Annotated in this window: 53 protein-coding genes and 1 CRISPR repeat array (1 of these 54 running past the window's edge); of the genes, 35 read left to right on the top strand and 18 right to left on the bottom strand. The window is 54.7% G+C overall.

Annotation, left to right across the window (positions count from 1 at the left end; translation table 11 throughout):
* Both BLP78_RS10165 and BLP78_RS10170 read left to right on the top strand, forming a co-directional pair.
* Positions 1 to 2,478: non-ribosomal peptide synthetase (locus BLP78_RS10165; RefSeq protein WP_143002936.1), on the top strand; the 2,478-nt coding region annotated here is incomplete at its 5' end.
* A gap of 117 nt (positions 2,479 to 2,595) precedes the next feature.
* Positions 2,596 to 3,231 (top strand): class I SAM-dependent methyltransferase, encoded by a 636-nt coding sequence (locus BLP78_RS10170; protein WP_090458934.1) that lies wholly within the window; start codon positions 2,596 to 2,598, stop codon positions 3,229 to 3,231.
* Positions 3,232 to 3,262: 31 nt separating this feature from the next.
* Here the strand turns inward: BLP78_RS10170 and BLP78_RS10175 are convergent, their stop codons facing one another.
* The 4 genes from BLP78_RS10175 to hda all read right to left on the bottom strand — a co-directional run bounded on the left by BLP78_RS10175 (position 3,263) and on the right by hda (position 6,583).
* Entirely contained in the window at positions 3,263 to 4,009 is a 747-nt protein-coding gene (locus BLP78_RS10175; protein ID WP_176752843.1) for a 4'-phosphopantetheinyl transferase family protein, read from the bottom strand.
* A gap of 119 nt (positions 4,010 to 4,128) precedes the next feature.
* The gene (locus BLP78_RS10180) at positions 4,129 to 5,106 is read right to left on the bottom strand and encodes a FecCD family ABC transporter permease (RefSeq protein ID WP_090458937.1); all 978 of its coding nucleotides are present in this window, start codon (positions 5,104 to 5,106) and stop codon (positions 4,129 to 4,131) included.
* Positions 5,107 to 5,246: 140 nt separating this feature from the next.
* Complete coding sequence (locus BLP78_RS10185) at positions 5,247 to 5,909, bottom strand: histidinol-phosphatase (protein WP_090458939.1); 663 nt, start codon at positions 5,907 to 5,909, stop codon at positions 5,247 to 5,249.
* Positions 5,906 to 6,583, bottom strand: coding sequence for a DnaA regulatory inactivator Hda (gene hda / locus BLP78_RS10190; RefSeq protein ID WP_090458941.1), 678 nt, complete (start codon positions 6,581 to 6,583; stop codon positions 5,906 to 5,908). Before hda ends, BLP78_RS10185 begins: the two co-directional genes overlap by 4 nt.
* 165 nt (positions 6,584 to 6,748) lie before the next feature.
* Between hda and purM the strand changes: the two genes are divergently transcribed.
* The 11 genes from purM to BLP78_RS10245 all read left to right on the top strand — a co-directional run bounded on the left by purM (position 6,749) and on the right by BLP78_RS10245 (position 18,084).
* Complete coding sequence (purM, locus tag BLP78_RS10195) at positions 6,749 to 7,813, top strand: phosphoribosylformylglycinamidine cyclo-ligase (protein WP_090459021.1); 1,065 nt, start codon at positions 6,749 to 6,751, stop codon at positions 7,811 to 7,813.
* Positions 7,814 to 7,858: 45 nt separating this feature from the next.
* Positions 7,859 to 8,497, top strand: coding sequence for a phosphoribosylglycinamide formyltransferase (gene purN / locus BLP78_RS10200; RefSeq protein WP_090458943.1), 639 nt, complete (start codon positions 7,859 to 7,861; stop codon positions 8,495 to 8,497).
* Positions 8,494 to 9,252 carry a DUF3108 domain-containing protein gene (locus tag BLP78_RS10205; protein WP_090458944.1) on the top strand — a complete coding sequence of 253 codons (759 nt, stop codon included), beginning with the start codon at positions 8,494 to 8,496 and terminating at the stop codon, positions 9,250 to 9,252. Before purN ends, BLP78_RS10205 begins: the two co-directional genes overlap by 4 nt.
* Positions 9,253 to 9,370: 118 nt before the next feature.
* Positions 9,371 to 10,636: an RsmB/NOP family class I SAM-dependent RNA methyltransferase gene (locus tag BLP78_RS10210; protein ID WP_090458945.1), complete on the top strand. Its 1,266-nt coding sequence runs from the start codon at positions 9,371 to 9,373 to the stop codon at positions 10,634 to 10,636.
* Positions 10,633 to 11,229 carry a phospholipase D family nuclease gene (locus BLP78_RS10215; RefSeq protein ID WP_090458947.1) on the top strand — a complete coding sequence of 199 codons (597 nt, stop codon included), beginning with the start codon at positions 10,633 to 10,635 and terminating at the stop codon, positions 11,227 to 11,229. Before BLP78_RS10210 ends, BLP78_RS10215 begins: the two co-directional genes overlap by 4 nt.
* A 183-nt stretch (positions 11,230 to 11,412) precedes the next feature.
* Positions 11,413 to 12,717 (top strand): mechanosensitive ion channel family protein, encoded by a 1,305-nt coding sequence (locus BLP78_RS10220; protein ID WP_090458949.1) that lies wholly within the window; start codon positions 11,413 to 11,415, stop codon positions 12,715 to 12,717.
* Positions 12,718 to 13,172: 455 nt separating this feature from the next.
* A complete protein-coding gene (locus tag BLP78_RS10225) occupies positions 13,173 to 13,682 on the top strand; it encodes a DUF3015 domain-containing protein (protein WP_090458951.1) in 510 nt (169 codons plus the stop codon).
* Positions 13,683 to 13,858: 176 nt separating this feature from the next.
* Positions 13,859 to 15,838 (top strand): Lnb N-terminal periplasmic domain-containing protein, encoded by a 1,980-nt coding sequence (locus BLP78_RS10230; protein WP_256330208.1) that lies wholly within the window; start codon positions 13,859 to 13,861, stop codon positions 15,836 to 15,838.
* Between the two features lie 321 nt (positions 15,839 to 16,159).
* Entirely contained in the window at positions 16,160 to 16,543 is a 384-nt protein-coding gene (locus tag BLP78_RS10235) for a hypothetical protein (protein WP_090458952.1), read from the top strand.
* A gap of 102 nt (positions 16,544 to 16,645) precedes the next feature.
* The gene (locus BLP78_RS10240; RefSeq protein WP_090458953.1) at positions 16,646 to 16,942 is read left to right on the top strand and encodes a hypothetical protein; all 297 of its coding nucleotides are present in this window, start codon (positions 16,646 to 16,648) and stop codon (positions 16,940 to 16,942) included.
* Between the two features lie 143 nt (positions 16,943 to 17,085).
* Entirely contained in the window at positions 17,086 to 18,084 is a 999-nt protein-coding gene (locus BLP78_RS10245; protein WP_090458955.1) for a patatin-like phospholipase family protein, read from the top strand.
* A 372-nt stretch (positions 18,085 to 18,456) separates the two neighbouring features.
* Here the strand turns inward: BLP78_RS10245 and gloA are convergent, their stop codons facing one another.
* Together gloA and BLP78_RS10255 are read right to left on the bottom strand one after the other, a co-directional pair.
* Complete coding sequence (gloA, locus tag BLP78_RS10250) at positions 18,457 to 18,846, bottom strand: lactoylglutathione lyase (RefSeq protein WP_090458957.1); 390 nt, start codon at positions 18,844 to 18,846, stop codon at positions 18,457 to 18,459.
* Positions 18,847 to 18,999, bottom strand: coding sequence for a rubredoxin (locus BLP78_RS10255; RefSeq protein WP_371128874.1), 153 nt, complete (start codon positions 18,997 to 18,999; stop codon positions 18,847 to 18,849). It lies immediately after the preceding gene.
* A gap of 85 nt (positions 19,000 to 19,084) precedes the next feature.
* On the opposite strand from BLP78_RS10255, the gene thiD reads away from it, so the two are divergent.
* The 3 genes from thiD to hemL are packed head-to-tail and all read left to right on the top strand — an operon-like array spanning position 19,085 to position 21,874.
* Positions 19,085 to 19,924, top strand: coding sequence for a bifunctional hydroxymethylpyrimidine kinase/phosphomethylpyrimidine kinase (gene thiD, locus BLP78_RS10260; protein WP_090458959.1), 840 nt, complete (start codon positions 19,085 to 19,087; stop codon positions 19,922 to 19,924).
* A complete protein-coding gene (gene thiE, locus BLP78_RS10265) occupies positions 19,921 to 20,595 on the top strand; it encodes a thiamine phosphate synthase (RefSeq protein ID WP_143002937.1) in 675 nt (224 codons plus the stop codon). The genes thiD and thiE overlap by 4 nt, the downstream gene beginning before the upstream one ends.
* Positions 20,585 to 21,874 (top strand): glutamate-1-semialdehyde 2,1-aminomutase, encoded by a 1,290-nt coding sequence (hemL, locus tag BLP78_RS10270; protein ID WP_090458961.1) that lies wholly within the window; start codon positions 20,585 to 20,587, stop codon positions 21,872 to 21,874. The genes thiE and hemL overlap by 11 nt, the downstream gene beginning before the upstream one ends.
* Positions 21,875 to 21,938: 64 nt before the next feature.
* Here the strand turns inward: hemL and BLP78_RS10275 are convergent, their stop codons facing one another.
* Positions 21,939 to 22,601, bottom strand: coding sequence for a c-type cytochrome (locus BLP78_RS10275; RefSeq protein ID WP_090458962.1), 663 nt, complete (start codon positions 22,599 to 22,601; stop codon positions 21,939 to 21,941).
* Positions 22,602 to 22,696: 95 nt separating this feature from the next.
* On the opposite strand from BLP78_RS10275, the gene BLP78_RS10280 reads away from it, so the two are divergent.
* The 3 genes from BLP78_RS10280 (at position 22,697) to BLP78_RS10290 (ending at position 26,940) form a co-directional block, all read left to right on the top strand.
* Positions 22,697 to 23,305, top strand: a complete 609-nt coding sequence (locus BLP78_RS10280; RefSeq protein ID WP_090458964.1) for an SPOR domain-containing protein — start codon at positions 22,697 to 22,699, stop codon at positions 23,303 to 23,305.
* 182 nt (positions 23,306 to 23,487) lie between these two features.
* Entirely contained in the window at positions 23,488 to 24,288 is an 801-nt protein-coding gene (gene map, locus BLP78_RS10285; protein WP_090458966.1) for a type I methionyl aminopeptidase, read from the top strand.
* Between the two features lie 6 nt (positions 24,289 to 24,294).
* Positions 24,295 to 26,940 (top strand): [protein-PII] uridylyltransferase, encoded by a 2,646-nt coding sequence (locus tag BLP78_RS10290; RefSeq protein ID WP_256330210.1) that lies wholly within the window; start codon positions 24,295 to 24,297, stop codon positions 26,938 to 26,940.
* A 42-nt stretch (positions 26,941 to 26,982) separates the two neighbouring features.
* On the opposite strand, the gene BLP78_RS10295 is transcribed toward BLP78_RS10290, so the two are convergent.
* Positions 26,983 to 27,291, bottom strand: coding sequence for a type II toxin-antitoxin system RelE/ParE family toxin (locus BLP78_RS10295; RefSeq protein WP_090458968.1), 309 nt, complete (start codon positions 27,289 to 27,291; stop codon positions 26,983 to 26,985).
* On the bottom strand, positions 27,276 to 27,560 hold the full coding sequence (locus BLP78_RS10300) for a CopG family ribbon-helix-helix protein (RefSeq protein WP_025042090.1): 285 nt from the start codon (positions 27,558 to 27,560) through the stop codon (positions 27,276 to 27,278). Before BLP78_RS10300 ends, BLP78_RS10295 begins: the two co-directional genes overlap by 16 nt.
* 484 nt (positions 27,561 to 28,044) lie before the next feature.
* On the opposite strand from BLP78_RS10300, the gene cas1f reads away from it, so the two are divergent.
* The 12 genes from cas1f to BLP78_RS10360 all read left to right on the top strand — a co-directional run bounded on the left by cas1f (position 28,045) and on the right by BLP78_RS10360 (position 43,700).
* The gene (cas1f, locus tag BLP78_RS10305; protein ID WP_218118959.1) at positions 28,045 to 29,007 is read left to right on the top strand and encodes a type I-F CRISPR-associated endonuclease Cas1f; all 963 of its coding nucleotides are present in this window, start codon (positions 28,045 to 28,047) and stop codon (positions 29,005 to 29,007) included.
* On the top strand, positions 29,004 to 32,402 hold the full coding sequence (gene cas3f / locus BLP78_RS10310) for a type I-F CRISPR-associated helicase Cas3f (RefSeq protein ID WP_090458971.1): 3,399 nt from the start codon (positions 29,004 to 29,006) through the stop codon (positions 32,400 to 32,402). Before cas1f ends, cas3f begins: the two co-directional genes overlap by 4 nt.
* A 166-nt stretch (positions 32,403 to 32,568) precedes the next feature.
* Complete coding sequence (csy1, locus tag BLP78_RS10315) at positions 32,569 to 33,873, top strand: type I-F CRISPR-associated protein Csy1 (protein WP_218118960.1); 1,305 nt, start codon at positions 32,569 to 32,571, stop codon at positions 33,871 to 33,873.
* Positions 33,866 to 34,870: a type I-F CRISPR-associated protein Csy2 gene (gene csy2 / locus BLP78_RS10320; protein ID WP_090459028.1), complete on the top strand. Its 1,005-nt coding sequence runs from the start codon at positions 33,866 to 33,868 to the stop codon at positions 34,868 to 34,870. The genes csy1 and csy2 overlap by 8 nt, the downstream gene beginning before the upstream one ends.
* A gap of 26 nt (positions 34,871 to 34,896) precedes the next feature.
* Positions 34,897 to 35,931, top strand: coding sequence for a type I-F CRISPR-associated protein Csy3 (gene csy3 / locus BLP78_RS10325; RefSeq protein ID WP_090458973.1), 1,035 nt, complete (start codon positions 34,897 to 34,899; stop codon positions 35,929 to 35,931).
* Between the two features lie 3 nt (positions 35,932 to 35,934).
* Positions 35,935 to 36,498: a type I-F CRISPR-associated endoribonuclease Cas6/Csy4 gene (cas6f, locus tag BLP78_RS10330; RefSeq protein WP_090458975.1), complete on the top strand. Its 564-nt coding sequence runs from the start codon at positions 35,935 to 35,937 to the stop codon at positions 36,496 to 36,498.
* 129 nt (positions 36,499 to 36,627) lie between these two features.
* Positions 36,628 to 39,058: a CRISPR direct-repeat array (repeat unit 28 nt; unit sequence GTTCACTGCCGTATAGGCAGCTCAGAAA).
* A 254-nt stretch (positions 39,059 to 39,312) separates the two neighbouring features.
* The gene (locus BLP78_RS10335; RefSeq protein ID WP_090458977.1) at positions 39,313 to 39,729 is read left to right on the top strand and encodes an EamA family transporter; all 417 of its coding nucleotides are present in this window, start codon (positions 39,313 to 39,315) and stop codon (positions 39,727 to 39,729) included.
* Positions 39,726 to 40,076: an EamA family transporter gene (locus BLP78_RS10340; protein ID WP_090458979.1), complete on the top strand. Its 351-nt coding sequence runs from the start codon at positions 39,726 to 39,728 to the stop codon at positions 40,074 to 40,076. Before BLP78_RS10335 ends, BLP78_RS10340 begins: the two co-directional genes overlap by 4 nt.
* 480 nt (positions 40,077 to 40,556) lie before the next feature.
* Positions 40,557 to 42,188, top strand: a complete 1,632-nt coding sequence (locus tag BLP78_RS10345) for a DUF8189 domain-containing protein (protein WP_090458981.1) — start codon at positions 40,557 to 40,559, stop codon at positions 42,186 to 42,188.
* A 10-nt stretch (positions 42,189 to 42,198) separates the two neighbouring features.
* Positions 42,199 to 42,786, top strand: coding sequence for a hypothetical protein (locus tag BLP78_RS10350; RefSeq protein ID WP_090458983.1), 588 nt, complete (start codon positions 42,199 to 42,201; stop codon positions 42,784 to 42,786).
* Positions 42,787 to 42,933: 147 nt separating this feature from the next.
* The gene (locus BLP78_RS15610) at positions 42,934 to 43,377 is read left to right on the top strand and encodes a DUF4113 domain-containing protein (RefSeq protein ID WP_176752845.1); all 444 of its coding nucleotides are present in this window, start codon (positions 42,934 to 42,936) and stop codon (positions 43,375 to 43,377) included.
* Positions 43,378 to 43,412: 35 nt separating this feature from the next.
* A complete protein-coding gene (locus tag BLP78_RS10360; protein ID WP_090458987.1) occupies positions 43,413 to 43,700 on the top strand; it encodes an HU family DNA-binding protein in 288 nt (95 codons plus the stop codon).
* 336 nt (positions 43,701 to 44,036) lie between these two features.
* Here BLP78_RS10360 and metE read toward each other — a convergent pair whose 3' ends face one another.
* Entirely contained in the window at positions 44,037 to 46,358 is a 2,322-nt protein-coding gene (metE, locus tag BLP78_RS10365; protein WP_090458988.1) for a 5-methyltetrahydropteroyltriglutamate--homocysteine S-methyltransferase, read from the bottom strand.
* Positions 46,359 to 46,469: 111 nt separating this feature from the next.
* Here metE and BLP78_RS10370 point away from each other — a divergent pair, with 111 nt between their 5' ends.
* Positions 46,470 to 47,399, top strand: coding sequence for a LysR family transcriptional regulator (locus BLP78_RS10370; RefSeq protein ID WP_218118961.1), 930 nt, complete (start codon positions 46,470 to 46,472; stop codon positions 47,397 to 47,399).
* Between the two features lie 118 nt (positions 47,400 to 47,517).
* Here BLP78_RS10370 and BLP78_RS10375 read toward each other — a convergent pair whose 3' ends face one another.
* Positions 47,518 to 48,261 (bottom strand): 4-aminobenzoate synthase, encoded by a 744-nt coding sequence (locus tag BLP78_RS10375; RefSeq protein ID WP_025042162.1) that lies wholly within the window; start codon positions 48,259 to 48,261, stop codon positions 47,518 to 47,520.
* A 521-nt stretch (positions 48,262 to 48,782) separates the two neighbouring features.
* Here BLP78_RS10375 and BLP78_RS10380 point away from each other — a divergent pair.
* On the top strand, positions 48,783 to 49,205 hold the full coding sequence (locus BLP78_RS10380; RefSeq protein WP_090458990.1) for a YqaA family protein: 423 nt from the start codon (positions 48,783 to 48,785) through the stop codon (positions 49,203 to 49,205).
* 125 nt (positions 49,206 to 49,330) lie between these two features.
* Here BLP78_RS10380 and grxD read toward each other — a convergent pair whose 3' ends face one another.
* The 4 genes from grxD to hemA form a co-directional block, all read right to left on the bottom strand.
* Positions 49,331 to 49,648: a Grx4 family monothiol glutaredoxin gene (gene grxD / locus BLP78_RS10385; RefSeq protein ID WP_025042164.1), complete on the bottom strand. Its 318-nt coding sequence runs from the start codon at positions 49,646 to 49,648 to the stop codon at positions 49,331 to 49,333.
* A gap of 124 nt (positions 49,649 to 49,772) precedes the next feature.
* Positions 49,773 to 50,606 (bottom strand): peptide chain release factor N(5)-glutamine methyltransferase, encoded by an 834-nt coding sequence (gene prmC, locus BLP78_RS10390; RefSeq protein ID WP_090458991.1) that lies wholly within the window; start codon positions 50,604 to 50,606, stop codon positions 49,773 to 49,775.
* Positions 50,607 to 50,716: 110 nt separating this feature from the next.
* Positions 50,717 to 51,793 (bottom strand): peptide chain release factor 1, encoded by a 1,077-nt coding sequence (gene prfA, locus BLP78_RS10395; RefSeq protein WP_090458993.1) that lies wholly within the window; start codon positions 51,791 to 51,793, stop codon positions 50,717 to 50,719.
* Positions 51,790 to 53,043 carry a glutamyl-tRNA reductase gene (gene hemA, locus BLP78_RS10400; protein ID WP_090458995.1) on the bottom strand — a complete coding sequence of 418 codons (1,254 nt, stop codon included), beginning with the start codon at positions 53,041 to 53,043 and terminating at the stop codon, positions 51,790 to 51,792. The genes prfA and hemA overlap by 4 nt, the downstream gene beginning before the upstream one ends.
* 344 nt (positions 53,044 to 53,387) lie before the next feature.
* Between hemA and BLP78_RS10405 the strand changes: the two genes are divergently transcribed.
* Positions 53,388 to 53,636, top strand: a complete 249-nt coding sequence (locus BLP78_RS10405) for a hypothetical protein (RefSeq protein WP_090458997.1) — start codon at positions 53,388 to 53,390, stop codon at positions 53,634 to 53,636.
* 169 nt (positions 53,637 to 53,805) lie between these two features.
* Here BLP78_RS10405 and BLP78_RS10410 read toward each other — a convergent pair whose 3' ends face one another.
* Together BLP78_RS10410 and BLP78_RS10415 are read right to left on the bottom strand one after the other, a co-directional pair.
* Positions 53,806 to 54,273, bottom strand: a complete 468-nt coding sequence (locus BLP78_RS10410; RefSeq protein ID WP_090458998.1) for an NUDIX hydrolase — start codon at positions 54,271 to 54,273, stop codon at positions 53,806 to 53,808.
* A gap of 251 nt (positions 54,274 to 54,524) precedes the next feature.
* Positions 54,525 to 54,827 carry a putative quinol monooxygenase gene (locus BLP78_RS10415; RefSeq protein WP_090459000.1) on the bottom strand — a complete coding sequence of 101 codons (303 nt, stop codon included), beginning with the start codon at positions 54,825 to 54,827 and terminating at the stop codon, positions 54,525 to 54,527.
* Positions 54,828 to 54,930: 103 nt separating this feature from the next.
* On the opposite strand from BLP78_RS10415, the gene BLP78_RS10420 reads away from it, so the two are divergent.
* On the top strand, positions 54,931 to 55,893 hold the full coding sequence (locus BLP78_RS10420; RefSeq protein WP_090459001.1) for a GlxA family transcriptional regulator: 963 nt from the start codon (positions 54,931 to 54,933) through the stop codon (positions 55,891 to 55,893).
* 146 nt (positions 55,894 to 56,039) lie between these two features.
* Here BLP78_RS10420 and BLP78_RS10425 read toward each other — a convergent pair whose 3' ends face one another.
* Positions 56,040 to 57,671: the final stretch of a hypothetical protein gene (locus BLP78_RS10425; protein WP_090459003.1), read on the bottom strand. Its footprint extends 3,384 nt past the window's final position; 1,632 of the gene's 5,016 nt are visible here — the last part of the coding sequence; its start codon lies off the right edge, out of view — the gene reads right to left on this strand; it ends in the stop codon at positions 56,040 to 56,042.

A 57,671-nucleotide genomic window follows, 5' to 3' on the forward strand; every position in this document is an offset into this window, starting at 1 on the left:
TTCTTCGTCAATACGCTCGCCTTGCGCCTCGACCTGTCGGGCGATCCGTCATTTACCACGCTGCTCGAGCGCGTGCGCACGGTGGCAACCGAGGCATACGCGCATCAGGATCTGCCCTTCGAGATGCTGGTGGCCAGGCTCGCCCCGGCACGACATCTGAGCCAGGCGTCGCTCTTCCAGGTGATGTTCAACCTGCTCAATATCGATGGACGCATACCTGACGAGTCCGACGATAAGGCTGACGACAAGGCGGAATTGCCTGATGCCGAACTCGATGTCGATGTCGATGCCGACACTGATCTCGACGCCGGTGAGGAGTCGGCAAAATTCGACCTCACCCTCTATGCCATCGAATACGACCGGAACATCCGGCTCCACGCAGTCTATGCACGCGATCTTTTTGAGCCCGGCACCGTCAGATACATACTCGACCACTTCACCAATCTCCTGGAAGCGATCGCTGCCGACCCAGACGTGCCGCTCACGCAACTACGCCTCACCCGTCAGATACCTTCAGGAAAAAACATTGTCACGTCCAAGCATCCATTTACAGAATTCTCCGAACAAGCGATCGACCAATCGATAGGAAACCGTTTCCGCGAGCAGGCGAAGCGTTATCCTGATAATACCGCTATCAGGATAAAAAACGAGCAATGGACCTATACGCAGCTGGAGGCGCTTTCCAACCGGGTCGCCAATGCCATTCTCGCCCTGCGCGGAGAGGGCGAGGAGCGGATCGCCCTGTTTTTCCGCCATGGCGCCTCCATGATCACGGCGATGCTTGGCGTGCTGAAAGCAGGCAAGACGTATGTCCCGCTCGACCCCGCTCATCCTCTGCCCCGGATGAACAGGCTCATAGCCGATTCCACGGCGGCCACCGTCCTGACCGATATCGAAGATTTTTCCACGGAACAGGCGCAGGTGATTCGATTTGCCGAGAACGAGCGCTTCGATGCGAATCCGCCGCCAGCCATCTCGCCGGATGCAATCGCCTATATTCTGTACACCTCGGGATCCACAGGAGAGCCGAAAGGCGTCGTGCAGACTCACCGCAATGTCCTGGCCCAAGTCCGGAACTATAGTAACAATCTGCATTTGTGCGCCGATGACCGGCTGACCTTTGTTTCTTCGTACGGCGTTGACGCTGCTGTCCAGGATATCTTCGGTGCCCTGCTCAATGGCGCTGCGGTTTACCCTGTTTCTGTGCGGGAGCATGGCATCGAGGCACTCGTCGATTGCCTCGTAGAGCAGGAGATTACGGTTCTTCATTCCGCCCCGACTCTATTTCGCCATCTTGTCAATGCGCTGACGGGAATGGAGCATCTGGAGAAAATCCGCCTCGTCGTCCTTGGCGGTGAAGCCGTGTACCGCCGCGATGTTGATTCTTTCCGTGCGCACTTCGCTCCGGATTGCCTGCTGGTCAATGGTTACGGTCTCACGGAGTCGACGATGGCGCTGCAATGCTTCATCGACAGTAAAACGACGCCTGCGCGCGATGCCGTGCCCGTCGGTTACCCGGTTGATGACATCGAGGTTCTGCTGCTGGATGATGCCGGACAGCCTGCGGATGTCTACTGTCCAGGGGAAATTGTGCTGCGCGGTCTCTTCGTCGCCATGGGTTATTGGCGGCAGGGCAGTATTGCAGCGTTTCCATCGGAGGGCGGAGGACGGCGAATTTACCGTACGGGCGATCTTGGACGCCGGCTTCCCGATGGCGGCATCGAGTTCATCGGGCGGCGGGATTTTCAGGTGAAAATTCGGGGTTATCGCATCGAACCGGGCGAGATCGAAAACCACCTCCTCCAATTTCCTGGTGTAAAACAAGCGGTGGTCATCGCGCAGGAATACGCTGGCGAATGGCGGTTGGTCGCCTATGTCTCGACGGGCTCGGCGGATTCTGCGGATTCAGGGCAATCACCAACCGACAACGACTTGCGCCGGCATCTCGCCCAGCGGGTGCCCGATTATATGGTGCCGTCAGTGTTCGTAACACTTGAAGAGCTGCCCACAACACCCAGCGGCAAGATCAATCGGCTGACGCTGCCGGTCCCGGAAATTAGGAACGAAGGCTTTGTTTTGCCTCACGCGCCTGCTGAGGCAAAACTTGTGGCGATCTGGGAGCAGGTACTTGGAATCGGACACATCGGTATTCGGGACAACTTCTTCACCCTGGGAGGGCACTCCCTCCTGGCAACCCAGGTAATGTCGCGGTTACGCGACGAGTTCGGTGTAGAAGTTCCGCTGCAACAGATTTTTGAGACCCCCACTATCGCCGATCTGGCGTCAGTGGTAACGACGGCGCAGGCGGAGAACACACCTTTGCCAAAGATCGAACCACTGCCGCGCTGGCGCCATCGGGCAAAAGTTTCCCCGCTCGGGGAGCCTGTGTTTTCCAAAGAACTCAAGGCGCTGCTCGACCGCTTTGCCGCCAATGACATGATTCTGAATCCGGCAACTGACCGCTCATTTATTAACTAAATACTATAACTGAAAAGGATTTTTCGTACCCCGTAAGCTTCACCTTTCTGGTGAGCTCACTCCACGCCGTCCAACTGCCGGATCTAAGATGATGATGCATTTTGAGGAGAAAGCACAATGAACGAGATACAGCAAATAGAAAACCCGGAGATAAAGCTCATAGAAGGGGATGGGGATGAAGTCACTCTCCTCATCGAAGACGGTCAGGCGATGCAAGGGTGGGAAACGGCATTGATGTGGGAATCCGCGGATATTCTCTGCAAATATGGCTCGCGGTTCCTGGAGGTGGGCCTGGGACTGGGCATCTCGGCACTGCGCATCGCGAACAACCCAGCCACACGTCATCATACCGTAATCGAAAAATTTCCCCAGGTGATAGAACTCTTCCGCGAGCGAAATCCATCGCCGCCGCCGACGCTGGAGATCGCTCACGCGGATTTTTTTGAATATATCCAGGAGATCGAACCGGAGAGCCTCGACGGCATTTTTTTCGATCCCTACCTCGTCCCCGTGACGTTGTGGGACGATGAGGGACTATGGGCGGAAGTCATGCCGGCGGTTACGCGCGCCCTGCGGCGAGGCGGCGTTTTCATCCCCTGCTTCTCCACACGGCCGGTACTACGTTGGCAATTCGTCCATCACTTCGATCGCATCGTCGTCGAGCGTCGATCCTATGCATCGTACGCAACCACCGATTATGTCAAAAACGACACCGGGGACGCCTATATTCAGTGCTTCGTGCGGACGCGTTGAAATTCACGATAGCCTGACGCAGCGCTTTCTCTTACACCAGGGATATCCGCCGCAACAACGCACCGGAGCCGTATTCACGCAACTCGACTATTTTACAAGTACGGTTGATGGCGAGACAGCCCAGTGCGTTCCGCCCGGGCTCAAAAATCACCAACCGCCATGAGGCCGGGGCAGCAGCGTCATCGGAGTCGAAGAGAACCCTTGGCTCCACTCCCTCTTTTCCCATCGCGAGGCTGATTTCGAAGCTGTTCAAAGGCTTTGAAAGCCCTCGGCCAAGCGCCTTTATGTAAGCTTCCTTGCAGACCCATAGTGTGAAGAACGTGCTATTCCACGCTTGAGAATCCGTCGCCGATAGCCAGCCTTGTTCGCCAGCGGCAAAATACGAAGAAATTGATGCAAGCCCAGCAGAATCGCGGATGACTTCAACGTCTACCCCGACCTCGGTTCCATGCGCGATCGCGTGGAATACGTAGTTGCCGGAATGCGTTACGTTGAACTGAACAGAACTGGCCGGATATTGGAGAAACGGCTTACCGTAGCGGTTCTGCTCAAATTGGATGAGCGCAGGATCGGAATCACTGTATCGCGCCAACAGGCAACGCAGGGAAGCACGACCCAAAACGAATCGGACTCTATCGTGATCGAGATGGAAGCGACTTGCCCGGTGCCGCTCTTCCTCGTCGAGAATGGATAGATGATGATCGAACGGAATCTTCGTGTCCGCGATGGAGACATACCAGAGGTGAACTGTCCCTGCAGGCAACTCAGTGGGTAGCATCTCAAGGGATGGTTCGGGGGTTGATGCCGAACCTGCAGAATTCATCCCCTGGCCGGTAACGCGCATACTGGAACAGGTTCATCGAATGGCAACCTCCGTTTGAGACAGACTCGAAACGATCAATGCTTTCTTGACAGCAACATCAACAGCATCGGTACGCCCAGCAATGCCGTCAGCACGCCCACGGGCAATTGCTGCGGTGCCCACAACGTACGGGCCAGGGTATCGGCCAATGTGAGAAAACTGCCTCCGGAGAGCACCGACAAGGGCAGCAGCCAGCGAAAATCGTTAACGCCCAGCAAGCGCACGGCGTGCGGCACGATCAGACCGACAAATCCGATGGCGCCCGCCAGCATCAGCGCGGATACGGTCGCCAATGAGGCGCAAAAGTAGATGCCGATCTGCAGTGGCAGTACCGCCACGCCAAGCGTTTTCGCCTTCATCTGGCCGAGGCTCAGAACGTTGAGACTGCCGGAAAAAAGCATGCTCAAAGCCGTTACGATGATAAGCATCACCCATGCCGGCGTCAGCGCTTCAGCGCGCGAAATGTCGCCCATCAGCCAGAATAGCATGCCTTTTATATCGCGGGCGGGCGCCAGCGTCAGGATCAAGGTAGTCAGCGCCGTACAGCCAGCGGACAGCACCACGCCTGTCAGGAGCAACCGGTAAAGATTCCAGTCGCCGGCACGAAAGCTCAAGCCGAACACGATGGCAATTGCCGTCAGCGCGCCCGCCAACGACGTCAGATTGGTCAAGACGAGCCCCCATCCCAGCAGCATCGCAAGGAGCGCACCGACTGCCGCACCGCCCGATACGCCCAGAATATAAGGATCAGCCAGGGGATTACGCAGCAGGACCTGCAATAGCGCGCCCGCCAGGGCCAGCAGGCCGCCACAGGCAAATGCCGCCGATACACGCGGCAAGCGAAGCTGCCAGATGATCTGGTGAGGGATGCTATCGGTCTGCCACAACAGGACATCGATAATGCCGAGGATCGGGATATCCACGCTGCCGAACAGTAGTCCGGTAAACAGACTGCCGAGTCCCAGCAGAAAGAAGAAAATCAGCAGCAATAAAGGATGTTTGGCGGGACTCACTCGGGCGCTCAGGCCAGTTTGCGAACGATCAGCACGCCAGACCCCGAGCCAATAACCGAATCAGCAAGAAAGCTTTGCCGTGTTTTCTGCTTTGCTACTACCATCCGCCCGAACCTGGCGTTCCTGAATCATTATCCAGGTTATCGCAGGCTGATGATGGGCCATCCTTTTTTTTCCGCATGAGCCTTGAGGGTTGCATCGGGATCCACCGCGACCGGGTGGGTAACCTTGTTGAGTAGCGGAAGGTCATTCAACGAATCGCTGTAAAACCAGCTTTCCTGAAACGATAGCCATGTCAGATTATGCTCATCCAGCCAGCTTTCCAGCCGCGTTATCTTGCCTTCCCTGAAACAGGGTAGGCCCGAAACCCGGCCCGTGTATTCACCATCCCGCTGTTCCGCCTCGGTGGCGATCAGATTGCTTATTCCCAGTTCCTGCGCGATCGGTGCGGTCACAAATCGATTGGTGGCGGTGATGATGATGCATAGATCCCTGCCGAGCATATGCTTGTTAATCAACTCGCGCGCGTCCGGCGTTATCAATGGCAGAATTCTTTCCTTCATGAATTCGCTGTGCCAGGCATCGAGCTGGCTTCGGGGATGACGCGACAACGGCTTCAACTGAAAATCCAGGAACTCATGTATATCCAGCGTTCCGGATTTATATTGCTCGTAGAATTCGACATTCTGGGCTTCGTACACTTCACGGTCGAGCACGCGCTGCTCGATCAGGAATTGCGCCCACTGGAAATCGCTATCACCGGCTAGAAGCGTATTGTCGAGGTCAAACAGCGCCAGGTTCATGATGCTGCCCGCAATAATTCACGCACCAGCGGAACGGTGACTTTACGCTGACTGGCCAGCGAATAGCTGTCCAACGCGTCAAGCGTGGCCATCAAAGACGGCAAGTCGCGGCGTTGGTGCCGGAGCAGGTAGTCGCATACCTCCTGCGATAAATCAAGCCCGCGGCGGGTTGCATGACTTTTCATGGCTTTTATTTTTTCCTCGTCGGTCAATTCATGAACTTGATACACCAAACCCCATCCCAGGCGCGTAACAAGGTCTTCGCGCAATTTCAATTGTGCCGGCGCGACCGTGCCACTCACCAGAAGTAACGCTTGAGCCTCGTCACGAATATGATTATAGAGATTGAACAAGCCGATTTGCGCCTTGGCGTTGAGCTGGTCCACATCGTCCACGGTTACGCAATCGGCTTCGCTGCCCGTGGCGAAACTGGTATTTGCGTCACACGCGAAATATGCTGTATTCATTTTATGGTGCATATGTATCCCCGCTATCGCCTGCAGCAAATGACTTTTACCGCACCCGGCTCTACCCCACAGATAAATAAAACGCTCACGCTCCGATCCGGCAAGAATATTATCCAGGGTCTGCAATAGCTCGGTATTGCGCCCCGGCACGAAATTAACCAGCGTGGGCGGCGGCGATGGGGCGATATCCAGCAGCAGTTGCTTCATTTACGAGGTATAAGGTTGTTGTCCATGAGTTGTCGACCATGTATTGACGATGGCTGACCATGACATGTCGAAGTCATACACGAAGCAGCGACTCTCGTGACCATTTACGGTAAAATTGGCATTTTTGAAAACGGCACTCTATCTGCAATAAGGCGAGAACTCAACTTGACTTCATCCAAATTCGAGCATCCCAACCCCGACTCCACCCATTTGTCCTACCGCGACGCAGGCGTGGACATCAACGCGGGTGACCGCCTGGTGGAGAACATCAAGCCCTACGCCAAGTGTACCATGCGTCCGGAAGTGCTCGCCGGCATAGGCGGCTTCGGGGCATTGTTCGAGATTTCGAAAAAATATCGTAATCCGGTGCTGGTAGCGGGTACCGATGGCGTGGGCACCAAATTGAAGCTTGCATTCCAGTCCGGCCAGCACGACAGTATCGGTATCGACCTGGTGGCAATGAGCGTCAACGACATCCTGGTGCAAGGCGCGGAACCGTTGTTCTTCCTGGACTATTTCGCGTGCGGGAAATTGGATGTGGAAACGGCCACCCGCGTTGTAAAAGGTATTGCAAAGGGCTGCGAACAGGCGGGATGCGCCTTGATCGGCGGCGAAACCGCCGAAATGCCGGGCATGTACCCGGAGGGAGAATACGATCTTGCCGGCTTTGCGGTAGGCGCTGTCGAGAAAGACCGGATTATCACCGGCTTGACCATTCGGGAAGGCGATGCGGTATTGGGACTTGCTTCCAGCGGCGCACATTCCAACGGCTACTCGCTGATCCGCAAGATCATCGAGAAAAATAATACGGATTTGTCAGCGGATTTCCACGGTAAAGCGTTAATTGATGTCATCATGGCGCCGACGCGCATTTATGTGAAACCGTTGCTCGAACTGATGAAGCATCTGCCGGTCAAAGGCATGGCACATATTACGGGCGGCGGTTTGACGGAAAATATCCCGCGTGTCCTGCCGAAAGGCGTCACAGCGATATTGAAACGCGATGCATGGGATATGCCTCCGCTTTTTCACTGGCTTCGGCAGCAAGGCAATGTGAACGAACAGGAAATGCAGCGTGTGTTCAACTGCGGCATTGGCATGGTACTGGTGGTGGCGCCGGAATTTGCCGATAGTGCAATGCAGCTTTTGCGGTCTGCTGGCGAGACCGTGTGGAATATAGGCATGATTCGGCAGCGCCATGCGGATGAAGCGCAAACAATCTTCGAGTAATCGGCAGTGCATGTAAAGAATAAGCCGAGTCCCGCTGCCGAAATAATGAAATCTCTCGTGATTCTCATCTCCGGCCGCGGCAGCAACATGCAAGCGCTGATCGAAGCAAAGCTCCCCGTCAGGATCGCTGCAGTCATCAGCAACAAGCCTGATGCACCGGGACTTGAGATTGCAAAAATGCATGGTTGTGAAACCAGGGTACTGGATCAACGGTCCTACTCCGAACGCCGGGCGTTTGACGCCGCGCTGGCCGATGTAATCGATGCTTATGCGCCCGACCTGATAGTGCTCGCGGGCTTCATGCGAATTCTGGGAGATGATTTTGTCGACCGTTATCGGGGGAAGGTAATGAACGTTCACCCCTCATTGCTGCCTGCTTTTCCGGGCCTCCATAGTCACAGGCAGGCGTTGCAGGAAGGCGTAAAGATACATGGCTGTACGGTACATTTCGTTACCTCCCAGATGGATCGCGGCCCAATAATCGTCCAGGCCGCAGTCCAGATATTACCGGGCGATACCGAGGAAACTCTCGCGGCACGGGTACTGCAACAGGAACACCGCATTTACCCCGCAGCCGTGCGGTGGTTCATGGAAGACCGGCTGAAACTCTCCGATAATCACGTTGAAGTGAGCAATGCCGGGATCGACAACTCAGTTTTATACTCACCGGAATTATACAAATGAAATATTTATCCATTGCGTTGCTGTGGGGCTTAAGTTTTTCGGTTTTCTCCGCTGGTGCCGCCGATGTCCCCGCCCGGGTCGACATCAGCTATTCGATAACGTCTGGCGCGCTCGAAGGCGAAGTGAACGATACGTTGAAAATCAGGCAGGAAAGTGGTAAACGTAGCTATGAGATCAATAGCGAATCCCGCGCCATAGGACTACTGGCGCTGACACAACCCGAAAGCGTGGTGCGTGACAGCCAGGGGACCATTACAGCGCAAGGGGCATTGCGCCCCGGACGTTTTTCGGATCAGCATGGCAAGAAGATACCCAAGATAGCTATTTTCGACTGGGACAAGAAGCTGTTGACGCTTCAACATAAGCGCGGAGAAGAGCAAAAGGCCTTGCCTGCCGACGTTCAGGACAAGCTGAGCCTGCCCTACAGCTTTATGTTCTCCCCCGTTTCCGCTGTTTCAGGCAAGGTGATCGACCTCCATGAAACCGATGGCAAGCACCTCGAATTAGCCCACTATACAGTGGGAAAAGAAACGCTGGACACGCCCATGGGTAAACTGGAAACCATCGTGCTAACAAAGCGGCTGGAAAGTGAAGGCCAGCGCGACAAGAAAATCTGGCTTGCCGTCGACCATCACATGTTGCCGGTGCGCATCGTTGCGGCTGAGAAAATGGGCATTGTTACGGATCAGATGGTTACCAATATAAGCTACACGGACAAAATGGTCGGCAGTTTTAAACAGGGACGCCTGCGCTGATTGAAAAACGGCAGGTAATCGATATCAGCTGATACGGTCCTGCCGGCTTGTTGTTTACGAGCGCGCCCATGCGGGCCGCGCATCTCTCTCCCCTGCTTTCCCCAATAATCGACAATAGATGCGTCTTACTCCTGCTCATCTGGACATGGCTACCACTGCATTGCGTGCCGTGCTTCCGCTGGAACATCCGGCAGATTCGATACTGCGGCATTTCTTCCGGGAAAATCCGACACTTGGAGTAAACGATCGCGCATTTGTTGCGGAAACCGTATTCGGCATTTTGCGCCACCGGTTTTTTATCGAGCGCGCGGTCAGCATTGCCACTCCCCGTTCGTTGCTGCTTGCCTACCTGGCCAGATTCCAGGGTTTGAATATGCGCGAACTGATATCGCTCGTTAGCGAAACGGAAGCAAAGTCGCTCACGGAAATCAAGTCGGTATCGCTGGAAGCGCAGCCACTTGACGTCCAGGCTGAGTTCCCGGTCTGGTTGATGGAGAAGCTGCGCAATTTCATGCGCGATAGCGAGATACTCGATCTGGGACGGTCGCTGCAACAAGCGGCGCCGCTCGATCTGCGTGTCAATACGCTGCTGGCGAATCGCGACGAGGTTCTTGCGGTACTGGGCAAAGACGGCATTGAAGGCAGCGCGACCCCTTATTCACCCACCGGTATCCGCCTTGCGGGGAAACCCGCTATCAATCGCCACGAACTATTCGTCACCGGCAAGGTGGAGATCCAGGACGAAGGCAGTCAGTTGCTGGGCTATTTGCTTGGACCGAAGCGCCGCGATATGGTGGTCGATTTCTGTGCGGGTGCTGGAGGCAAGTCGCTGATGCTGGGCGCCCTGATGCGTTCGCAAGGACGCATCTATGCGCTGGATAATTCTGAAAAGCGGCTGAACAACCTTAAACCGCGCCTCAAGCGTTCCGGCTTGTCCAATCTGTATCCCCAGCTCATCACCAATGAAAATGATATCAAGGTGAAACGCCTGACGGGAAAGATAGACCGTGTACTGGTGGATGCCCCATGCAGCGGCCTCGGGACGTTGCGGCGTAATCCGGATTTGAAGTGGCGACAATCACCGCAAAGCATAGAAGAACTCAAGCGCAAGCAGACAGCCATTCTGGCGTCCGCCGCCAATCTGCTCAAGCCCGGCGGCAGGCTGGTCTATGCTACCTGCAGTTTCCTGCCGGAGGAGAATCAGGAAATCGTCGATCACTTTTTAAACAGCCACCCCCGCTTCATACAGTTGAATTGCGCCGAGCTATTGATACAGCAAAAAATCCCCCTGGACACCGGCGCATTCCTGCAACTGTCGCCCGGCCTGCACAGTACGGACGGTTTTTTTGCCGCTGCGCTGGAATTGGTGAAGAGTGAAGCATGATATCGCTACACCGCTGCGCCGCTCTTTCCGTCGCCGGCTATCTGGCGATTCTATTTGCGGCCCCTCATGCAGCAGGGTTCGAGCCCACTTCCAGTCGCGACCATAAACCTCCGCTCGTTCTTCCCGCCTCTGGCACGGTACAAGCGGCGTTTACGCCAGGAGATGATGTCGGTAAACTTATCGCCGACACTATCGATAGCGCACATCATCAGGTGCTGGTGCAGACGTTCAGTTTTACCCACCGCAAAATTGCCGACGCATTAATTGCAGCGAAGCGTCGTGGAGTGGACGTCAAGGTAATTGCCGATAAAGACCAAACCCATCGTATTCCCACCAGCCTGATTTCCAGGATCGCGGCCGAGGGCGTGCCGGTTTTTACGGATTCCGATCACACCAGTGCACATAATAAAGTCATGGTGATCGACGCGGACAGTCCTGACGCAACCCTGATTACCGGCAGCTTCAATTTTACCCACGCTGCGCAGTACAGGAATGCGGAGAATATCCTGGTGATACGCGGCAACACGGCTCTGACTGATCTTTATCTCCAGAACTGGCGGCGCCACTACAAACACTCGCAGCCTTACCGATAGAACTAGCTAGCAGCCTGTCGGACTTGAAGAATCGCAGCGAAAAAGTGACTGGCTGAGGGCAGATTTTGGGATTTTGAAGGCCAATAGTTATTCTATTGGTCGAAAAAGCAACGAAATATGAACCGGCCAGGCGCTTTTGCAGCCGTTTTCCTTTAAGTCCACAGACTGCTAGGGGCTTGCCTCATGCCATCCACTAATGAGCTCCAGAATTTTCTAAGTGACCTGATCAGCGGCGCCCAGAAAGTCGGCGTCATGTGGCAGCTTGTGGTGTTGGTTGCAAGCCTGGGGCTCTCGTGGTGGTGGCTGCGGCGAGCGATGATCCGTCGGATCGCACCACAAGTGACCGGTCGCCCGCAGGATCCCGGCACGCGCGGTACCGGCCGCATCCTGTTGCGCGGGAGATACCGCGTCCTGTTCCCTCTTTTCGCGCTCATCCTGCTCGTTTTCGGCAAGTGGGTGTTGGATCATTGGTATTCGACGCATCTGCTCAGCATTGCCGTCCCGTTGTTATCTGCGCTCGCGCTGATTCGCGCAGTCATCTATATGCTGCACAAGGTTTTCTCCAGTCAGGAGCTGCTGCATCCTTGGGAGCGATTTATCGGCTGGACGGTGTGGACCGGACTGGTGCTGTATGTAACGGGTCTTCTGCCGGAGATCCTGACATTTCTTGATGGTATTTCGTTCCAGATCGGCAAACAACGCTTCTCCGTAGTACTGGTCGTACAGGGCATCGTCATGTTCTGCGCCAGCATGCTGGTGGCGCTTTGGCTCGCCGGTGCGCTTGGCGCAGGCATCATGAATACCAGTGCGCTGGATATCAATCGGCGCGTGATTCTGTCGAAAATCCTCCGCACGACGCTGATACTGCTGGGAATACTGATCGCACTGCCATTGGTCGGTGCAGATATCACCGTTCTATCCGTGTTCGGGGGCGCGCTTGGCGTCGGACTCGGATTGGGTTTGCAGACTATCGCCAGCAACTACATAAGCGGCTTCATCATTCTGCTGGATCATTCGCTGCATATCGGCGATACCGTTACGGTAGAGGGTCGCAGGGGCGAAGTCACCTCACTTACGACGCGGTATGTGGTGCTCAAGAGCGACGATGGCACCGACGCCCTTATTCCCAACGATGTGTTCATTACTTCCGCGGTTGTCAGCCAAACTTTTTCGGATCACCGGTCACGGCTTGTCGTGCCGATTCAAATCAGTTACGCAAGTTCCGTTGAGACCGCGATGGATATCATGCTGAACGCGGCAAAAACACGAAAACAAGTACTGGCTGATCCGGAACCAGTTGTATTTTTGAAGGAATTTGATGCCAGCGGAATCAATCTGGAGCTATACGTATGGGTAGAGAATCCCGGGGGCAGTGATCTCGGCGAGCTCGGACCACGCTCAGACATCAACACTGAAATCTGGTCCGAATTCCAGAAACACGGCATTGAGCTGCCGTTCCCACAACACGAGGTGCGGTTGCTTCAGTAAGTTGGAAAAGCCGGACCGAGGTTGATCTTCCGGTGATTCGATGTGCTGCTTCCAGGGAGCACGTGGAAATTTTATCAGCTCATCCTCTGAACCTTCAGCCGCATCCACGGGTATATAGTGAATCCCGATTTTTCAACACCCCACTTTAACCCACTGACTGATTCAGTTATCCCGGATCTGTTGCACAAACTCGGTGGAATGGTGATGGACATCATGCTGGACGCCGCGACAAGCGGCAACAACTATTGTCCCTTAGTGGCAGCCAACTCAAGAGCATGTATGCCGCCCAGTTATAAATATAGTATTTGACAACCTGAAAGACCTTCCGTAAATTCAACACGTTTTAGCGGAAAAGTCCTTATTTTTCCTAGAACGTTTTCCTGTCGTTTTAGCTGGAAATTCGATGTTTCTATTTGGGTTTGGATGATAGTCAACTTCTTTATGGAGAGAGTATTATGGGACGATATAGTCGGATTGCAGTAGCAGCTTCTCTATTTTTACTTCCTGTTTCTGTTTTTGCGGCTGGCTATGGCGCAGCAGGTTGTGGACTAGGGTCGGAGCTCATGGGATCAAAACCGGGTGCGTCGCAGGTTTTCGCTTCAACAACCAATTCAACATTCGGAAACCAAACGTTCGGAATTACGTCTGGAACTTCAAATTGCGGTGATCATGGCCTGGTAAACATGAGTAAGGAGCGTGAAGTATTTGCACAGGAGAATTACACCAGCCTGGTCAAGGAAATGGCGCAAGGTAAAGGTGAAAATCTGTATACCCTAGCCAGCTTGTATCAATGTCCCGCAGCAAGCCATCAAGAATTTGGCACGATGGTTCAGGAGAAATTCGACAATTTAGTAGCGAGTGATCAAGCGAACTCAACTGAATTACTGAGCCAGCTTGAAAATCAAATAACTCGCCATCCTACACTTGCAAAATCATGTGATATCAAGCTATCCGCCTTGAACTAAAAAAATCAGAAACGGATACAGGTGGAAATCTGTGTCCGTTTCTATATTGTTATCACTCCAATGATTCCTTCGTGCAGCCTGTTTGCCTGGCAGCCTGTCGGACTTAAAGGAAATCGGCTGTAAAAGCGTCTGGCTGATTCACATTTTCATCGCTTTTTCAGCCCATAGAATAACTATTGGCCTTCAAAATCCTCAAAATCCGCCCTCACCCAGTCACTTTTTCGCTGCGATTCTTCAAGTCCGACAGGCTGCTGGTAGCCGGGATATTTTTCTGGTTTTGCTTTCTTCCTGTAACGGCTCATTCCGAACAAAAAGTCACTGCTGATTATCTGGCTGAATTACAACACCAAGCCAAACAAAAAAAGCTCGCCGATGAACGTGTCTGGCACCTGCTTTTAAAGTACGACAAGAAACTTTTTCTCGGCATGGCCAGTGAAGCCGATGGAATGGATTTTTTCAACTCTCCACAAGGAAAAGCCGATCCGGAGTCAGAGTTATTATCGACCCTCTCAAGCTTCTTTGTTCCAGCAGCCGAGATTGCGAAGGGTAAAGAGCATCCGCAGTGTAACTTTCCCGCCCGCTTCAAATGGTTGAATCAGCAACTGACATTCGACCTCAATCGCCTGAAAATACAAGCATGCGATCGACTCGACCGCTGGATGAAGACTTTGGATCCAGTCGGGGCGACGTTGGTGTTCGCGTCTTATTTTATGGACAATCCAGCCTCCATGTTTGGACATACCCTGCTACGCATTGATAGCCGGAGAACAGGCAGCGGTAATAACTTGATGAACTACGGTGCAAACTATGCCGCGGTTCCCGACACGGACAATGCGTTTCTATACGCGTTCAAAGGTTTAGTAGGTGCGTTCCCAGGCCGCTTCGCGATTTTCCCTTACTACACGAAGGTGCAGGAATACAATAATCTGGAAAGCCGTGATCTTTGGGAGTATGAGCTCCAATTTACCGAAGATCAGCTGAACACGATGCTTCTGCACCTATGGGAGTTAGGTGGGACATATTTTGATTATTTTTATTTCCAGGAAAACTGCTCATACCATGTGCTTTCCCTGCTGGAGATTGCCAATCCTGATCTTCGATTAAAAGATCCGTTTTCTTTCAGTGTGATCCCGACCGATACGGTAAAAACTCTGATGGCGCAGGACGAGCTGGTAAAACAGGTGGTATATCGACCTTCGGTGCTCAGCCAGATGAATCATAAGAGACTCAAGATGGTCGATGATGAGAAGCGGATATTGCGACGCATGGTCAAAGGAGAAATATCACCGGAAAGCACTGCCTTCAAGAGCCTTGCCGCTCCGTCACAAGCACTTGTATTAAACGCTTATATGGACTACTTGCAGTATCAAAGCATGCAGGAAAAGAGTAACGGGGAAATAAAAATTCCACGTTCCGTTTTACTGGCGAGAAGCCGCCTGCCGACTACCAATGATGGGCTAACAGATACCATCACACGCTTTTCGAGCCGCCCGGACCAGGGCCACGGTACGGATCGCTTTAGATTGGGAATCGGACACAATAAGTGGGAGCCTTTCCTGGAATTCGCTTATCGTCCGGTTTATCACGATTTGATGGCCAGGGATGTGGGGTACGATAAAAACTCGGAAATCATTTTTATGGACTTCAAGCTTCGGTATTACCTGGAGTCCGACCGGGTGAGACTGGATCAGGCAAAAATTCTCTCTATTACCGCGCTTAATCCCTATGATGCCTTATTTGCCAAACCTTCCTGGCGTGTAGACTTGGGGGTCGAGACGCTAAGAGACCGCAACTGTAACTACTGCAATTCCATCCAGGGCACATATGGGAGGGGGTTTTCCTATCGACCGGATTTTTTTTCACCCTTGCTGCTATATTCCTTTGCCGATCTGAAAACAGAGTTTTCCGAGCATTTGAAACAAAATTTTCGTTTGGGTGGCGATGTGGAAGTCGGCACGTATTACGATGTAACCGAAAATTGGAGGATCAAACTTGCGGGCAGTTATCAAATTTTTGTCTTTGGTGAAAGCAAACGTTTTTTTACTGCTCATTTCATTACCCGCTATGCACTCTCCCAGGATCTTGATATAAGGTTCGAATTGAATCGCTATGATCATAACAATGAAGGAATTTTTTCGGCCAATTATTTCTTCTAGCAGCTGTCGGGCTTGAAGAATCGCGGCGAAAAAAAGTGACTGGGTAAGGGTGGATTTTTCGGGGATTTTGAAGCAACAGTTATTCTATTGGTCGAAAAAGCGGCGAAACAGGAACGGACCAAACGCTTTTGCAGCCGATTTCCTCTAAGTCCGGCAGGCTGCCAAGGCTTCGTAGTCAGGTAGAGAGATGCGTTCTTGTAATAACGTAAACCGGACGAATCATTCGGTACAGATCCCATCGATTATTTGCGCGGCGCATCGGAACCCGCGCCTCCTTGATATGGAAATAGATTTTAGATAACATAATGCGATATCAATGACTTGTTTTTGGAGGAAGCGCTTGGAGCCACTGTAAAAAGGCTATCCGGTTACTTTCGCTCCAGTTGCTGCCGACGTACCGAAACAATTTATTCCAGGACTTATTCTGTTTATTACACATTAGAACTCATGAAAACAACTACGCTAATCTTATTCTTTGCGCTATTTTCCACGCAGGTTTTTGCGCAGAAGGAGGTCCAGGAATTCCCCTGGTCCAAGGCGGCAAAAATTATTTCAGCGGATGAGGCAAAAAGCCGCGATGGGAAAAAGACGGCGCAGCAACCCCAAGCCGACAGCAAAAAGACCGAGAAGAAAATTGATGCTGAAAATAAAAAGAGCGACCGGAATTACTCAGTCACGAATGGAACCGTGGACGATGGAAAGTAGTTATTGCCGGTTACAATTCAAGCGCTGAAGACGGGTTAATGAAGGCGGTGGGGAACGCCAGTCAGGTCATGACTTGGTAAATCCGGAAATCCAGAGGCTTTCATGGGCGCTTTGATCTTCTATGTCGCGGTCTACTTCATTGGCTACTACGCAGCGAACCTGCTTAACCGGATGGTTGGACGCGTCCTGATCCAGAACCGCCGCCTTGCAGGTCTTGTCTTGGTCCTCATGGTCAGCCTGCTTCACGGCTACAAGATAATAAGCACATCACCATCGCACGATCATGGCGAGGAAGCAAGTTATGCATTGGGCTTTTACGTTATCCTGCCCGTTGCAATCATAGCGATTGCCGTGTTATATCTCACTTGGCAGGAAAAGCAGGATGACGACATTCCTTGACCGCGGCCTGAATCCTGAATCAGCCATCTAAATTCCTTTAGCTCTGCCATCGCGCGTACCTCGCTCGATTTCATTGAAAACAGTTTCCCGGAAGGTTGGTGTAAAAGCGGATCGAAAAAACATGAAAAGGGAGGGGGAGAGAGATGACCTTCAAAATAATCTGCTGCGACGGGGGCGGTATTCGTGGTTTGATGACAGCTCTGCTGCTGCAGGATCTAGACAAGCAATTCGGTGTTGTCGCCAAAGCCGACGGCTTTGCCGGCACCTCAACAGGGGGGCTGATTGCTTTGGGGTTGGCCAATAATATCCCGATCAACGACATCGTCAGCATTTATGAAACCAAAGGGTCGACCATTTTCGAACCGAATGGATGGATGCTTGAGGAGAAGAAAAAGGAGTGTCTAGCTCCTCAAAGCATCGAAGAGTTTGTAGCGGGGCCTGGCATGCTCTCCTGTCAGTACACGAATGCAGGCCTGATCTCTATCGCCAGGGGCCTGTTTGGCAGCAAAAGCCTGAGCGAGGCTAAAAAATACGTAGCGATCAATACTGCGCGCTTGTGGAACGGCAACTCGTGGGAGCCTGCCACCTTATCCAATGCGGCCGGCAACGCATATGCCCATGTAATGATGAGGGATGCGGCGCTAGCCACCTCGGCGGCCCCCACCTATTTCCCGCCGTATCAGATCGACAATTTGGGGTATTTCGCCGATGGTGGCACTTACGCTAATAATCCGAGTATGAGTGCCATCGCCGATGCCCTGAAAGGTGGGCGCGCAGATGCGCTGGGCAATGTGCTCGCCCTCTCCCTTGGAACCGGTCTCGTGCCGCAAGGAATTACCCCTTCCTCCCTCTCCAATCCATTGGACTGGGGCGTGACCCATTGGATGTGGCCCTATGCTTTCGACAAGGTGCCTCCCACTGCCCTGATAAATCTGATGATGGACTGCACTTCACAGGCGACGACCGTAGAAGCGCAGAATTTGCTGTTGGGCAACTTCTGCCGAGGAAATGTCCCGATGCCGAAGGCCATCGGGCTGGATGAGTGGAAGCAGGTGGGTACGCTGAAGCAATATGCTACGGCCTATATGAACTCCACCCAATGGCAACAGGTGCGTACCTGGGTTGGTGCGAACTGGCGATAGCCATCGCTCGGCGTCCCGATGTCCGATACCCTTTGGGAGCGCCTTTCAGGCCTGATTTGTACTTGATTACGTCATTTCCGAGAAATACGGTGACTGGGTTGTTTGCGAACCTGGTAAACGAGCTGTATTAAACGGGAGAAGCTGAACTTCAACTGCCTTTCCAAGCAAGCTTAGCGTCAAATGCTTCCGGTTCCTGGTATAGAAAGTACACTTGGCTCGATTCCTATCCAGCAACATATCATAGTCCGGAAGCTGTTCGCCTTAATGATCATCGTGATCATTCGATGAGAACCAGCCATTTATTCTTTATTCTTCGTCCTTCGAGACGCGGTTTTTTACTGACGTCCGGCACGTCCCCGCTTATAACGCAGCCTATGCCGCCTTTTTCTGTATCAACTCGATCTTGTAGCCGTCCGGGTCTTCCACGAATGCAATCACCGTGGCGCCATGCTTCATCGGCCCGGCCTCACGTGTAATGTTACCGCCACGCTTTCTCACTTCTTCGCAAGCGTCATAAGCGTTATCCACCTCTATGGCGATATGGCCATAGCCAGTGCCCAGCTCATATTTTTTAACATCCCAGTTATGGGTCAGCTCCAATACGGCGCCACCCGCCTCATCCTGATAGCCGACAAATGCCAGGGTAAATTTTCCCTCGGGATAATCCTTCCGGCGCAGCATCTTCATCCCCAGCACATCGGTGTAAAAAGCGATGGATTTTTCCAGGTCGCCCACGCGCAGCATGGTATGAAGAATACGCATTTAAATTTCCACCATCTCAAAATCCTCCTTGCGCGCAGCGCATTCCGGACAGGTCCAATTCATCGGGACGTCTTCCCACCGAGTTCCCGGAGGAATACCTTCCTGCGGCGAGCCCTCGGCTTCGTCGTATACGTATCCGCAAATGAGACACATGTAACAGCGGTAAACCAGAGTTTCGGTAGTGGGCATGATGAGTAAGGGTAATTTGAGTTAAAATGTCATTTTACGGTATTAGCCCATGTCTCAGCCACCCCCCATCGTACTTTCTTTCGCCGCCAGCGACTCTACCGGGGGTGCAGGTATCCAGGCCGATATCCTCACTCTTGCCAGCATGGGTTGTCATGCGCTGTCGGTGATCACGGCCATTACCGTGCAGGACACGGCCGGCGTGGACGATGTGATGGCGCTGGATCCGGAATGGGTGGCGGATCAGGCGCGCGCGGTGCTGGAAGACATGCCCGTTCATGTTTTTAAGATCGGGTTGCTCGGCAGTGTTGAAATTATCACGGCTATCGCCGAAGTGGTTTCCGATTATCCCAACATTCCGCTCGTGCTGGATCCTGTGCTTGCTTCCGGGCGCGGCGACGAACTCACCAGCGACGAAATGGTCGCTGCAATGCGCGAATTGCTGCTTCCGCAAGCGACCATCATTACGCCCAACAGCTTCGAAGCACGGCGACTCGCCCAGGATGACGATGACGACAGCGAAATGCCGCATTTGAGTCAGTGCGCTGCCCGCCTTTTACATATGGGTTGCGAATATGTGCTCATCACCGGCACCCATGAAAACACATCGCAGGTGATCAATAATTTATACGGGACCGGTGGCGTCGTTCGTACCGATTCCTGGGATCGGCTACCCGGTTCATATCACGGCTCGGGCTGCACGCTTGCTTCGGCTATCGCCGCCTCTCTGGCCAATGGCTTGCCCCTCGCCGAGGGTGTATATGAAGCGCAAGAATATACCTGGCAATCGCTTAAGGCGGGGTTTCGCCCCGGAATGGGACAGTATTTGCCGGACAGATTATTCTGGGCCCGGGACGATACCGACGCCGAAGAGGGAAGCAAGAGTAAATGACACGGCCCGGGATTCTCGGCTTATACGCAATTACACCGGAAGCCGCCGATACCGCCAGCCTCCTGGCAATGACGCAGCAGGCGCTGGCAGGGGGAGCGCGGTTGGTCCAATACCGCAGCAAAACAGACGATGCCGCGTTGCGCCTTGAACAGGCACATTCACTTGCCCGTCTTTGCGCTGAATTCGACGTACCTTTCATCATCAACGATTATCCTGATCTTGCTCTGGAAGTGGATGCCGACGGCGTCCATTTAGGAAAGAGGGATGCGCCCATCACCGAGGCGCGGCGCAAGCTGGGGCCCGGCAAGATCATCGGGATTTCGTGTTACGAACGGCTGGAGCATGCTGTCGAGGCCGAACGGCAAGGCGCCGATTATGTCGCATTCGGCGCTTTTTTTGCCTCCGTCACCAAACCGGATGCTGTGTCCGCGCCCGCAGACCTGTTGCGTCATGCAAAGCAGAAGGTACGGATTCCAATTGTCGCTATCGGGGGTATTATTCCGGAGAATGCCGGGGAACTGATACGCCAGGGCGCGGACGCGGTGGCTGTCAGCAACGCCCTGTTTAACGCCCGGTACATTCGATCCGCCGCTGAGAGGTTTTCTCTGTTATTCAAGCCAGACCAGCATTTCATTTCTCATAATCACGGGTTAGCCAACAATGTCACGTAATCAGCAATTATTTGAGCGCTCTCAGGAATATATTCCCGGCGGCGTTAATTCACCGGTCCGCGCCTTCAAGTCCGTGGGCGGTACACCTGTATTTTTTCAGCGGGGACAAGGCGCCTGTATTTGGGACGCGGACGATAAAACGTATATCGATTATGTCGGCTCCTGGGGCCCGCTGATTCTTGGCCATGCTCATCCCGAAGTGGTTGAAGCGGTACAGGCGGCGGCACAAAAAGGACTGACCTTCGGGGCGCCCACCGAGGCGGAACTGGTAATAGCGGAACTGCTGTGCAACCTTGTTTCGTCAATCGAGCAGGTTCGCCTGGTGAGCTCGGGTACCGAAGCCACCATGAGCGCCATCCGCCTGGCGCGAGGCTATACCGGCAGAAGCCGCATCATCAAATTCGAGGGTTGTTATCATGGCCATGAGGATGCCTTACTGGTAAAAGCCGGTTCAGGCGCCCTGACTTTCGGCCACCCGAGTTCCGCCGGGGTTCCGGCAGCAACTACTGCCAGCACCCTGGTGCTGGATTACAACGATCTCGCCGGTGTGGAACAGGCGTTCAGCCAGTTCGGTGAAGAAATCGCGGCGGTCATCGTCGAGCCTGTAGCAGGCAATATGAATCTGGTAGCGCCAAAGCCCGGCTTCCTGTCGGGCTTGCGTGAGCTATGCACGCGGCACGGCAGCCTACTGATATTTGACGAGGTAATGACGGGCTTTCGCGTTGGGCTGAAATGCGCTCAGGGGCTTTACGGCATAAAACCTGACTTGACCACGCTCGGTAAAGTGATCGGCGGCGGCATGCCGATGGCGGCATTTGGCGGCAGGCGAGACATCATGCAGTGCCTCGCACCAGTGGGAGCCGTGTATCAGGCAGGCACGCTTTCCGGTAATCCGGTCGCGGTAGCTGCCGGCCTCGCTACGCTGAAGCTGGTGCAAACGCCGGACTTCTACGAAAAACTTGCCGCCAGCACTCGGCAACTGACTGAAGGTCTTACCGCAGCCGCGAAAAAACATGGCATTGCCTTTTGCGCGCAGGCGGTGGGCGGCATGTTCGGACTCTATTTCCGCGAAAACCTGCCGACGAGTTATGCTGAAGTGATGAGTTGCGACAGGGAAGCCTTTAACCGCTTTTTCCATGCCATGCTCGAGGAAGGCGTTTACTTTGCACCGTCGGCATTCGAAGCCGGATTTGTTTCGGCATCGCACGGTGCCGCCGAAATCAGTAAAACGCTGGATGCGGCCGATCGGGCATTCGGTACAACGAAAACAACGAAATAAAAAACCGACCTGGTTCTCAGGTCGGTTTAGTATCGGTGCAGCTTCAGGTTCAGGCTTGCGTATTTTAGCGCAGGCCTGAAATAAACTCGGCCACTGCCTCCATTTCCTTCTCGCTCATGCGTGACGCGATCATATGCATCTCGTTGTTGATGTCTTTGGTGCGCTGATCGGTCCGAAATGCACGTAACTGGGCCAGGGTGTATTCGGAATGCTGCCCGGAAAGGCGTGGATAGACCGGTGGAATGCCGACTCCATTGGGAGAATGGCAGCTGGCACAGGCAGGCACGCCAGAATCGAGGTTGCCGCCGCGATATATTTTTTCACCCTTTTCCGCCAGCGATTTATCCTGAGCCGCGCCGGGTTTGGGAGTCTGCTGGGCATAGTAAGCACCGAGATTCTTCATATCCTCTGCGGAGAGCGGCGCCACCATCGCGCCCATGATCGGGCTTTGCCGGGCTGCAGGTTTGCCGTCTTCCGATTTGAAATTATTCAGTTGCTTGGTGATATACTCGGCATGCTGACCGGCCAGGCTTGGATTTGCGGGAATGATGCTGTTGCCGTCGGCGCTGTGGCAAGCCGCGCAAACTTGAGTTGCTATTTGCTGACCCTTGGTTGCGTCTCCCTTGCTGTTACCGGTTTCCGCTGGAGTTGTTTCTGCGAAAATTTGACTAGATAGCGACAATGCAACACATGCCACAATCTTGGAAATTAGCTTCATGCCTTGCATTCCTGGAACTCCGAAAAGATGATGCTCTTGGGATTGAGGTTAACGCCGCATTTTAACAAGGCAGAGACTGAATAACAATAATAAGTCGTCAACAAATGAGAACATTATTTTTTCTACTGTTGTTTGTCAATCTGGCCTTTGCGACTTACATTCAACTGGAGCCGGCTGGCGGAAGCGCCGCCCCGCCGGCATGGGAGCTTCAACCGGAAAAAATCAAGCTTTTGCAGGCGCTTCCCGCATCTGCAACCTGTCTGGAATGGGGAACGTTCGTTGAGGCAGATCTGGAACGGCTTGCGGCAGCGATTGCCGCCCATGAACTGGACGACAAGGTAACTCGGCAGGAGTTGGGTACAGCCCCCGTCTATTGGGTGCATATTCCTCCGCTCAGAAGCAAACGCCACGCCGAACGAAAAATGGGCGAGCTCAAGAGATTGGGAATCACCCATTACACGCGCGTTGACGACACCAGTAAATGGAATAATGCCATCTCCATGGGGTTTTTTGAAAACATAGAAGACGCCCAGGCTTTTCTGGCAGCACTCAGGAAAAAAGGGGTAAGGTCTGCAATTATCGGCGCGCGCAACTTGAAGCAGGTCAAATACGTCGCACGCTCACCAGAGGAAAACATGAGCGCAAAGATGATGCGGTTGAAAGAAGAATTTCCCGGCAGCGAACTCAAGACGGCAAAGTGCGCAAATACCTGAGGCAGGACTTGAAACGTTGTTGCCCTTTGCAATTTTATCCAACGTAATAAACTTCATACAAAGAAGCGCAGCGACAAAACCTTGGCCAGATTTTCTTGCCTATAGAAAACTGCGGGTGCTTGACGTCCTCATGCAAGCCTTCAGTTTTTGAGTCTATTTTCTCGATCAATCAGGAATTCATTATGACGGTGTTTCTCAAATCCCAGCAGGAAATAGCGAAAATGCGGGTAGCGGGCATGCTGGCGTCGGAGGTGCTGGATTACATCACGCCGTTTGTTAAACCCGGGGTCACCACTGATGAGCTGGATACACTGTGCCACAATTACATGGTCGATGTGCAGCATACGGTTCCTGCTCCGCTCAATTATGCGCCGCCGGGATATTCACCCTATCCGAAATCCATCTGCACATCGGTCAATCATCAGGTTTGCCACGGCGTTCCGGGTCAGAAAATACTGAAATCAGGCGATATCGTAAATATTGACGTGACGGTCATCAAGGATGATTACCACGGCGATACCAGCCGCATGTACTACGTCGGCGAACCCGGAATCCAGGCCAGGCGGCTATGCGAAATCACGTATGAGGCCATGTGGCGAGGCATCGAGGAAATCAAACCGGAAAGACATCTGGGGGACGTCGGCCATGCTATCCAGCACTTTGCCGAAAATCATGGATACAGCGTGGTAAGGGAATTCTGCGGCCATGGCATCGGCGCGAAATTCCATGAAGAACCGCAGGTGCTCCACTATGGCCGCGCCGGTACCGGACTGAAACTCAAAGCCGGGATGATTTTTACGGTCGAGCCCATGATTAATGCGGGAAAGGCGCCCATCCGCGCGCTGGCCGATGGGTGGACCATCGTTACCAAGGATCACAGCCTGTCAGCACAATGGGAGCACACCGTGCTGGTGACAGAAACCGGATATGAAGTGCTGACAGTGTCCGCCGGTGCGCCGCCGAAGCCGGTCTTCCGTTCCTGACTTATCATGATGCGCCTCGATAAAAGGCTCATGCCGTTGTCGAGTCCTTTTAATGCCGAGGCTGCCAAGGAGGCGTTGCTTCAGGGACGTGAGCTGTTGCACCAGCGCTATTGCAAGGATAAGAATGGCGCAGTGTTGCTGCGGGGCCACAGCCAGTTGGTGGATAAAATTCTGCAGCACGTCTGGCGCGAAATGGCGATGCCCGGTTCCATCGTGTTACTGGCCGTGGGCGGTTATGGCCGGCGCCAACTTTTTCCTCATTCCGACGTTGATCTCCTGGTGCTGGTTTCCGCAGAAGGAAGCGATGCCAACGTAATGGACGCCGATATCAAGGTGCGATTGGAATGCTGGGTAAGATCGTTGTGGGATATCGGGCTGGACGTCGGCCACAGTATCCGCACCCTGGCGGAGTGCACCGAAGAGGCAGCCAAAGACATCTCGGTGCAGACCAGTATGCTTGAGGCTCGGCAGCTTGCAGGCTATCGTCAACCGTTCACTGAATTTTCACTCGCCATGCGGGCAATGCTTGAGCCGCGCTCGTTTTGCACCGCCAAGCAGCTTGAGCAACAGCAGCGCCACGGCCGATATCAGGACGCCATATACAATCTTGAGCCCAATATAAAGGAAAGTCCCGGCGGCCTTCGGGATTTGCACAATATTTTGTGGGTTAGCCGTGCTGCGGGATTGGGAAACTCATGGAAGGATCTTGCCCGGGGGGGATTCATTACTCACCGGGAAGCGCGTCTCGTGCAACATAATCAAACCATCCTTCAGGACCTTCGTATCCGGCTGCACTATCTCGCCGGAAGGCGTGAAGACCGCCTGTTATTCGATTACCAGAACCCTCTCGCCGATGCGCTCGATATAAGCGGCAAACCGCCGCGCCGCGCAGGCGAAATGCTGATGCAGCGGTACTATCGTGCCGCCAGAACGGTAACGCAGATTAACACTATCCTGTTGCTCACCTTGCGCGCAGAGATTTTCCCCGATACGGATGCGCTTCCGGTCGTCATCAACGAGCGGTTTCAGAAGCGCGGTGAATTGCTGGAAATGCGCGACGAGAATATTTTCCAAAAAAATCCGGCGGCGATTCTTGAAAGCGTTTTGCTACTGCAAAAGAATCCCGACCTGAAAGCGCGTAGCGCAGCAACACTGCGCGCAATGTGGCGGGCCGCGCCGTTGATCAATGCCGGTTTCCGGCGCGATCCGCACAACCGCGCCCTATTCATGGAAATCCTGCGCCAACCGCGCGGGCTGACGCGTGAATTGCGCCTCATGAACCGCTACGGCATCCTGGGACGTTATATCCCGGCATTCGGGCGCATTGTCGGCCAGATGCAACACGACCTGTTTCACGTCTATACAGTGGATGAACATATCCTCATGGTCGTGAGAAACCTGCGCCGATTCAACGCACCGGAGTTCGCCTACGAATACCCCCTTTGCAGCCGGCTCATCGGTGAATTCGAACGGCCTGAGGTGCTTTATCTCGCCGGGCTGTTCCACGACATTGCCAAAGGACGCCAGGGAAACCATTCGATACTTGGCAAAACCGACGCCAGACGTTTCTGCCAGCAACATGAAATGTTGAAGGAAGACGTGGAAATGGTTGAGTGGCTTGTCGAAAATCATCTGGTCATGTCCATGACAGCGCAAAAAAAAGATATATCCGACCTAGATGTGATCGCAGACTTTACCAGGCGCATCGGGAATGAACGCCGCCTCGCCGCGCTCTATCTGCTTACCGTTGCGGATATTCGAGGCACCAGCCCGAAAGTATGGAATACCTGGAAAGGCAAGCTGCTGGAAGATCTGTTCAGGGCAACGCGGCGTCATCTGTGCGGTGAGCCCGCCCACGCGGAAGGCACGCTGAGAAATCGCAGGAACAAGGTGCTGGAATTGCTACAGCGCGATAATATTCCCACGCGCGTATATGAGCAGTTGTATTCGGCGCTCGGCCCGACCTATCTGCTGTTGCATGATCCGCAGGAAATCGCCTGGCATGCGCTTCATCTGGGCCCGCAGATGAAGCCGCCGATACCCGTGGTGAAGGCGCGTGTCGCCCCAACCGGGACGGGCATCGAGGTACTGGTCTACGCAGCGGATCAGAAGGATTTATTTGCGCGCATATGCAATTTCTTCGATCACATCGATTTCAATATAGTCCAGGCAAAAATTCATACTACACGCCACGGCTATGCTCTCGATAGCTTTCTTGTGCTCGACCCCTTCAACGTAACGCAACACCACTGTGATGCACTCAGCTTCATAGAGCATGAACTGACACAGCAATTGGATCCGGCCGTTCCTCTGGAGGCACCGTTGCAGGGACGCCTGAGCCGCCATCTCAAGCATTTTCCGATTACGCCGGAAGTGGATATCGAGCCGGACGAAAAGGGTACGTATCATGTCATGTCGATTGTTGCCGGCGACCAACCGGGGCTGCTGTCCCGTATCGCGCAGGTGCTGGTGCGTTTTGGCATAAATGTGCACAGCGCCAGGATAAATACCATGGGCGAGCGTGCCGAAGACACGTTTCTGGTTACGGGAAATATATTGAACGAATCGAGGATGCTGATCCAGCTGGAAACCGAGCTGATAAAGGCGCTGCAGATTTCGTGTGAAACAGTTGAAGCTGCTGAAGAATCGTAGATTTTTGGCTGTTCTACCTCCACTTGGAGAGGATGCAACGGCTCAATCCTCGTCCCGCCCCAAATACCCTGCTTCACGCTGATGACGGATCGCAAGAATCAGGACAGCATCCTGATCTTCCTCCAGGCTATAGAGGGCCACATAACCGGTACTTCCGCGAGATATGACCAACTCACGCAATTCATACTCTACGGACCGGCCGATAAATGGGTGGCGGATTAATAAACTTATAGCTTCCTCAATCAGTTCTAGCGTCTCTGCTGCCGACAAAGGATCGCTATCAATCAAAAAGTCGGTAAGTCTTTCGAGATCGGCAAGCGCTCGTTCCGAATAGCTCAGCTTTGCCAGGATTTGGCTTTTGGCCTTGCAGGATTATTGCCAGCAATGCGCGCCTTAAGATAGGAATGAACCTCGCGGGCATCAAAGCCCTTGCCGGTCCTTAACATTTTTTCCCGTGCTGCTTGAGCCTCGCTTACGAAACTGGCACGCCATTCAGCTGCCGTCGCTGCTCTCTCTATCGCCTGGACCATGAATGCATGTGGCGACATCCCTTTTTTTTCAGCTGCAGCAACAGCACGTTGCTTGAGTTCATCTGAAAGCTTTAGCGATGTGGTGGTCATTGTGCCTTGCACCTTTCGGACTATCGGTGGCACCAGAGTAACACCACAGCGCCGTAAGGCGCAAGTCCGGGCGATCAAAGCTGCGATCAACGACACCGGGAAAAAGTAAGTCATTTAATCGTAACCCCCAATACCCATTCCGTAAGTCACGTGTACTTAAGTCCAATAGGCTGAGCTATAAGAACCGGTAAAATATGGAGAGTCTTTGAAAGAGGAACGCCATCCTTCTGTTCATTGCTTCGAGAGCAGGAAGGTGTCCCGGAATTCTGATCAGGAAATACGAAGCGGATGGCATAAAAAACCTTTTAATTTCCGTTGCAGGTTATACCAAGACATCAAGGACATACATGAAGCCCGACGTGGGAATCAATATTACTCCAGAGCCACGGATTTACCTGGCTACCAACAATGGTGCGAGTATTTGCAAGCTGTCCTGTAGCGTGTTCTTGTGATAGACATAACCGCAAAAAATCTGAAATCGATCTTGCACTCCAAGCGTGCCAACATTTACTACCTGGAGCACTGCCGGGTACTCGTCAATGGTGGACGGGTCGAGTACGTGACCGATGAAGGAAAGCGTTCCCTTTACTGGAACATACCGATTGCCAATACAACCACCATTCTCCTGGGCACAGGCACATCGGTTACCCAGGCTGCGATGCGTGAATTGGCCAAAGCCGGGGTACTGGTAGGATTTTGCGGAGGCGGTGGAACACCATTGTTCAGTGCGAACGAAATTGATATCGAGGTGGCCTGGTTTTCCCCCCAGAGCGAGTACCGTCCCACAGAGTATTTGCAGCATTGGGTCCGGTTCTGGTTTGACGATGCCTTACGCCTCGCTGCAGCCAGAGAGTTCCAGCAAATCCGCTTGGAGCGAATCAGTCAGAGCTGGTTCAAATTGAGCCGGTTAAAGAACAACCCGTTCCCGGTCGATATACGCGCTCTGGAGCAGCTGTTGAAGCAATCAGCGCAGGGCATCAAGACAGCCCCGAATCAGATGGAACTGTTGACCGAGGAAGGACGTCTCACCAAGCAGCTTTATCGCCTGGTTGCGGAGGCAACGCGGCACGGGGATTTTGTTCGCAGCCAACGAGGTGACAGCACCGATACCGCGAACCAGTTTCTCGATCACGGCAATTATCTCGCATATGGCCTGGCGGCCACGGCCACCTGGGTGCTCGGCCTGCCACACGGTTTGGCAGTGCTGCACGGAAAAACCCGCCGCGGCGGACTGGTGTTCGACGTGGCCGACCTGGTGAAGGATGCAATCATCCTGCCTCAGGCGTTTATCTCGACGATGCGAGGTGATGCCGAGCAGGAATTCCGGCAGGCATGCATTGAAAGCCTGACGAGCAGCGAGTCGCTGGACTTCATGATCGACACCCTCAAGGCAGTAGCACTCAAGATCGGCAGACTCGCCCAGGCTCATCCCCATGCTGGCGCATGAACATCCTGCTTATCTCGCAGTGCGACAAACGGGCGTTGACAGAAACCCGGCGCATCCTCGATCAATTCGGTGAGCGGCGTGGCGAACGCACCTGGCAGACTCCGATTACCCAGGATGGGCTTGATACGCTACGCCAACTGCTGCGTAAAACCGCGCGCAAGAATACCGCTGTGGCCTGCCACTGGATACGCGGGCTCGACCATAGCGAACTGTTGTGGATAGTAGGGGATGCCAGCCGTTTCAACAACCAGGGCGCTGTGCCTACCAACACCACCACACGCAACATCCTGCGCCATGAGGACGAAAACGATTGGCATACCGGCGAAGACATTCACCTGCTGACCGCGCTGAGTGCACTGCTGCACGATCTCGGCAAAGCCTGCCGCGCTTTCCAGATGCGCCTGGAGGGAAAGCTCGAGGAACGCAACCAGTATCGCCATGAATGGGTGTCGCTGCGCCTGTTCGAGGCATTCGTCGGCGTCGATGATGATGCGAAATGGCTAGCGCGACTCGCGGCGCCCACCTCGCAGGATGATGAAACCTGGCTGGATCCAAACCGGTTGCAGCGCGATGGATTGGATAAGGGCTTGTCACGCCCGTTTGCCCGTCTTGCGCACGCCCCCCTGGCTCAGGCTATCGGCTGGCTCGTGGTCACGCACCATCGCCTTCCAACCTTGCCATGCAATAGCGATGGCAGCCGAGGGACGTTTCAGCTCGGGTTGCTGAATAAGATACTGGAACGTATCGATGCAGGCTGGAATGAGCGGGTCGATGAGGGCGATCGCAGCACCCTGCCGTACTACTGGCAATTTCCCCACGGCTTGCCCGTCACCACCGACCTGTGGCGCAAGCGCGCGGCCCGGCTTGCACAACGCCTTCTCGCCCTGTGCGCCAAGCCCGGCAAGGGCAACTGGCTGAGAAACCCGTATGTGATGCACATATCCAGGCTGAGCTTGATGCTGGCAGACCACCATTATTCCAGCCTGAAGGGAAAGGACCAAGGACGCGTGGAGGTGCCCAAGGGCTACCCGCTGTATGCCAACACCGACAATGGTGATTTCAACCAGACGCTGGATGAGCACCTGCTCGGCGTCGCCCAGCACAGTGCGGAAGTAACCCACGCGCTGCCGCGATTTGACGAGCAACTGCCCCGATTGGCTCGCCACAAAGGGCTACGCAAACGCTCGCTAGACGAGCGGTTCCGCTGGCAGGACAAAGCCGTGGAAACAGCGGCGGCAATGCGCAAGCGCTCCAGTCACCATGGCGCCTTCATCGTCAACATGGCGTCCACCGGCTGCGGCAAGACGTTGGCCAATGCGCGCATCATGTATGCCCTGGCCGATGCGGAGCGCGGCATGCGCTGCGCTTTTGCCATGGGATTACGGACCCTGACGCTGCAGACAGGCAAGGCTTTTCAAGACTTGCTGGGCCTGAATGATGAGGACCTGGCCATTCGCGTCGGCGGCTCGGCGAGCCGGGCGCTGTTCGAACATTACGAGCGCAAGGCCGAAGCCACGGGCTCGGCGTCGAGCCAGGAGCTCCTCGACGAAAACTCACATGTCACTTTTGAAGGCAACCGGGATGCACATCCATTGTTGCGCCGCATCATGCACGACCCGAAGGTGCGCTTCCTGCTCACGGCACCGCTGCTGGTATGCACCATCGATCACCTGACTCCGGCCACCGAGAGCGAACGCGGCGGGCGCCAGATTGCCCCGATGCTGCGGTTGATGAGTGGCGACCTGGTGCTCGACGAACCGGATGATTTCGATATCGACGATCTCCCCGCGCTCACCCGCCTGGTGCACTGGGCCGGACTGCTGGGCTCGCGCGTGCTGCTGTCATCGGCCACCTTGCCGCCGGCACTCGTGCAGGGGTTGTTCGAAGCCTACCGCAACGGACGCCAGCACTTCCAACGCAATCGGGGATCGCGGCCAGGAGCTGCCGACCCGATTCCGGAAATTTGCTGCGCATGGTTCGACGAGTTCAACCAATCGCAGGCTGATTGTGCCGATACATCGGTGTTCGTCCTGGCGCATCAGACCTTTGCCGCCAAGCGCCATGACCGTCTGGGCAAGGCGGAGGTGCGCCGGCGTTGCCATCTGTTGCCGCTAAACCTTGGTGCACTGAAACAGGACCATCATGCCGCCCATTTTGCCGAGCTGGTGCAAACTGCTGCAATGCACTTGCATGCGCAGCACCACAGCGTCGATCCCCGCAGCGGCAAGCGCGTCAGCTTCGGGTTGGTGCGCATGGCCAACATCGAGCCTTTGGTGGAAGTTGCACTGGCGCTGTACCGGTTGGGTGCGCCTGAAGGGGTGCGCGTACACCTGTGCGCCTACCACTCGCAGTTTCCGCTGCTAATTCGCTCGAACATCGAGCGCCAGCTCGATCAAGCGCTGAACCGCCGCCAGCCCGAAGCGGTGTTCAACCTGCCGGACATCCGTCAGCGGCTCGATGCAAACGGCGAACCCGATCACCTTTTTATCGTACTCGGATCACCCGTCACCGAGGTCGGCCGCGACCACGACTATGACTGGGCCGTGGTCGAACCCTCGTCCATGCGCTCGCTGATCCAGCTCGCGGGGCGTGTCCGCCGCCACCGCGAGGGCGAATGCAAAACTCCAAACATACAGGTCTTCGATACCAATTTGCGGCACTTCCGCAAACCGGGCAAACCGGCGTTTTATAAGCCCGGCTTTGAAGCCGAAGGAACCGAAGATTTTCAGTTGATGACCCACTCCATGGCTGAACTGCTGTCCGGCGCTGAACGGGAAGTGATCGACGCCCGGCCACGAATCGTGTCACAGCCGCCCGAGGAATTGCAGCCAAGGATCCGGCTGGCCGACCTGGAACACGCCAGAATGCACCGGGCCATGCTGGTCCAAATGACCAGCACAGCTCCCGCTCCACCCGGCCTGCGCCAGCGCGGGTCGGCCAGGATGGCTCTGCCCTCGGTGCTCAACGCCACGTGCTGGTGGCATTTGCCACCGGACGATGCGCTACTCACAGCTGTATTGCCGCAGCAGCAGCGTTTCCGCCGGGATGACATCAAGCGCGTGGATTTATTACTGCGCCCAACGGCCGACGGGGATGATTACGAGCTGGTTCAACTGATGGAGAAGCCGAATGGCCGACGGGGTGAAAAAGAGTTTGCAGTGGTGGAAACATCGCGAAACGTTCGCATTCCCGACCCGGATGTGCAGGGCCGGGGCATCGAGCCCTGGGGTCAGACCGACTACATGCAAGCACTGATCAAATTGGCGGACGACATGGATATGCCGCTGGCTGAGTGCGCCGACAGATACGGCATCTTGACCTTGCCGCAGAACAAGAATAACGATAACAGATGGCGCTTTCATCCGGCGCTGGGATTTACGAAAGCAAGATTGTAAAAAAAGCCGACATGGGAATCGGCCCTGCCTACACGGCAGTGAAAATAAAACGCATAACTTTCTGAACTGCTTTTCAGCAGTTTTTGTAGTTTATACTAATTCTACCTAAAATCCAATTAAACGTATAACGGATTATACTAGTATTGCCCAATAAAAGGAGAACTAAATGGGAAATACCGATATGCAGCGTGTCACCGAATTGCGAGCGCTCATTGCCGGTTTTCTGAAAAAGCGGCTTGATGACAAGCTCGATAAACTCAGAGACGATGACCCCAAGCGTGCCGAACTTCATCAGCAGTTCATTCCGGAAAACTGGCTGGCTAACGCAGCGCGCCGCATCAGCCAGATTCAGGCGGTGACGCACTCGCTCAAACCAGCTCATCCTGACGCAAAGGGTACCAGCCTGTACAGCCCGCCGGACGTTCAGCCAGTACTGACGGTTGTGGGCAGCCACTGCCTGGGGAATGAATTTACAAGCGATGTGGTTGGCAACGCAGCCGCGCTCGACGTGTACAAGTTCCTCAAACTGGAACATGAGGGGTACAGCCTGCTGGCCTTGTCCATGGCGCGCGATGCCGACCTGGCGACGGCGTTGAGCAACGATCCAGCGCAAGCACAAGCCTGGATCAGTGCATTTGGCGGGTTGGCCGAGCGGCCGGACCGCCTGGCTTCGCACACTCTCGCCAAGCAACTTTATTGGCCGGTAGGCGATGACCCGCATGACGATGGTAGTTTCCACCTGCTCGCACCGCTGTATGCCAGCTCACTGGCGCATCGCGTCTACCAAACGGTGCAGGACGATCGCTTCAGCGAAGAAGCCATAGCGGCGCGTCAAGCCAAAAAAGAAAGTAAATACAGCGCCCGGGCGGTGCGGGAATATCCTGATCTCGCCATTCAAAAACTTGGCGGCACCAAGCCGCAGAACATCAGCCAGCTTAACAGCGAGCGACGTGGCGATAACCTTTTGTTCGCCTCGCTGCTGCCTACGTGGCGCTCGATCGACGTAAAACCGCTGCTGGGCTCCGACTCGATGTTCCCCCGCTTCAATCGGCGCCCGGAGGTACGGCGAATGGTAAAGGCGTTGCTGGCATTCCTGAAATCCGATCCGACACGTAACCTTGAGACCCGGAGGCGTCGCGCCGAGTGGGTCGATGGCATTATTGACGAGTTCCTGCAATTTCGTGCCGAACTGCGCCCCCTGCCGCCGGGCTGGAGCCAGACTCCGGCGTGCCATCTCTCCAACGAGGTAAAGCATTGGCTGGACCCAGAAGGTGTCGAATGGGCTCCGGCATCGGAAGGCCTGCCGCCGCCCACCGATACTGCCGAGCGCGTGAGCGCGCTGTTTGCCAACTGGCTCAATGCGCAACTGCGCGACCCGCTGCCCATGGGCGACCCCGAGTTTCTGGAATGGCGCAACCGGATGTACGAACAGATCAAGGCCGAAGAACGGGAGGGTCGCCATGATGACTGAGCAGCCACAGAGCGAAGCGCTGCTGGTGCTGCCGCGCCTGCGTGTGCAAAACGCCAATGCCATTTCCAGCCCAATGACCTGGGGTTTTCCTGCCATCACCGCCTTCACCGGTCTGATGACCGCGCTGGAAAGGCGCCTTGGGCCTTCCATGGGCATCGCGTTCTACAGTGTCGGCGTGGTCTGCCACAGCTTCGAGCCCCAGGTGACACAGGGTGGTTATACCCGAAGTTTTCACCTGACGCGCAATCCTCTGTTGCAAGACGGCAGCACCGCCGCCATCGTGGAAGAAGGTCGCATCCATCTCGACATTACCCTGGTATTCGAGGTTGAACTGGCGGCGGCGCTGCTGGGAGAGGCCGAACGGGCGCAACTGGCAGCGCATATCGGGGATATGATTGCAGGCATGCGCATCGCGGGAGGCAGCGTCGTTTCGCCACTGCCGGGTAAATTTCGCTACCCTTCGCGGTCCACATTAGCATTGGTGCCTGACGCTCTCGAGGAGCGCCGCAAAGAATTCCGCAAGCTCAGCCGCCGCTGGCTCCCCGGCTTTGCGCTGGTATCGCGTGACGACCTGCTGCAAGCGCGGCTCGCCGAGCTGCAACTGACCGTGCCCGGCGCGACCTTGCTGGATGCCTGGCTGGACCTCTCGCGCCTGAACCACCACGCCGTTCGCCAGAAAACGGTGGATAAGAAGACCGGAGACACCGCTGAGGCCATGGAATGGATGACCGACCGTCGTCCCGGCTGGATCGTGCCCATGCCGGTGGGATTTGCGGCGCTCTCAGATCTGCATGGCCCCGGGACTGTAGCAGGTGCGCGCGACCCTCGCGTGCCATTCCGCTTTGTCGAAAGCGTCTATTCCATGGGGCAGTGGATCAGCCCCCACCGTCTCACCGGCGTCAGCGACCTGGTCTGGGAGCCAACCTATGACCCTGCCAGCGGCCTCTACCGCTGCTTCAATGCGTACCAAGCCCCGCCGTCTTTTCCGGTTTCTTAAACTTACTCAATTCAAGGAATATCACTATGGCAACTACCGCTCTCAAAACCGCGTCCGTGCTTGCATTCGAACGCAAGCTGGATCCCTCTGATGCCCTGTTTTTCTCTGGCTCCTGGACTCAACGTACCGCCAGCCGGGAATGGGCCGTGGTAGACGTGCGAGAAAAATCCGTGCGCGGCACCATCTCCAACCGCCTGAAAACCAAAGACCAGGACCCCGCCAAGCTGGATGCCGCAATCGAGAATCCCAATCTGCAAACCGTGGACGTAGCAGCCCTGCCCGCCGATGCCGATACCCTCAAAGTCAGCTTCACGCTGCGCATACTGGGCGGCGCAGGCGTGCCCTCGGCCTGCAATAACGCCGACTACCAGCGCAAACTGCAAAGCACTGTAAAAAGCTATGTCGATGCGCACGGTTTTGGCGAACTGGCTCGACGCTACGCCTGTAATCTGGCTAATGGCCGCTTCCTGTGGCGCAACCGCCTGGGCGCCGAGCAAATTTCGGTACAAGTATCGCAACTGATCGAGGGCCAGCCCGCGCAGACCTGGATCTTTGATGCCCTGGCGCTGTCGCTGCGTCACTTCGATGCGCCATCCGAAGCTGCGGCAGCACTGGCACAGTTGAGCGCGCTCATTGCCGAGGGCTTGGCTGGCAACCGCCACGTGCTGCTGCAAGTCACCGCTTTTGTACGCATGGGTGCAGGACAGGAGGTATTTCCTTCGCAAGAGCTCATTCTCGACAAGGCAAAGACAACCAAGAGCAAGACGCTATACACCGTCAGCAGCATCGCTGGCATTCACTCGCAGAAGATAGGCAATGCGCTACGCTCGATTGACGACTGGTACGCCGGGGCGGAGGAGAATGGTCCCATTCCAGTGGAACCCTACGGCTCAGTCACTACACAGGGCAAGGCATACCGCAAACCCACTGACAAAGTGGATTTCTACTCGCTTCTTGACAACTGGCTGCTCAAGGACCGGATACCTGCAACAGAGCAACAGCACTTTGTAATGGCCACCTTGATTCGCGGTGGGGTATTCGGCGATGCGGACAAGGAATGAGCCATGGATCACCACATAGATATTGATGTTCTGCGGGACCCGGAGTTTCCCGCCCATCAGCTCATGAATGCGCTTTACGCCAAGCTGCACCGGGCATTGGCAGCACAGAACAGCGCCCGCATTGGCGTAAGTTTTCCGGGTTTTAGCTTGCAAGCACCGCATTTGGGCACAAGGCTGCGCCTGCATGGGAGTCTTGTCGCACTTTCGGCTTTGATGGCGAGCGACTGGATGACTGGCATACGCGATCACGTTACGCTGACGCAACCAACGCACATCCCGGAAAATGCCAAACATCGTGTCGTGAGGCGCGTGCAGGTCAAAAGCAGCCCGGAGCGATTGCGTCGGAGGCTGATGCGACGCCACAACCTGGACGCCCAGGAGGCCCGCCAGCGTATCCCGGACGAGCTTGCCCGTTTGGTGAAGCTGCCTTATGTGCAATTGCGGAGCGCCAGTACCGGGCAATCCTTCAGGCTGTTCATCGACCATGGGCCAGCCCAATCCCATGTAACCGAGGGCGACTTTAACGCCTTTGGCTTGAGCCAGGCGGCGACAATCCCCTGGTTTTGACCGTTTTTTTCGGACCTGAATTCGTTCTTTAAAAATCAATAACTTATCTTTTGCCTGAATTTTTAGGTAGGCACGCTGTATTTTGTTCAATCCTGTTGGATGATAAGCATTTGCACGACTTATGATTTAGTTCACTGCCGTATAGGCAGCTCAGAAATGGAACACTTCGGCGCCAGCGAAGCGGCGGCAGTTCACTGCCGTATAGGCAGCTCAGAAATGTACCCGGTAACGTGTTCTGACGGAATGCTAGTTCACTGCCGTATAGGCAGCTCAGAAATTGCCGTAGCTGTTCTTGCGGACACTGATGTAGTTCACTGCCGTATAGGCAGCTCAGAAATATTCAAGGCAGCCCAGAGTGGCACCAGTTCCGTTCACTGCCGTATAGGCAGCTCAGAAATGAGAAACAACGTTACCAAGATCAAGTCATTTGTTCACTGCCGTATAGGCAGCTCAGAAATACGCGCTCAATAAGCGGAACAGACTCGTCAGGTTCACTGCCGTATAGGCAGCTCAGAAACATCGAAGAATGCACATCTCTTTACAGCGCATCGTTCACTGCCGTATAGGCAGCTCAGAAAATATCGTGCGCGATCCTTTCGTCAGACCAGCGGTTCACTGCCGTATAGGCAGCTCAGAAATCAACTCGCTCACCATTTCGATATAAACTTTCGTTCACTGCCGTATAGGCAGCTCAGAAAGCTTCCGGCGCCAAGGGCTGGCCCCTTTGGGTGTTCACTGCCGTATAGGCAGCTCAGAAAAGCCAATGAATGAATCGCACGCGGCTGCAAAATGTTCACTGCCGTATAGGCAGCTCAGAAAGGCATATTCGGCGGTTTAGCTGCCGCGGTCAGGTTCACTGCCGTATAGGCAGCTCAGAAAGCGGCAAATCCTCGAAAGACATGATCGGCGTTGTTCACTGCCGTATAGGCAGCTCAGAAAGGGCGAGTTGATATAGATGTCCAACGCTAATAGTTCACTGCCGTATAGGCAGCTCAGAAAGATGATGACTTTGCGCTCGCCGAATCTCAATCGTTCACTGCCGTATAGGCAGCTCAGAAAGATACCGCACAGTTACCTTTTTCGGGGCCATGGTTCACTGCCGTATAGGCAGCTCAGAAACATTGCGGCGAGGCGAGTTTCTGCCAGCTTATGTTCACTGCCGTATAGGCAGCTCAGAAATTACCGACAGGACGAGGATCAGCGAGATCAAGGTTCACTGCCGTATAGGCAGCTCAGAAAATTGCAGACATCTATTTTGAGACGAGGATAGAGTTCACTGCCGTATAGGCAGCTCAGAAACGGTCCACCATCACATCACAGCCAAGATCTCCGTTCACTGCCGTATAGGCAGCTCAGAAAGACCGGACCTCATTCCACTGATACCTATCCAGGTTCACTGCCGTATAGGCAGCTCAGAAAAGCAACGATTACATTCTGATCGCGATCTACTGGTTCACTGCCGTATAGGCAGCTCAGAAAGGAGGGGAAGTGAGCTCTGATGACAAGGTTGTGTTCACTGCCGTATAGGCAGCTCAGAAAATCAGCCCACTTCTCGAACTCTCTATTTCCCAGTTCACTGCCGTATAGGCAGCTCAGAAAGACACGCTCAGATGTAGCAGGCGGGCTGCTTGGTTCACTGCCGTATAGGCAGCTCAGAAAGTATTACGTGCGCGAGATGATCCATTCCTCGAGTTCACTGCCGTATAGGCAGCTCAGAAAATATGGTTCCTGCGGACATTCATCGTATTTTCGTTCACTGCCGTATAGGCAGCTCAGAAAACGTAAAATTTCCCACCTGGACCAGATGCGTCGTTCACTGCCGTATAGGCAGCTCAGAAATTGATGATGTTCGGGACACAAGGGAGATACCGGTTCACTGCCGTATAGGCAGCTCAGAAATCTTCGGCTGGCGTGGCATGCACGGACAGTCCGTTCACTGCCGTATAGGCAGCTCAGAAAATTCGCGCCGATCAGCTGGTGGAAACCTTCGGGTTCACTGCCGTATAGGCAGCTCAGAAAGTTGATATGCCAATTAAGGACTGCCTGCGCTCGTTCACTGCCGTATAGGCAGCTCAGAAAGATTACCGTGTTCGTTGTTATGCTTACGATCGGTTCACTGCCGTATAGGCAGCTCAGAAATAACCGGACTGTTTGTGTCGATCAGCTTGTGCGTTCACTGCCGTATAGGTAGCTCAGAAATTGAGCCATGGAGTGTTCAATAGCACTTGCTAGTTCACTGCCGTATAGGCAGCTCAGAAAAAGGTCGGATAGAAGCGGTAAGTGGCGTGTACGTTCACTGCCGTATAGGCAGCTCAGAAATCGCAGATCGCGCCCGCAGTGAGCGTACCTTTGTTCACTGCCGTATAGGCAGCTCAGAAAGAGAAACACACGAACTCAAGACGAGAGTTTCAGGTTCACTGCCGCATAGGTAGCTCAGAAAGCAAGGGCGTGGCGGCCACCGAGTCTTTCCGCGTTCACTGCCGCATAGGCAGCTCAGAAATTCAGCATTCCGGCTTCAAAGTGGTCTGATGTGTTCACTGCCGCATAGCAGCTCAGATAAATTTACTGGATCAATATATTGCCTTTTATGTTGATTCAAAATCGTGGACTGAATCAACACGCATGCTACCGGGACAAGCACAAATGGCAGAAAGAGAAATGTTTTCGCGTCAGCGACATTAATTAGTAATAGTAGTAATGATAACGATTGTTAATACGCTAAAGTGCTTGAGGAATTTTCGGCATCCGATTCCCATCCTGTAACCGGCGCGGTATGATCCGGTTTCCCGAAATTCCCCACTTTATGGATTTACGATGAACTCGATCCAGTCTCCCGCGAGTGTAAAAAGAGGCCTTCCCTATTGGGGGGTCGTCTGCTGTGCCCTGTTTGTCGCCGCGTCTCAGGTTTTCTTGAAAATGGGGGTGGACGACACGCAAACTTTTCATAGCGGGCTAAGCTGGCTGGAGATTCAGGGACTTGTGTCAGGGTGGATCCTGGCGGGAATTCTCTGTTACATCATCAGCTTTGTCTTCTGGTTAAAGGTACTCAAGGTCCTTCCCCTCAACATCGCTTTCAATCTGATCAATATTGAGCACATCTTCGTCCCTCTGGCCAGCTATCTTTTTCTGGGCGAAATGATCAGTCCGATGCGCGCTGCCGGAATAGCCGTGGTGCTCCTTGGAGTCTTGGTGATTGCGGAATCCTATTGCCGGGTCGAGGAGCGCGCATGAGCAGCTGGTTTCCGGTTCTCATCATTGTTTCCCAAGCTTTCATGGTAGGGGGACAGATTTTTCTCAAACATGCAATGAATGATACGGCAGGCGAATCGGAAGCCGCCAGGTGGAAGCAGGCTGTTCCGTTCGCCTGCGGCATCGGCCTGCTGACGCTCTGGTTTTTCCTGTGGCTGGAGTTGCTGTCGCAGGTCGAGCTGAGTTATCTCTACCCGTTCGACGCCCTGAGTCCGCTTTTCATGGCGTTTGGAGCCAGCCTGGCGCTCAAGGAAAAGATGACGCCCCGACTGTGGTGCGGGGTCCTCCTGATTGTGGGCGGACTTATGATCGTGAGCGTCAGCCAGTAGCCAACCCCAGCTTCAGCACAGCTTCGGAATCGCCCGTTGATTGTTCCGGATAGCTCCGGACATTGGATTGGGAGGCAAATGAGGGATTCCGCATATTGCCTTTTATGGCGATTCAATCAAGTTCGACCCCGTCGAAACAGAGTCCCATTAAGTTCAGGTATTTCATATTTGTAATTTCCCGCTCTTAATATATAAATAATGAATAACTCCAGATAACAGCAGTCCTAGCAGTCCTTTATGTTTCGATATCGAATCAAGGCCGGGCTTGGGCAAGAGGTAATCATGAGAGGTGGAGTCATTCGGCAAACCGGCTTTACAAGAAACGTCAAAGCTTCCATGATAACAATCAGCATATGCTTGAACGAAACCTGATTGGTCATACTGAGGTGATGTCCATACATATGAAAAAACGCGTTTATTTTTCCTGATACATGGGGTCCTGCTTTTTCGGGACATCAACATCAACGGAAGGAGTAGACAATGGGTTGGGCACCGAATTGGGTTGGCGTCAGCGGCGGTGTTGCGGCACCGTCGACTTCCATCACCTCGGTTGCGAGGTATCCGCAGCATCTCGATATCTTTTGCGTGGGCACCGACCATGGAATTTACAGCGCGTGGTGGGATATCTCCACGGGATGGTCGAACTGGTTCCAGGTTGCCGGCGGCATCGCGGCGCCGGGGACGACAGTCACCGTGGTCGCCCGCAATCCTGACCACCTCGATCTTTTCGTTGTGGGATCGGACCACAAGATCTACAGCATCTGGTGGGATGCCAACGGCGGCTGGGCCAACGGCTGGTTCCGTGTTTCCAACCTGACCGCGGCGCCGGGGACTTCCGTCGCGGCCATTGCCCGCAACCCCAACCACCTGGATCTGTTCGTGGTGGGATCGGACCACAAGATCTACAGCATCTGGTGGGACGCCAACGGCGGCTGGGCGGCGAACTGGTTTGTTGTCAGCGGCGGTGTCGCCGCAGCCGGAACGTCAATCACGGCGGTGACCCGCAACCCCAACCATATCGATCTTTTTGCGGTCGGGTCCGATCACGGCATCTACAGCACCTGGTGGGACGCCAGCAGCGGCTGGGCGAGCTGGTTCCAGGTTGCGGGCGGGTTCGCCGCCCCGAACAGTTCGGTTGCGGCCGTGGCGCGTTATCCGACCCACCTGGACCTCTTTGTCGTCGACCCGAACCATAGAATCTCCAGCATCTGGTGGGACGCCAATGGCGGTTGGGCCCAGAACTGGTTTGTGGTGGCGGGTGGCGTAGCCGCACCCGACACGTCCATCAGCGTCGTGTCGCGCTATCCCGATCACCTCGATGTCTTCGCCGTGGGCAAGAACCACGGCGTCTTCAGCATCTGGTGGAACGCCAGCACCGGCTGGGGCTCCTGGTTCCAGATCGCCGCGGGCGCCGTCGCGCCGGAAACCTCGATCAATGCATTAAGCCCCTGGAACCGGCACGGCATGATTCGGGCTTTGCCGGTCGTCGCACCAGGATCCTCGATCAATGCATTGAGCCGCTACCCCGACATACTCGATGTCTTTGTCGTGGGAACCGATCACCACATCGACGAATTCAATGCCCTTGTCGTGGGAATCGAGCGCCACATCGATACGATCTGGTGGCTCGATGAAATGTACTTCTTCATGCAGCCCCAGCAGCAATCGAACTGGTGCTGGGCGGCAACAGCGACCAGCGTCGCCCTGTTCTACCAGCCGGGAAGCGGCTGGCAGCAGTGCGGCGTGGCCAATGGCGAACTGGCACGAACCGACTGTTGCGGCGCAGGTGCATCCGGCCCCTGCAATGTCTACGGCTTTCTCGACCAGGCACTCACGGTGGTGGGCCACTTCGACCACTGGGTGGGCGGCATCGCCACTACCGCCCAGATCGAGGACGAGGTAACTTTCGCCCGTCCGCTGGGGATCCGGGTGGCCTGGTCGGGCGGCGGCGCTCACTTCCTGGTCATAAAGGGGCAATATAGCGCGGGCGGTATCGACTACGTTACTGTTGATGACCCGATCTATGGCCGCTCGGATGTCAATTACGCGACCCTGCAGACTGCCTATAAAGGGTCGGGGACGTGGACCCATACTTACTACACCAAGTACTGAGGAGTTTCCGATGGCCTTTATTGCTCCAAAACCTCCGCAACAGGCGTTGGATGCCATGCATTCCACTTTCCTGGACTTGAGCAGGAACCGCGCCTTCAGAACACCCGCCTTGCGCAACGCTGCCGGGCCTCTGCAGCTCACCGAGCCGCAGCAAGTATTCACATTGGGGCTTTCCGACCTTGTGGCGGGAAAAAGCCTCGATGCGGCCAGGCCAACCGGTTGGCGCTATCTCGTGCAGGAAGGCGACAATGTCCTCGCCTCCGCGGAGACGGTTGCCGGACCCAGGGGGGAGCAGGTTTTCTCGGCTTTCAACGAAGGCCGCTTCGTCGACTCGAGCGCGAAGGCGATGCGCGCGGTGAGAGACTTTCCGGAAGTGGCGCAGGGCGGCTTTGAGTTGCGGCTTCTCAATGTTCCCGGACTCTACGTTCAGGCCCTCTGGTTTCACGAAACACAGGGAAAAGGCGATTTCCTGCAGCCCTTGGCGCCTTCTCCGGTGGAGACGCCGGGAGATAGGCCGGCCCCAGCCGCTGTGCTGCTCAAGGAGCTTGCCGCCAAGGCCCGCGTACCGATAGAGGCTGCCGACAGGACCGGGGGATGAGGCGCTGAGTTCGCGTGACGATAAGACGATGATATAGAGTCTGCGGTTCCTTGGGTCCGTACTGAAAGCCGAGCAGACCACACGCTTGAGCAGACAGTGCAGCACATTCGCACGCCTGGCCAGCTTTTATTGAGACCAACCGTTTCCGTGAGCACGATCTACAATACAGCAACGGCATTGCAATTCCGCTACCCAGTTCAATGTGACACGCACCTGCTGGTGCGTGCCGCACTATACAGCTTGAAGAAAATCGCCCGCCCGGCTTTACCTGCAGGAAAACTGGGGATACTCGCGGACATCGGCGACACGGCGGTAAACCAGGGTTCGCGGTTCATCCTACATGAGCGCCGGGGTGAGAAGTCGGAAAGGGTGACGGAAGCTCTGGATACCTTGAACCGGCGATATGGGCGCAATACGGTCGCCATCGCCTCTGCCGAAACCACCAATAGAGCCTGGGGAAATGCTAAGGGAATACATGCCGCCCTGCTATACGACAAGCCTGAGCAATGTGCCTGTCGCTCAGGTGCGTTAAAGAACAAGCCAGGGCAATCCGTAGAGCTATTTCGTCATCTCCATCAGGGAATGCCGTAAACTATTAACCAATACTGAAAATGGAGTTCTCGAATATGAATAAGAATGAGTTCATTGAAGCAATAGCCACCAAGACCGGCTGCAGCAAAGCCGACGCGAACCGCACCGTTGGGGCGCTGATCGAAATTATTTCGGATACGCTACAAAAAGGCGATTCGCTCTCATTGCCGGGGTTCGGGTCTTTCGAAGTACGCGAGCGTGCTGCACGCACCGGCCGCAACCCCAGGACGGGTGAAGAGCTGAAGATTGCCGCATCCAGGATTCCGGCATTCAAACCGGGCGCAGCGCTCAAGACTGCGGTCAACGGCGACGGAAAGAAGTAAGTTCAACGACAAGATATTGTCGCGCCCGCGAAAATCCATTCCTCGGTATTGGATGGACTCCGGCCATGTCTTTTCCGGGATACGGAGTGCCACCGTGCGGCGGGCGCTCCATGCGCGTAGCGCGGCTCCCCCACGTTGTCCGATCCCGCTTCGCGAGGCCCACGGACGATGCTTCGGGGACGTCGTTTCATTCCAAGGAGCTGCAACTTAGCCCTGTGCCGCAAAAATACAGAGTTTCTGACACTACCTGAAGTAGGTCGGGCTCCGCCCGACGATCGTAAAACGATACCGGGCGTAGCCCGGCCTACTTTTTCAAGTTCTCGTTTTACGATCAGCTCATGCTATGGCGCTTGCAGACTCGGCTTGTGGAGTTTCCAGACGGACGCGCAGCAGGCGCGCTGCTTCGACCATTCTTTCCAATGCCGTGGTAACTTCCGGCCAGTTTCGCGTCTTCAGGCCGCAGTCAGGGTTCACCCAAAGTTGCTCCGGATTGATCACCAGGCAGGCTTTTTCCAGCAGTTCCAGCATCTCGGCGGTTTGAGGAATCCTCGGCGAATGAATGTCATAGACGCCGGGACCGATCTCGTTGGGATACTTGAAATGGCCGAACCCATCGAGCAGCTCCATGCGTGAGCGGGAGGTTTCGATGGTAATCACGTCAGCATCCATGTCGGCAATGGCGGGCAGGATATCGTTGAACTCCGAATAGCACATATGGGTATGTATCTGCGTATCGTCCCTTACACCCGAGCTGGCGACGCGGAATGCTTCCACGGCCCATTGAAAATATCCGTTCCAGTCGCGTTTTTTCAATGGCAGCCCCTCACGAAAAGCGGGCTCATCGATTTGAATAATGCCTATGCCACCCTGCTCCAGGTCGACAACTTCGTCCCGGATGGCGAGCGCGAGTTGGAGGGCCGTGAGCGAACGCGGTTGGTCGTCACGTACGAACGACCACATCAGCATCGTTATCGGGCCGGTCAACATGCCTTTGACGGGCTTTTCGGTCTGGCTCTGCGCATATTGAATCCACTCCAGCGTCATCGGCTCGGGCCGGTAGATATCGCCATATAGAACAGGTGGCTTCACGCAACGGGAACCGTAGCTCTGCACCCAGCCATTCTCGGTAAAAGCGTAGCCCCACAATTGCTCGCCGAAATACTCCACCATGTCGTTGCGCTCGGGCTCTCCATGCACGAGTACATCCAGTCCGATTTCCTCCTGTTTTTTTATCGCCAAGCGTATCTCATTACGCATCGCTTCCAGATACTGCAAATTGCCGAGTTCGCCTTTTTTAAACGCAGCACGAGCTTGGCGAATCTCTGTCGTCTGGGGAAATGAGCCAATGGTTGTAGTGGGCAGCGGAGGAAGCTGGAAACGTTGCCGTTGCAGTGCTTGCCGCACCGGGAATGGGCTCCCGCGTCCGATATCATCCCGCACCAGACGTTGCAGGCGCTCCTGCATTACCGGGCTATGTATGCGTGGCGATTCGGCGCGCGCTTGTCTGGTCTTGGTAGAGGCATCCAATACATCGCGTATCGCGTTTTCTCCCTGATTCAACCCTCGACCGAGTATCGACACCTCGCTCAATTTCTGCGCGGAAAATGCCAGCCAGCTCTTGATTTCCTCATCCAATCGGGTTTCCAGCTCAAGATCCACCGGGCAATGCAGAAGGGAACAACTGGGCGCAACCCATAGCCGCTCACCCAGGACGGATTGCGCACGTGACAGAATCGAGAATACCGGCGCAAGATCGGCACGCCACACATTGCGGCCGTCGATGACACCTAGCGACAGTATCTTGTCGGCGGGGTAGCCCTCAAGAAAGGTATCGAGCTGACCCGGTGCACGACACAAATCGATATGCAAGCCATCGACCGGCAGCTTTTTCAAGCGCGCAGCATGATTGTCCACGGCTTCAAAATACGTCGCCAGCAGTAGCTTGGGTAACTTCCGCGCGCTGCTATCCGCTTCCTGCAAGGTGGCATAGGCCTGGTCCAGGCTACGCAACCAATCGTCATCCAGGTCGAGCGCCAGCAACGGCTCGTCGATTTGCACCCATTCCACGCCCAGGGAAGCAAGCTGGGCAAGAATGTCGCGATAAACCGGCAACAGATGAGGCAGCAAATCCAGGCGATTGAATCCAGGCGTGGTTTCCTTGCCAAGATACAGATAGGTTAACGGCCCGATCAGCACCACTTTCGGCGAGATGCCAAGAGCCTGTGCCTCGGCCACTTCTCTGAAGAGTTGCGGCGAAGCGATACGGAATGTGGTCTGTGCGTCGAATTCCGGGACAATGTAGTGATAGTTGGTGTCAAACCACTTGGTCATCTCCATCGCCGGTTGATCCGCCGTACCCCGGGCCATTGCGAAATACAGGTCCAGGCCGATTTCGTTGCTGCCCGCGTTAAATCGGGCAGGTATCGCGCCGAGCAATGCCGTCATATTCAGCATTTGATCGTATAGTGCGAAATCGCCAGCCGGGATAAGATCGATGCCGGCTTCACGCTGCAGCAGCCAGTGCTGCTTCCTCAAGTCGGCTGCCGCGGTTTTCAACTGTTCATCACTGATATCGCCGCGCCAGTAGGCTTCGAGTGCCTGCTTCAGCTCGCGCCGCGCGCCAATGCGCGGAAAACCCAGGTTATGTGTCAGTGCCATTGTTTATTCCCCCACGTAAGTTGCCGGTTGCAGTAAGGGATGATTGTGTGGCAGACTAAACTATGAATCAAATGAAATATAATTAAATATTAATGAATAATATTCATACCTATGTCACTTGCATCCATTCTTGAATTACGCCATCTTCGCACGCTCGCAGCGTTGCACGAGACAGGCAGTGTTTCACGCGCTGCCAAGCGCGTACACCTTACCCAATCTGCATTGTCACATCAGATCAAGGCCTTGCAGACCCACTATGGACTGTCGATAGTACAGCGGCGCGGGCAAACCGTCGAACTCACCGATGCCGGCAGGCATCTGGTTTCACTTGCGGGAAAAGTACTGGAGGACATCCAGGCAACCGAACGGAGTCTCGCCACCATGTCGCAGCAGGCGACAGGCAGTTTGCGCATCGCGCTGGAATGCCATACCTGTTTCGATTGGCTGATGCCACTCATGGATGCCTTCCGCCAGCATTGGCCGGAGGTTGAGCTGGACCTGGTTTCCGGATTTCACAGCGATCCGGTCAAACTCCTGGAGGAAGGCGGCGCCGATGTGGTGATCGGATCCGAGCATAAGCGGCGGCGCGGCATTATTCATCATCCGCTATTCAGCTTCGAGATCCTGGCGGTACTGGCGCCGGAACACCCCTTACGGGCGAAACGGATATTGAACGCGGCAGACTTCGCCGACGAAACCCTTATTACCTATCCGGTACCGGAGGACCGTATCGACCTGATTCTCAACGTGCTGAAGCCCGCCGGCGTCCAGCCGCAGCGGCGCACCGCGGAACTGACCGTGGCTATCCTGCAACTGGTAGCCAGCCGGCGTGGTGTCGCAGCATTGCCCAGTTGGGGAATCAAGAACTACGTCGACCATGATTATGTTATCGCCCGCCGTATTGGCGCGCACGGATTATGGAGCGACCTATACGCGTCCACGCTCACGGAAACCGCTTCCCGCCCCTATTTGCGGGATTTTCTGGTAACCGCGAAGAATACCTGTTTCGCTACGCTGGATGGAATTGTGCCGGTGGATTGAATACCGACCGGCGGAAGCAGGAAGACAGGAGAAAGCAAGCAACGGTTATGAAACCCACTGGTGAGCAAACGTGCAGCAAACGAGGTGTTGTCTGCTTCTGCTCACCAGTGCAAGGGAGTTAATGCAAGGTAACGGCAGTCCTGTCTTCGCAGGCCAGGTCTGAGCAGTAATTCTCATACACGCCATCGAGAAAACCCCAGAGTGCATCACACGCCCGGATAGTTGCCGCCACTACCTCGGCCTGTTTCTCCGCCGTATCGGCAAAGCGTTCAATCAACGTCCATTCCGCTTGTGAGTGATATACGTCGGCTTCCTGGTGTACCGAAAAGAATTCGTAACTGTCCGGATCATCCATTCCGTAGAACTTGATCAGCCCGTCAATTTTGACGGCAGCGATTGACGGCACCTGGGATTCAAAAGCATGCATTGCGGCGAGGCCTGCATAAAATGGCTGGTTCAGGCAGATGTCGCGAAATGTCGATACCAGTCTGGCCGTGTCCGGCAAAGCTGCCGCACGAGCCAGGTCCTTGTCGCTCGAACCCAGGGCCAGCGCAAAATTCTTCCATAAGGCGGGATGATTTTTTTCTCCGTGCTCTTCGCTGATCAGGTTTTTCAGCACTTCCTGGCGGACACTGATGTCGCCGCTATTTGCTTCACTGTGAAAATGCGGTGTATTGAAATGTACTGCGCTCAGATACGTCGGCTCAGCCAGTACGTTATGAAAATATTGTTCCGCGTACCCGCGCAATTGCTCCTTGGAGAGCTTGCCTTCCGTCCAGGCCACATAAAAAGGATGCTTGAGCAGGTGCTTGGCGTTAATGATGGAATCTATCTTTTGCTTGAGAGATACGGTGGTCGTCATGATTTTCCTCTTGAAAAGGGGGGTGGGTAATTAGTAGCCTATCATCACTCAGATAATACTGTTAAGTCAAATTTTAACGATTGGTTAACGGGCAATGTCAATTAGTTGCAAAAACTATCGGTACCCGTTCTCCTGCACTATATCAAGCAACACCAGGGGAATTCGTAGAGCCCTTATTTGACAGCTAAGCTGTTAAAATCGGATTGATACAAACGAAAGGTGCCGCAGCGGACGGCGGAGATTGTTTGCGCCGCGCCGGGATAATGACGGCACTAACGCGCGCAGCACCGCGGGGCGTACTTTGCCGCAACCCCAAGGGATGGGTAGACACTGAAATCCCCGGCAACCGGCTTTGCGAGAGATTAATCAGGCTCATGCCCGAGGAGTCGCCCGGGTGCGTTGCCGTCCCTGGTCCGTTGCGGTTTCCATCCCACCCATGTTACTGCCTGCGGCTTCCGCGCCTCCATGAGAATTGTTCACGGGTTTTATAGCTACCGGAGCTCTATTTTTTAGAAACTGTTATGGATGAGCAATCGAGTCTGTTCGCCTTATTCATCAGCAGTTTCCTTGCTGCCACTTTGCTCCCCGGCGGTTCGGAAGCGGTATTGTTTGGCGTTTTAACTGGCTACCCAGAGCTATATTGGTCTGCCTTGAGCGTCGCCTCGCTGGGCAACACTTTGGGCGGCATGAGTTCCTACGCGATCGGGCTATTTTTACCCGATGAAAAAACGCTACTGAAAAATGCCGGCGGGAGTATGCGTGCCCTACAGTGGGTACGTACTCATGGCAGCCCGGTATTACTGCTGGCTTGGGTACCGATAATTGGCGATCTGCTGTGTGTCGCCGCAGGTTGGCTTCGAGTTAACTGGATATTGGCCATGCTGTTCATGGCGGCCGGAAAGTTCGCGCGTTACTGGGCAATCGCGGCAGCGATTACCCCATGATCCGATCACTCGCCCAATTGCTTCATCATCCAATTGCGCAATTCGTCATGTGCATTACCCAACAAAAAGCCGGCTGTCGTTTATCGCCGGCTCATTGTTCATTGAATCAAACCCTCCAATTTAATTCAATCTTTTTTACCCTGAAGCAACTTCTGCAATTCGCCGCTCTGGTACATTTCGCCAACGATATCGGAACCGCCCACGAATTCCCCATTTATGTAGAGTTGAGGAATGGTCGGCCAGTTTGAGTATTCCTTGATACCCTGCCTTATTTGGGGTTCGGCAAGCACATCCACGGCAAAAATATCATTGACGCCGCAGGTATGGAGAATCTTGACGGCGTGAGCGGAAAAACCGCATTGAGGGGCATCGGGCGTGCCCTTCATATAGAGCACAACGGGGTGAGTGGTGACTTGCTGCTTGATGACTTCTTGTGTATTCATATCGACTCCTTCTTTTCCTTAAAAAAACAACCCGTAAATTAGCTTAGGGGAAACCCGGGTCCTTTACAAGCGATTTGATTCGTCCGGCCAATATTCCCCGCTTCCATATCGGCAACATGCCACGTTATGCAATATCAAGGGCTCCGCCACTGACTCGCATGATGCCCGCGAGATCGGGGCGGGAAAACACCCTTTTGAAACCCGCTTCGCTCAATAATCGCCTGCACGCTTCCGCCTGATCATAGCCATGTTCCAGCAATAGCGCTCCATCTTCGACCAGGTGGGCGGGGGCGGCGGCGATGATCGAGCGGATGCAATCAAGGCCTTCGCCTTCCGCCGCCAGCGCCGTGCGTGGTTCAAAGCGCAGATCGCCCCGCGTGAGATGTGGGTCACCATCTGCAATATAAGGGGGGTTCGACACAATGAGATTGAATCTTTCACCATTAACGCCATCGAACCAGTCGGCTTCGATGAAGCGCACATTATCAACACCGAGTTGGCGGGCATTTGTTTTGGCGACTGCCAGAGTATTCGCGGAGAAATCCACCGCGGAGATGTCCGCCAGGGGGCGGTGTTTTGCTATGGCTAGCGCGATAGCGCCGCTGCCGGTTCCAAGATCAAGAATTTTCCAGGGAAGGTCCAGCGGAATTCGCGCCAGCGCCAGATCCACCAGTAATTCCGTTTCAGGACGAGGAATGAGAACTGCCGGGGTGACCGTAAAACCCAGGCTGTAAAACTCTCGTTTGCCTATGAGATACGCAACGGGTTCGCCTTGAGCGCGCCGTTCCGTCAACAGCCAAAAGGATTGTGCCTGTTTCGAATCAAGCGCCTGCTCGGCGTAAGCAATGAGGTGAGCGTGGCTGACATCGAGCACGTACTGCAGCAGAATACGCGCATCGATATCGTCGATGTCGCGGCCCGATTGCTGTAGCGCGTCCAGAATAGTGATCTGCTGCATGGGTGGAATCAACCTCAAACTATGCCCTGGCGTTGCGATCTATCCACCAAGCGGGCAGATAGAACCTTCGAGGGAACAAGGGGTAGCAACAGGGAGGAAAATGTATCGCCCTACTCCCCCATCGCCGCCAATTGCTCCGCCTGATGCTCGGACATTAGCGCAGAGCACAGGTCGCTCAAATCGCCATCCATGATCTGCTCGATCTTGTAGAGCGTGAGGTTGATACGGTGGTCGGTTATTCGTCCCTGGGGAAAATTATAGGTACGAATGCGCCCCGAACGATCACCGCTGCCGATCAGCGACTTGCGCGTAGCAGCCTGCTTGTCCTGTTGTTCCCGCATCTGCTTGTCGCGAATTCGCGCCGCAAGGACGCTCATTGCTTGCGCCTTGTTTTTGTGTTGCGAGCGGCCATCCTGGCATTCAACCACGATACCTGTCGGCAGATGCGTGACGCGTACCGCGGAGTCGGTCTTGTTGATATGCTGACCGCCCGCGCCGGAAGCGCGGTAAGTATCGATCCGTAATTCAGCCGGGTTCAGGGCTACCTCCATGACCTCGTCCGCCTCGGGCATGACTGCAACGGTACAGGCGGAAGTATGAATACGGCCTTGGGTTTCGGTAGCGGGAACGCGCTGGACCCGATGGCCGCCGGATTCAAACTTGAGCTTGGAGTAGGCCCCATTACCGATAATCTTGGCAATGATCTCCTTATAACCGCCGGCCTCGGACGGACTTTGCGAGATTATCTCTACCTGCCAGCGCTGGCGTTCCGCGAAACGCGTATACATCCGGAACAGATCGCCGGCGAATAATGCGGATTCGTCTCCACCGGTTCCGGCGCGGATTTCAAGAAAAATATTGCGCTCGTCGTTAGGGTCTCTAGGCAGTAATTGCTTCTGCAATTCCGCGCTAAATCGCACGAGCTTCTCTTTACCGTCACGTATTTCGGCATCGGCAAACTCGCGCATATCGGCATCGCCGCACATTCCCTGCGCGGTGTGAACGTCACGCTCACTTTGCAGATATGCGTCATAAAGCTCGACCACCGGCGCAATCTCCGCGCGTTCCCGCGTCAGCTTGCGATAGTTATCGAGATTGGAGACGATCGTTTCGCTGCTCAGCAGGCGATTCAACTCCTCCAGGCGCACGCTGAGTTGCGTGAGCTTGGCAGTCATGCTTTTGTTCATTCTGGACGGTGGAGATGGTACAGACGGTTGATCAGATCGACCAGATCGTCACGCTCCTCCGCTGCGGCGTGATTGAGTGCATAGGAAGGCAGATGCAAGAATTTATTGGTCAGGCCATTACTCAAGGATTCCAATATTTTTTGCGGGTCTTCGCCCTTGGCCAGAAGCTTCGTCGCCCGCTCCATTTCATGGCGCCGGTACCGTTCGGCCTGGTCACGCAAGGCACGTATGGTGGGCACCAGTTCGCGCGACTCCAGCCAGTGCATGAAATTGACCACGTTTGAATCGATAATCGCCTCGGCCTGCGCTACCGCGCCCAGGCGGGAATCCAATCCTTCCTTGACGATATCGGCAAGATCGTCCACGGAATAAAGAAATATATCATCCAGTTCCGCCACTTCCGGCTCAACGTCTCGCGGCACGGCCAGATCCACCACGAAAATCGGACGATGCTTGCGGGCCTTTATCGCCCGCTCCAGCATGCCTTTGCCGAGTATGGGCAGGGTACTCGCGGTGCAGGTCACCACAATGTCGTGCAGCGCCAATTGTTCAGGAAGCTCATTCAACGCAATGACCTGCGCATTGAAACGATGCGCCAGGGCTTGTGCACGCTCGCTGGTGCGATTGGCGACGGTGATGCGCTTCGGATGGCGCGCGGCAAAATGACTGGCACATAGCTCGATCATTTCGCCCGCGCCGATAAACAACACGCGCTGCTCGCTGATGTCGCCAAAAATCCGTTCCGCCAGCCGCGTGGCGGCCGCAGCCATGGAAACCGAGTTCGCGCCGATCTCGGTAGAACTGCGAACCTCCTTGGCGACGAAAAACGTGCGCTGGAACAGCTTGTGCAACAGCATGCCAAGTGTGCCGGCGTGTTCAGCGGATTTCACCGCATTTTTTAACTGTCCAAGTATCTGCGGCTCGCCCAGCACCATGGAATCCAGTCCGCTGGCGACGCGAAATGCGTGCTTCACGGCCTTTTCACGCGGTAGCTTGTAGAGATAAGGCTCCAGTTCCCGCGTCTGCAAATGATGAAAATTCGCCAGCCAGTGCGTGGCTTCGTCCGGCTTTTCGGTGCTGCAATAAACCTCGGTACGATTGCAGGTCGAAACGATTGCCGCCTCTCTCACCGGATGATGAGCCACCAGGTCGTGCAAGGCATGCTCCATGGCATCTTCCGGAAAAGAAACCTGCTCGCGCACATCCAGCGGCGCGGTTTGATGGTTAATGCCAAAGGCAAATAACTGCATGGAGGACAATGTGAGTAACCGGTGACGAAATTGAAAAATTTGCTGATTATAGTATTACAAGCATTTGAATACCATCACTTAGAAGAGTTTCAGGTTTGCAGAAAAATAGCGGGGTCTTGGCAATATCAAGATCGGGTTTGATGTGCTCATGGTCAAGTGCACATTATCGCAGCTCTGGGGCCGATAACGAAACCAATCTGATCCGGTAACGCGGACCATGAGCGATGGGAGGCAGTCCAGGGGTAATTTCGATAAAACTGCGAAGCTTGGAAGATATGCGTATAAATCCTGTAACAAGTCTTCAGTACAATCGACTGTGGATCATTTTCATTGGAGATTGGCAAATGGTTAAATATGTTCCCTATGTGCGAACCAAGGAAGGCTATATAGAGCGGAAATCTTATGCGATCTTCAACGCGTCCGGCAATTGCCCGGATCCCTACGTGCATGAAGAATCACTCGTCGGGTGGCCTGAATCCAAGGTGTATTGGGCAAACCAGGCTGGGCCGAGCGTGGGCCTGGCTCCCCTGAACTTCCATTCCTATCGCATTTCTACTGCCGAAAAAGAACCCGCCGAATTATCGGTGAGTTGATATTTCCCTGTCATCTTGCTGAAATTAGCGGGTCCGCTTGGGTCAGGCTGCTCGCTGCCGCAGGGTTGCTAATTGAGATAAATGAGATATCAGCTGTAGTCGTTGCCCGGGAATAGCAGGCTCTTCCCACGGTCAACGGCATGAAATGTAGCCCAGGGTGGGTAGTTGTTCATGAACCTGTTGAGAATTTTTTGCACAGCTCATCAAGGAAGCCGCGCTGCCCCGGAAGAATGCGCCGTGTTGCTTCCGATATTTCGAACCACTCGGCGCGATCTATCTCCGGAAACGCCTGCATTTTCCCAGACCCTTTCGGCCACTCCATGCTGAAAGTATTCGAGACGAACCTGGAAGAATCCAAATCACTCTCGGTAGCCCATGCATCAATAAGTTTCCCACCAGGTTGCTTCCGCTGTGCTAGCGGCAAAAACGGCCCGGCTGGCTGGTGCCCGGTTTCTTCCATGAATTCCCGTAACGCGGCCTGAAAGGGGTCTTCGCCTTTCTCATACTCGCCCTTGGCTATCGACCAAGACCCAAGATCCTTCTTCGCCCAGAAGGGTCCCCCGGGATGGACAAGCAAAACCTCCAGCCGGCCGTCGCGGCTGCGATAGGGCAAGATGCCGGCGCTTGTTTTAGGCATATGTGCCTACTGTCTGTTTTCGGGGAAAACAACGGCTGGTTCTGGCACCTTTATTCCTTGGCAAAGTCGCAAATCGACACTGAGCAGACGTTTACAGCATACTCAGCCAGCAGATCAGAACACCTCTTGATGCGTAAAAAAGCGAGGGCAGGTCCAGAGTCTACTGCAACTTCCCCTGATTCGGCCAGCAAGCTGGAACGAACTATAACCTGGACTCCGCCACGCTTCATCCGGACTGCTGAATCCAATTTTCAGTTCGATAGTTTGGCAGCAAGCACATCCACATGCTCGATCTGCGGCGGTTCCGAGAGCAATTCGGCGGCATTCGCCATCAGCGCCGCTGCAATCGGACCCGCCAAATGTGCTGAGCGCCCCGTTTCGTCAGCGAAGGCGTCGAAGATCCCGAAAGTAGATTGTCCCAACCGTAGCGCAAGCCAGACCGGGGTGGTGGCTTCCTGATTCGCCAGAGCGAGGGCGCTTTCAAGAAAACTGGCGACGGCAGCTTCTTTCCCGGGTTTGGCTTGCAAACGTACTAACAGGGCAACTTTTACCATGATAATTTTTCCTTTCTGAAGTTGAATTACGAGAGGCAGACTTTAATGAAGATACAGATTCCTGCTAAGTGGCAATATTGACAATTATGATATCATTTCTGCCATGCGCATCTACATCCTTGCCCTCGATGAAGTTTTTGATACAGGTTTATCTACCCTTCTCGATACCTTCAGTATCGCGAACGATTTGGCAGAGTCTGCCGGAACACCTTCGATTCATTTCGAGGTAACTATCGTCGGTGTCCGCCGCCGGGTACACACCAGTCAGGGACTGTTAGTACCAGTAGTACTGGCGACACAACTGGCGCGCCCCGATATTGTGCTGATTCCTGCGCTTGGGGCAAAAATGCCCGCAACACTGCAGTTGGCGCTTGAACGGCGGGATGTAGGGGATATAGAGGAACTGTTGCGGGAATGGTCTGACGGCGGAACTCTGGTGAGTGCCGCCTGCACCGGAACCTTTGTCCTTGCAAACACATCGCTGCTTGATGGGCAGAGCGCCACGACCTCATGGTGGCTGGCGCCGCTGTTCCGCGAGCGCTATCCTCTTGTCATTTTAGAAGAATCACGCATGATCGTGGATTCATCCAGTTTCGTCACCGCAGGGGCGGCCCTGGCACATATTGATCTGGCGCTATGGCTGGTAAGGCGCAGCAGTCCGGCGCTGGCATCATTGACTGCGCGTTTTCTCGTAATCGATCCGCGCCCTTCGCAGGCGGTTTTCATGATTCCAGACCACCTCATGCATACGGATCCATTGATCGAACGATTTGAACAGTGGGCGCGGAACCGGCTAACCCATGGTTTCTCGCTCAGCGCAGCAGCAAATGCAGCCGGAACCAGCGAGAGAACCCTCGCGCGCCGTCTAAAGACCGTGCTGGGCAAGACACCCCTCTCCTATTTTCAGGATCTGCGCGTCGAGCGCGCGGTACACCTGCTGCAAACGAGCAATGACAGCATTGATCTGATTGCCGCCCAGGTTGGCTATGAAAATGGGGTGACGTTACGCACCCTCCTCCGCCGTAGGATTGGTCGGTCTGTGAGTGAGCTACGTGCAGGTAAGTGACAGGTTCGCGAGCCTCTGGTAAGTATGTTAATTGCCTGCCCAGGTTGAAGTTTCATGAATTGAACAGGGAAATCCATGCTGGGCGCACATGAAAAGAGCGTCCACTTAGGACGCTCTAATGTGTGAAGTGTAAAGGCTTTACGCTATCACTTCGTAGAATTGAAATTACCCAGCAGGATCAGGTCGCCCGGCACCCCGCAGCTACTGAATGTGATGTAATTATTCGCGGGAAACAGCAGGTTCTTCAACGCAAACACCGAAACTGCCTCAAACTGGATCGACAGTTTTTGCACGATCTGCTGCGGCACCTGACTCTGGATCTGCTGATTGACTTGCGCCGCCAGATCGTCGGAACCGCTGGGACCTCCTCCGGACAGGTGGCCGCCGACAACGACGCCCTGACTGGTAGTCTTGATCTGAATAGTCTGGTTGCGCCCGCCGCCACCCACACCCAACGGCAGTGAAGCCCTCACCTCGATCGTTACGTCGGTCGCAAGCGTGGAATCTCTGCAACGGGTGCAATTCCAAAAGCAGGGATAGACCGTTGTGCAGGAATGCTGATTATATTGAAGAGATTGCCGGCGGCTGCCGCTGTAATACATTTGCCCGTTAGCCTGCGCCGTGATGGTGGTATCCACCAGCGACCACGACACATCTTTGCCTCCAGGGATCGAATAAGTGTACTCGGTAAATGAGCCGCCGCCTTGTCCGCCACCGTTCGATGAGGTGTGATTGAGCTTGCTCAAATCCACGGTGCCAATGACACTCGCACCAGTGAACTTGCCCGACCAGGCTTTGGTGGTGCTGCCCGGATTCACGCCCTGTAGCGCCCAACCGTTGTTTCTCAGGCTTTGCGGCAGGACCTCCTTGAATATCAACTCGGAGCGCACCATCATGCTGTTGGTCTGGCCTTGCGGCAGCGGTTCCGGAATATTGTTCAGGAACGCCTGTGAATAATTCGGCATCGCCCGACCCCCGGTCATGATGAACAGTTGCAGCATCTGGTTGCTGGCCGGCGTCTGGAGCGGTTTGAAAATGAAATCACTGGGCTTTAACGCATCCAGCGTCGGAATTGCGGTCAGGTCTAGCTGATTGATCAGGTAGATGACGGGGTTGCTGACGAAATACTCCTTGACCGCCTTGTTGAATTCCACCTTGGTGGCATCGCTCAGGTCGATGTTGCTGATGGAGAACGCCCCTTCCTTCATGTCCAACTGCACTTTCAGGACGTTGTGATTGACGTTGTCGATCTTGACCGTACCTGCAACCTTTGCCAGCTGAATCACTGCCGTGAGGGTTTCGCCGGTGATCGATTCAGGTGTACCGCATTGTTCCGGCAACGACCCCACCTGGGAACAGCGCTCTACCGAGCCGCTCAGTATTTCCATTTTCAGTGTGGCTGAATTGTTGTTGTTGATGCTGAAGCTCAACAGGGGATAGCCGTAATCGATTGTGAAGCGGTTGATCACGGTAACGCCACCCGGATATTTTTCCGAAGTGTTGACGGTAATACGGTTCTTATAGACGGTATCTTTTTTCAGGGTTTCGTATTGATCCAGCAGCGCACTGTTGATTCCTTTCAGATCCATGTTGAACACCACGTCCCAGCCATTGGTGCAACTGCCCTGCGCATTCATCTGGGCCAGCAGCGTCTCGGTGGACGGCAAGTTGCCCACGGCAGCCAAAACCATATCGCTTGCAGCCAATAACCCTGGCAATTGGCGCGGCTGAGCGAATGCGAGCAACCGGTTGGCGGCACGCTGCTGCATGATCTTCAG

Source organism: Nitrosospira sp. Nsp1, assembly GCF_900100985.1.
Classification (GTDB): domain Bacteria; phylum Pseudomonadota; class Gammaproteobacteria; order Burkholderiales; family Nitrosomonadaceae; genus Nitrosospira.

Bases quoted from the DNA above. Each gene is read 5' to 3' on its own strand.
- BLP78_RS10290 (WP_256330210.1), top strand. From the start codon at position 24,295: ATGATGCGCCTCGATAAAAGGCTCATGCCGTTGTCGAGTCCTTTTAAT.
- BLP78_RS10340 (WP_090458979.1), top strand. From the start codon at position 39,726: ATGAGCAGCTGGTTTCCGGTTCTCATCATTGTTTCCCAAGCTTTCATG.
- BLP78_RS10405 (WP_090458997.1), top strand. From the start codon at position 53,388: ATGGTTAAATATGTTCCCTATGTGCGAACCAAGGAAGGCTATATAGAG.
- BLP78_RS10240 (WP_090458953.1), top strand. From the start codon at position 16,646: ATGGGCGCTTTGATCTTCTATGTCGCGGTCTACTTCATTGGCTACTAC.
- BLP78_RS10415 (WP_090459000.1), bottom strand. From the start codon at position 54,827: ATGGTAAAAGTTGCCCTGTTAGTACGTTTGCAAGCCAAACCCGGGAAA.
- BLP78_RS10205 (WP_090458944.1), top strand. From the start codon at position 8,494: ATGAAATATTTATCCATTGCGTTGCTGTGGGGCTTAAGTTTTTCGGTT.
- cas3f (WP_090458971.1), top strand. From the start codon at position 29,004: ATGAACATCCTGCTTATCTCGCAGTGCGACAAACGGGCGTTGACAGAA.
- gloA (WP_090458957.1), bottom strand. From the start codon at position 18,846: ATGCGTATTCTTCATACCATGCTGCGCGTGGGCGACCTGGAAAAATCC.
- BLP78_RS10300 (WP_025042090.1), bottom strand. From the start codon at position 27,560: ATGACCACCACATCGCTAAAGCTTTCAGATGAACTCAAGCAACGTGCT.
- metE (WP_090458988.1), bottom strand. From the start codon at position 46,358: ATGGCACTGACACATAACCTGGGTTTTCCGCGCATTGGCGCGCGGCGC.
- BLP78_RS10210 (WP_090458945.1), top strand. From the start codon at position 9,371: ATGCGTCTTACTCCTGCTCATCTGGACATGGCTACCACTGCATTGCGT.
- BLP78_RS10380 (WP_090458990.1), top strand. From the start codon at position 48,783: ATGGATGAGCAATCGAGTCTGTTCGCCTTATTCATCAGCAGTTTCCTT.
- BLP78_RS10215 (WP_090458947.1), top strand. From the start codon at position 10,633: ATGATATCGCTACACCGCTGCGCCGCTCTTTCCGTCGCCGGCTATCTG.
- hda (WP_090458941.1), bottom strand. From the start codon at position 6,583: ATGAAGCAACTGCTGCTGGATATCGCCCCATCGCCGCCGCCCACGCTG.
- BLP78_RS10175 (WP_176752843.1), bottom strand. From the start codon at position 4,009: ATGCTACCCACTGAGTTGCCTGCAGGGACAGTTCACCTCTGGTATGTC.
- hemL (WP_090458961.1), top strand. From the start codon at position 20,585: ATGTCACGTAATCAGCAATTATTTGAGCGCTCTCAGGAATATATTCCC.
- BLP78_RS10220 (WP_090458949.1), top strand. From the start codon at position 11,413: ATGCCATCCACTAATGAGCTCCAGAATTTTCTAAGTGACCTGATCAGC.
- BLP78_RS10185 (WP_090458939.1), bottom strand. From the start codon at position 5,909: ATGAACCTGGCGCTGTTTGACCTCGACAATACGCTTCTAGCCGGTGAT.
- BLP78_RS10335 (WP_090458977.1), top strand. From the start codon at position 39,313: ATGAACTCGATCCAGTCTCCCGCGAGTGTAAAAAGAGGCCTTCCCTAT.
- grxD (WP_025042164.1), bottom strand. From the start codon at position 49,648: ATGAATACACAAGAAGTCATCAAGCAGCAAGTCACCACTCACCCCGTT.
- prmC (WP_090458991.1), bottom strand. From the start codon at position 50,606: ATGCAGCAGATCACTATTCTGGACGCGCTACAGCAATCGGGCCGCGAC.
- map (WP_090458966.1), top strand. From the start codon at position 23,488: ATGACGGTGTTTCTCAAATCCCAGCAGGAAATAGCGAAAATGCGGGTA.
- BLP78_RS10350 (WP_090458983.1), top strand. From the start codon at position 42,199: ATGGCCTTTATTGCTCCAAAACCTCCGCAACAGGCGTTGGATGCCATG.
- prfA (WP_090458993.1), bottom strand. From the start codon at position 51,793: ATGAACAAAAGCATGACTGCCAAGCTCACGCAACTCAGCGTGCGCCTG.
- BLP78_RS10360 (WP_090458987.1), top strand. From the start codon at position 43,413: ATGAATAAGAATGAGTTCATTGAAGCAATAGCCACCAAGACCGGCTGC.
- BLP78_RS10370 (WP_218118961.1), top strand. From the start codon at position 46,470: ATGTCACTTGCATCCATTCTTGAATTACGCCATCTTCGCACGCTCGCA.
- BLP78_RS10275 (WP_090458962.1), bottom strand. From the start codon at position 22,601: ATGCAAGGCATGAAGCTAATTTCCAAGATTGTGGCATGTGTTGCATTG.
- hemA (WP_090458995.1), bottom strand. From the start codon at position 53,043: ATGCAGTTATTTGCCTTTGGCATTAACCATCAAACCGCGCCGCTGGAT.
- thiE (WP_143002937.1), top strand. From the start codon at position 19,921: ATGACACGGCCCGGGATTCTCGGCTTATACGCAATTACACCGGAAGCC.
- BLP78_RS10375 (WP_025042162.1), bottom strand. From the start codon at position 48,261: ATGACGACCACCGTATCTCTCAAGCAAAAGATAGATTCCATCATTAAC.
- purN (WP_090458943.1), top strand. From the start codon at position 7,859: ATGAAATCTCTCGTGATTCTCATCTCCGGCCGCGGCAGCAACATGCAA.
- csy3 (WP_090458973.1), top strand. From the start codon at position 34,897: ATGGCAACTACCGCTCTCAAAACCGCGTCCGTGCTTGCATTCGAACGC.
- BLP78_RS10345 (WP_090458981.1), top strand. From the start codon at position 40,557: ATGGGTTGGGCACCGAATTGGGTTGGCGTCAGCGGCGGTGTTGCGGCA.
- BLP78_RS10245 (WP_090458955.1), top strand. From the start codon at position 17,086: ATGACCTTCAAAATAATCTGCTGCGACGGGGGCGGTATTCGTGGTTTG.
- csy2 (WP_090459028.1), top strand. From the start codon at position 33,866: ATGACTGAGCAGCCACAGAGCGAAGCGCTGCTGGTGCTGCCGCGCCTG.
- BLP78_RS10420 (WP_090459001.1), top strand. From the start codon at position 54,931: ATGCGCATCTACATCCTTGCCCTCGATGAAGTTTTTGATACAGGTTTA.
- cas6f (WP_090458975.1), top strand. From the start codon at position 35,935: ATGGATCACCACATAGATATTGATGTTCTGCGGGACCCGGAGTTTCCC.
- BLP78_RS10410 (WP_090458998.1), bottom strand. From the start codon at position 54,273: ATGCCTAAAACAAGCGCCGGCATCTTGCCCTATCGCAGCCGCGACGGC.
- csy1 (WP_218118960.1), top strand. From the start codon at position 32,569: ATGGGAAATACCGATATGCAGCGTGTCACCGAATTGCGAGCGCTCATT.
- BLP78_RS10225 (WP_090458951.1), top strand. From the start codon at position 13,173: ATGGGACGATATAGTCGGATTGCAGTAGCAGCTTCTCTATTTTTACTT.
- BLP78_RS10255 (WP_371128874.1), bottom strand. From the start codon at position 18,999: ATGTGTCTCATTTGCGGATACGTATACGACGAAGCCGAGGGCTCGCCG.
- thiD (WP_090458959.1), top strand. From the start codon at position 19,085: ATGTCTCAGCCACCCCCCATCGTACTTTCTTTCGCCGCCAGCGACTCT.
- BLP78_RS10170 (WP_090458934.1), top strand. From the start codon at position 2,596: ATGAACGAGATACAGCAAATAGAAAACCCGGAGATAAAGCTCATAGAA.
- BLP78_RS10280 (WP_090458964.1), top strand. From the start codon at position 22,697: ATGAGAACATTATTTTTTCTACTGTTGTTTGTCAATCTGGCCTTTGCG.